Origin of the sequence: Streptomyces poriticola, assembly GCF_036689765.1 — a bacterium.
Lineage (GTDB): Bacteria > Actinomycetota > Actinomycetes > Streptomycetales > Streptomycetaceae > Streptomyces > Streptomyces poriticola.
Map to the genome: position 1 here is coordinate 57,354 of NZ_JBAGKH010000023.1, position 50,051 is coordinate 107,404.

Below are 50,051 nucleotides of genomic sequence, written 5' to 3' on the forward strand. Positions count from 1 at the left end.
CGGCGGTGGAATCATGATCCTCGGGTCGGCTGCGACGGAGAGACCGGCGTCCTGGAATTCGCGGGTCGCCCTGGCCACGGTCCGTACCGCCGTGTTGTGGGGCGTGTTGTCCGCCAGCAGGTAGACGTCGAGGTACTCGCTGTAGCGGAAGTGGTGCTTGCGCAGGACCTCGTCGAGGAACGGTCGGTCATCCGCGACGGCGGCGGCCACCCCGTAGTCGGGGTGCATCCCGAAGGCGACGTCCGGTTCGAGTTGCAGAGTCATCGCGTGGGCTCCTTGTTGGGTGCGGTCTAGCGGCTGCGGACCGGCTGCGGGGCGGAGGGGGCGGGGCGGTACTCGACTGCGGCGGCGGGCCGCGCCGGCGGCGCACCCGCACGGGCCGGAGAGCTGGCGGTGGCGGCCTGGGACCTGCGCTGCTGGGCCGCAGGCGTCACCGTTGAGGCGGAAGGTTTCTCCAGCCGCTCCAGGAGGCCCCGGCCCGTGCCGAGCCGGGTATAGGGCTGGAGGTCGTACGCGACATCGGCGTTGACCCTGTACTGCGCGGCCCGCAGGGACTGGACCGCCTGCGCCCCGCGCCGTACGGGGTCACGCTGCGGATCGGTCAGCCCGTACAGAGTGCTGCCGGGCAGCCGCTCGAAGCCGACGAGCCGCAGGATGTGCTCGGCGACGTGGTTGTCGTGCGATGTCGCCGCCACGACGCCGTACTGGTCGTGATGGCCGACGGTGATGTGCGGACGTGTTTCCGCCACGAAGATGCACCTCGCAGAGGTCGGGGCCGTGCGGAGACGAGGATGCGGCCGGAAGGTGGATTTGGTGTGGCCGGGAAATCGCGGTAGGTCGAGCCCGCTGGATGGTTCGATCAGTCCAATGCGCCCAAAGCGATGGCGACCATGAACGGCCATCGCTAGGCTCTGTATTGATCTGTCGAGAGCTACATGGAGTACCGGCGACGTGTCCGACTGGGGGACGGTGTTCCAGCCTCGATCAGGAGCAGATCGCGGATGAGTCTCTAATCGTCGCGGAGTCTCAGCAGGCCATCGAAAGCGGTGGTCGAGCTGAGGCTGCCTGCCGACTGGTCGACCACCCTCATGTGAAGGGATCGACTGGTGAGGCTGACATTCCCCGTTCAGGTGCTTCTCGTGATCGTGTCGCTCATGTCGTCACTGCTCATCGCTGTGCTGACGGGTGTTCTGTCCCATGCGACAGGAACGCAGGTTGCGGGCGCAGTGCTGTACGGCGGCGGCGCGTTCATCGCTTGGATGACGTTGTGCGTCACTGTGCTGACCGCGCTCGGACTGCTGGGCAGTCCCCGAGGGAACGCGCGTGCAGACAACCCCAGCGACGCGCCGTCAGCGTGAGCGCGGCGGCCTGCTGGAGTTGAAGAAGCGGGGAGCCGACGGACCGGCGTTCTTCTCGATCGCCGCGGTGATCTGGCGAGCGGCCTGTGGTGACCAGGAAAGGGCAGCCTCGGCGCGTGTCGACCGGACCGGCTGCGCACGGAGCGGTCGGGTCAGTGGCGCGGGCGGCGCCTTGTCGGCGCGCGCGATGTCGATGAGGACGCCGGCGTTGTCCATCCAGGTCAGGGAGTAGTGCCAGCCCTCGGCGTTGCGCATGGCCACGGCGTCCGCGAACACCGCCTTCGAGCGAGGATGGTCGGGCAGGAGCGCCTCGGCGACCACCTGGAACTCGGCCTGCACCCGGGCGCCGCCGTCCAGTGCCTCGCGCAAGGCACGGAGCCGGTACGCCCAGCGCCCGGCCGCACGCTCCGCGGGATCAAGGAGAGGAAGCTTTTCCTCGGCGTGCGCGACCAGGGTGGGACCGTGCTCCAGGAAGGGAGCGAACTGCGCCCACATCTCCGCGTCCCGTACCTGTTGGCGCAGGCCGTACCGCTCGTCGAGCGGCCAGTGATCGGCATCGCACAGGCTGTCCGAGACCGCGTCCCATTCGGCCAGAACGTGCTGGCCGGCCGCCACCGACTTGGCGACTTGGCTGAGCCGGGTCTCGTGGACGGCCTCCTGGTACCGGGGCAGCAGGCGGATTGTCACTCGGGAGGCCGCTCGCACCGGGTCCGTGCTCACGACGATGCCGTTGGGTGTCCTGGTGGTCGTGTCGAACCCGCTGCCTCGTGGCTCGAACGCGGCGACGAGGAACTCGTGCTTGCGCAGGGGGCGGTCGGTGACCAGGGGCTCGATGCCAGAGTCACTGGCGAGTACGGCCCTTCGATGTGTGGTGAATTCGGAGAGGGCCCAGCTGACGTGGCCGTAATCCCATACCCGTTCGCTGAGCGGGAGCTGGCCTTCCTCTGCAACGTGTTCGTGGACGGCGGAGGTCCAGGAGCCGGGGAGTCGGCCCGACAGTTCCTCGGCGAACTCCGCGAGATCGGCCCGCGAGTCCGGCCGGCGCGGTGACGGGGTCGGAGGGCGCGCGGGCTCTGAACCACGGGGCGGCGCCGGGTTGGTGGGCATGGGGCCGTCGAGCGAGGCGTCGTCGATGGCGACGTAGTGGCTGGCCACAGCGCTGTAGAGCTGCTGAAGTGTCGCCCGGACCTCGTCCGGACGGCTGTCGCCGAGGACATAGGCGAAGTCGGGATGCCCGGTGGAGAAGCCGGCATCGAGCAACAGCCGGTGCGCGGAGCCGAAGTCGTCGTGGATGGTGGAGGCGGTGAGGCCGAGTTGGGGGTGCTTGCCCAGCGTGATCCATGCCAGCTCAGCCATGGCGGGTCTCGCTCTCGTCGTGCGCGTCGGGGCGCCGGTCGGTCCCTCGCCGTGTCGCGTCCACGGGATCGCGCGGGCTGGGGGTTACGGAGGCATGGCCGTGTGCGGTGTGGGCGCGAGCGGCGTCGGCGTAGAGCTGGACGAGGCGGCGCAGGCCGCGACGGATGGTGCGCTTCAGGTGCATGGCGGGGCGGCTTTCTGTGCGGAGGGCGTGATGTGACGACGGGCGAGGGGGAGCCGGGGCGGCGCGTGCCGGCTCCCGGGGCGTGAGCGGGAGCGGACGGCTCAGGTATGCATCCGGGCGTCCGTGTCGAACAGCTCGCGCTCGTGCGGGTGGAGCAGATGTTGAGTGATGAACGACCGGCCCGCGACCTTCCACAGGCCGCGCCCCTTGGTGAGGGCGGAGACGGCCTGGGTCTCCACGCCGGTGAGTCCCAGCAGGGCTGCGGCGGAGCCGAGTTGGTCGGCTTCCTGGCGGTAGATGATCCGGGTGGAGCAGTCGGTGAGCAGTCCCTCGGCGAGGGCACGCCCCCGGGAGCCGGCGTCGCCCGCGGTGAGCAGATCGCTGAGGCGGTGGATGACCATCATGTTGGCGATGCCGAGGCCCCGGCTGAGCTTCCACTGGCTCTGCATGCGTTCCAGCAGGGCAACGTGCCGCATCACGCGCCATGCCTCGTCGTAGATCACCCAGCGCCGTCCACCGGTGGGGTCGGCGAGCGCGGACTCCATCCACGCGGAGGAACAGGTCATCGCGAGGACGAGTGCGGTGTCGTCGCCGGTGCCTCCGAGGCGGGAAAGGTCGATGGAGAGCATCGGCGCGGCCGGGTCGAAGGCCACGGTGCTCGGCGCGTCGAACATGCCGGCCAGGTCGCCATGGACGAGGCGCCGCAGTGCGTGGGCCAGGTCCTCGGCGGCCCGTCCCAGGCGCCCGGAGAGGTCTCCCAGTGCGGCGTCGAGCCGCTCGGGTGAGCCGAGCACGTACGCGACGTCGCCGAGCAGCGGGGTGGTGCCGGCGGCTTCGGCGTGCGTGACGGCCTGGTCGAGTGCCACGTCCAGCGCGGTGTGCTCCATCGGGTGCAGGTCGCGCCGCAGGACCGTCTTCGCGAGCGAGCCGAGGAGAAGCAGGCGCCGCTTGCGGACCTCGCCCGCCCAGTCGTCCTCGCTTACGCCGTACGGCCTGGCAGGGGCGTCCAGCGGATTCAGCCGGCCGGGAAGGCCGGGACCCAGGGCGATGGTCTGCCCGCCCAGCGCCTGGGCGACGACGGTCCACTCGCCCTTGGGGTCGCACGGCACGTAGATGCGGTAGCCGAAGGCGACGGCGCGTACGGCGAGGGACTTGGCCAGGGCGGACTTGCCCATGCCGATGACCCCGGCGAGCAGGATGTTCGGGTTCGTGAATCCGTCGAGCCGCCCGTACAGCGCGAACGGGTCGTAGGTGAAGGCGGCCTCCGCGTGCACGTCGCGGCCCACGTAGATGCCCTGGGCGCCCAGGCCGCCCTCGGCGAGGAAGGGGTAGGCGCCGGACGCGGTGGCGGTGGTCATCCGGTGGGCGGGGAGCTTGAGCCGGCCGCCGCGGGCGGAGGCGGGCCCGGGGCGGCCGGAGGCCGGGTAGGTGGCACGCAGCTCGGGATCGATGCCGGTCGTGGTGCGGCGGGTTTCGGGCCGGGCGGCCTGGCGGGCCTTGTCGCGGGCGGCGGCGAACTGGTCGCGTGCGGCGCGGGCCGTGCGGCGGTCGGTCTTGCGGGGGACGAACAGCGGACTGGCGCTTGCGCGGGTGGTTCGGTTGGGCATGGCGGTGGTGCTCCGGTGGTCAGTGGCGGATCAGGCCGGTGAACGGGTCGCGCAGGTCGGCCGGGGTGTGGTCACGGCGGACGCGGGCGGCGGTGGCCAGGTGGCGCTGGCACACGGTGAGGTCGGGTGCGCCCTCGGGAAGCCGGGCCCGGCACGCCTCCCGCGTGGGGAGGCGGCCGGTGACTCGTTGCGGGGCCGCGTGATAGGCGGCGTGGAGGTGCTCGGCTGCCTGCCACAGCCGGACACGGCAGGTCCTCAGGTGGTCGCCCTCGACGCCGGCGACCGGGGCGGTCCGCGCCGTGTGCGCATCCAGCAGCCCGTACAGGGCGACCAGGTGGGCGTGCAGGGAGTCCAGTTCGGTGCGGCTGGCGGCGACCGGGGCGACGGGCATGTTGATGGCCCGGTGGAAGTCGAGCGCGGCGGTGGCGAACGGGACAAAGTCCGAAGTCAGTTCGGGCAGGGGCTCGGTCGGCATGGGGTGCCCTTCGGTAGAGCGCGGTCGGTGGTGCTGGGCCGCGCTACGGGCGAGCGAGCGGCAGAGCGGCGTTGGTGAAGGCTTCGGCCTGCTGCCAGGTCAGCAGGCGCAGGTCGACGAGGGCGGCGACGGCCGCGGTCTCGACGGCGGCGCAGGCCGCGTTGAGCTCCTCGCGGGTGTCCGCGCTCACGGTGAGCAGGCCGGTGAGGGCGACGTCGGCGTGTCCGGCGATGAGCTGGCGCTCGCGCTGCTTGATGTCGGCGTACTCGACCGAGTCCTCCTCGGAGTCGACCTGGCCCTTGCGGGCCCGCTCGGCGGCGTCCGCGATCACGGTGGCCTTCTTGCGCTGTACGTCCTTCAGGGCGGCGTCCAGCCCCTTGGGCTCGTAGGTCAGCGAGAGGGTGCGGCGCACGCCGGTGGTGAACAGGAGCTGGTGGAGGAAGCCGGGGCTGGTCTCGATGCGCGGCCAGTTCTCGATCCAGAACGTGGCGTGGTGGGCCGAGTCGGTCTGGATACGGTCGGCCTTCTCGACCAGGACGACCGGTCCGGCGGCAGCGGGGTGGGCCTGCGGACGGCCCGAGTCGGACCACCGGTCGAGGCCAGCCGACGCTTTGGGGTCGTACGCGGTACGGATCACGGCGGCGATCTCGCGCGCGGGCAGCCAGCCATTCGGTGTGAGCCCGGAGGTACGGGCGGACTGGTCGAAGGTGGAGGCGAGCTGGGCCAGTACGGCGAAGGCTCCGGTGAGTCCGCCGCCGGCCTGGTTGATCAGGCGGCGGGCGGCCTTGAGGTCGAGGGCGAGGGCGACGTACGCCTCGTGCGGGGCGGCGGCGGGGCCTGCGGCGGCCAGCAAGTCGCCGTAGATCGGACCGGCGAGCGGGGTCTGGGCGTTGCCGTGCTCCTGCCAGTAGCGGTTGAGCGCGTCGCCGGAGTCGGGGACCGTGCGCTCCAGCACCTGGACGCGGGCGATGTGCCCGCTGCGCGAGAGCGCGGCCAGCGTGCGGCCCCAGCCGGAGACGTTGCCCGCCTGCGCGGCCGGGTCGAGCAGGGCGAAGGCGCGGGAGGAGACCTTCACCACGGCCGTGAGGGTGCCGTGGTGCGGATCGTGCACCGCGCCGAGGCGGCCGTCCGATGAGGACACCACCCGCAGGGACGCGGCCGTGCCGGGCAGGTGGAGCAGCCCCTCTCGCCGTGGCCGGGTGGACGGCCGGGCGAGCCAGACCAACTGCCCCCGGAAGCGGCGCAGCGCGTATCGGATCGCGATCGGCGCCCAGTCGGCGAGCGCCCGTCCGCGGTGGCGGATGAAGACCGCCGCGAGGACGACGGCCCACAGCGGTACGAGCTTGAGCGCCCCGGTCACACCGGAGGTGAGCAGCACCCCGAGCAGGAGCAGACCGCACACCGCGACGACGATCAGCTGAGGGGCCGACAGGCCGAGCAGCACGCCCCGCCGCGAGCGGTGAGGGAACTTGACGGTGGCCGGACCGTCGGGGTGAGAAGCGTCAGAGAGCATGGCGAAGCCGTCCTTGGAACATGAGGAGAAGGAAGAAGAGGAAGACGGGGTGGGCCGGGCGGGCCTCGGCCCACCCCGTCAGCTCCGGGCTACGAGCCCGAGCGGTCCGCTGGCCCGGGATAGATCCACCGCTGCGGGGTGACGCCACCCTGCGGAGGAGGACCGCTGCGCCGCGGTGCCGGCGGGTCCAGGTGCGTGACCTGCGGCGCTGCGACCGAGGCGCCCTGTGGCGTAGGTCCGGAGACCGCTGGCGCCGAGTCAGCTGCCTGGCCCCCACCGGGGCGCTGGATGAGCGGGACTCCGCGGTCGCCGTCCGTGGGAGGACGGCGGATCAGCGCCCGGCCCTTGTCGCCGGCCGCACTCGGATCCTCACCGAAGCGGAAGTGGGTCTGCTTCGGTTTGGCCTCACCACCGGATCCGCCCGTCGGATCGATCCCGGAGGCGACGCCACCGGAGCCCTGGCCCGGCACCTTCGCCGGCCCCTGCGGAGCCCGCATTCCCGTGCCGGCCTGGACCGCGAGCTGCCCCGCGGTCTTCGCCGCACCCGCGGCGACCGCCATGCCGGCGACACCGGTGCGGTGCAGATCGTCGTGGCCGCCGCCGTCGGCCGCCCAATGCACGAACTTGTACGTGGCGTAGGGGCAGAGCAGCACCAGGACCATCACGACGATGCCCGCGATCGCGTCCGACAGGGCGCTCAGCCCGTCGCCCGCGTCCGTCTTGCCCATGGCGGAGACACCCAGCAGGAACACGATCGTCATCAGGAGCTTGGAGACGATCAGGGTGCTGGTCGCCTCGATCCAGCCGCGCCGCCAGCGCCGCGCGACCTCCCAGCCGCCGCCGGCCCCGGCGAACACGGCCAGGGTGACCAGGACCAGGATGCCGACCTTGCGGGCGACCATCACCGCCCAGTAGAGGAAGGCGCCCACCGCACAGCCGAGCGCGACGATCGCGGGGACGCCCCAGCCCAGGCCGTACATCGCCCCCAGCTCGTTGACCTTGATGATGCGGCGTACCGCGTCGTCCACGGAGCTGTTGGCCGCCTTGAAGAGGCCGGCGCTGAGCGCGTCGACGACCGTGATCGCGACGGTGGTGCAGGCGATGGCGGCGAAGGCGAACAGGACCCCCGCCACGGTTCCGTACACGGCCTGAGCGAGGGCTCGTTCGTCCCGGCGCCAGGCGGCGCGGGTGAGCTGCAGGCAGAACGTGCCGACGGTGAGGATGAGGCCGATGGGCAGGATCAGCTCGTAGTTGCTCCTGAACCATTCGGCGTTGAGATCGATGGCGGTGGTCTTGTCGACGGCCTTCGAGGCCAGGTCAGCCGCGGCCTGGGCCATCTCGCCCATCGACTTGGCGATCCAGGCGCCGATGCCGTCGGTGACGGCTTCGCCGGTCGCGCCGACGACACCGCCGACGGTGTCGCAGACCGTACTCATCAGAGGAAGGTCGCAAGCCCCCATGAGGGAACCTCCTTACGCAGGTTGAGGGCGATCACGGCGCGACGTTCGGCAGGACGCCGACGAGGGCGCATTCGCGGTCCGGTCGGCACAGGACAGCGAGGGTCGTCGAGCGGGACTCGGCTCCGGCACCGGAGCCCTTCCAGGCGATGGACTGCTTGCCGGTGACCGTGACGGCGTAGACGTACGCCTCGGTGATCGCGCCGGGGTCCTGGGCCAGGGCGGTCTTGAACGCCTGCGGGAAGTGGCCCTCGCCGACCGTGGCACCGGCGTGCTGCCCGTTGTCGTGCATCCGCGACCACAGCACCGGACTGGGCACCTGGTCCGAGACGGACTTCCAGTCCGCGTACTTCTTCTCGTCGGTCATCCACCGCTTGAGGCCGGCCATGTGCTCGGCCTGCGAGAAGGACCGGGTGTCGTACGTCCACAGGACCTCGGTGGCGGCCTTGGCGAACTTGATCGGATCGTTTGTCTTGGGTGGGGCAGCCACTGCCGCTCCGGCGTGCGCGGTGGCGGTAGGGGAAGGAGGCACCGAGGACGACGCCGGCGCGGGGGCGGCGGCCTTCGCCGGGGCCGGGCTCTCCGCACGGGTGACGTAGGCGACCAGACCGGCGACGGCCAGCAGAACAGCAAGGACGATGCCGCCGATGGAGGCACGGCGCAGAACCGAGGACGGGGCTCCGTGCCTCGGCGCCCTGGCGGAAGGGAAACGATTCTTCGACATCAGTGAACCTGCGTCCCCATGGCCGAGAAGAACGCCACGATGCCGTTGGCCGCGCCGAGCAGTAGCGCGCAGCCGGCGGCGACGACAGTGCCCTTCTTGCCGTTGGCCTCGGCCTGGTGGCCGCCGCTGTGGTGGCCCCAGGCCCAGACGAGGGCAGAGATGGCGAGGGCGCCGACCACGGCGATGATGCCGAACAGGTTGATGCTGCCCATGACCTTCTTCAGAACGTCGAGACCGGGCAGACCACCCTCGCTCGGCGTGACGCCGGGGTTGTACGCCAGGAACTGGGCATGCTGAATGAGCTTCACTAAAACTCCAGTGCGAATGTGGGCGCGCGAAGGCCCAGAAAGGGGAGGAGTGAGAGGGGGGGAGGGATCGGTCAGGCGACCCGGCGGGCGGCGAGGACGTCTGGCCGCCAATCGGCGAGGGTCGAGATCTTGACCACGTCACCAGTGCGCGGCGCATGCAGGATCAGGCCGTCGCCAATGAACATCCCTACGTGTTCCGGGACTTGGGCCGTACCGCGGGTGAAGAGGAGGTCGCCCGGCTTAAGGGTGTTGACGCTGACCGCCTTGCCCTCCTTGACCTGCGTGTACGTCGTCCGGGAGATCGAGATACCGTCGGCCTTGTAGGACATCTGCATCAGGGATGAGCAGTCACAGCGGCCCATCGGGTCCTGACCACGCGGATCGGTGCACGTGCCACCCCACTGATACGAAGTGCCGAGCTGGCCCAGACCCCAGCGGATGGCGGTGCGGACCGACGTGGGCGCGTCAGCCGGGATCTTGTAGTCCTTGGGGACGGAGCCGGCAGGGATCGGACCGAACTTGGCGCCGTCCTCACCAGTGCCGCACGCGCCGGGCGTCGCATCCGTCTGGTCGGTCTTGTCGCCCGTGTCGGAACTCGAACCTGCGGACAGAGACGTGGCGATGGCCTTCTGCAGAGCCGTGGCCAGCGGCTCCCACTTTGCGTACGCGTCGGGGAAGCCGCTCTTCTGGACCGCCTGCGCCGCCTGCGTGACGGTCATGGACTGCCAGCCCGGGACCTTCAGCAGCGCCTCGTAGAACCTCGTCGCGGCGTGCACCGGATCGCGGACCTGCTGGGCCGTCCCCCAGCCCTGGCTGGGACGCTGCTGGAAGAGGCCGAGCGAATCCCGGTCGCCGTAGTCGAGATTCCGCAGCCCCGACTCCTGCAAGGCTGTGGCCAGAGCCGCGACCTGGCCCCGGGCCGGCACCTTCATGGCGACGCCGGTGGCCTGGATCGTCTTGGCGTTCGGGATCTGCTCCGCGGGATCGTCCAGCCCCGGGACGGACATTGTGGCCTTGCCGCCGCCCTTGAGGATCGAATCCACCTGCTTGGCGACTGCCGCAGAATCCACAGCCTGTGTATTGCCGTTCGCGCAGGCGGCCTGGGCGCTGGACGCGCCGGCCAGAGCCATTGCGAGCGGGGCGACCAGCAGCAGCGGGCCGAGAGCGACGGCCCCGACTATCGCCGCGCCCGCCTTCACGGCCGCAGGCCGTCCGCCGAACCGAGGGCGTAGGAGTCGGGCTCTGGGGAAGGGCGTGCCTGGGCATGCTGCATCAGCAGCTCCTTACTTGTAGGCAGCGCGGCACCAGCGTTCTCGTCGAAAAGGTCACCGGCACCGCACCGGTCAGAAATTCACAACCCTGAGATCAGGGAATGAGGAAACCAGGGTCGGGAGCGGCTAACTCCCGACCCCTGGAAACCCCTTTACTGGAGAACGGCAGCCAGCCGCGCTCGTAATCTCATACGCCACACGGAGAAACCCCCTCGCCGAAAGTCAGGCCGATTCGCGACTGCCGCCCGTGGTGCCCTCTGGACGAGGCAACACGCATCAGCACAGCTCAACAGGCCGGGGGGTGAGCCCCATCCGTCGAACACGGCGAGACTGTAGGGATGAATTCCGGCCGCACCAAACGGCGCCTTGTCTGGCACTCGGGACCCGTCATATGGCGGCAGAGCGTCATTAGACGCGGCCGGGAATGGTGGCTACTCTCCAGCCCATCGCTCTCCTCAGGCGGCTTCTGCGGCCTCCGGGAGCGACTCACGCCGACGTGCGCAGAATTCCGGGAGCGCGGAATCAGGCGCACGACCGTTCCTGCGGAAAGAGAGAACCGCGCAATGCCGTACACCCTGCACCGAGGCGACGCGCTGACCGCCCTCGCCGGCATCCCTGACAACAGCGTCGACGCAGTCATCACCGACCCGCCCTACAACAGCGGCGGCCGAACCAGCAGCGAACGAACCGGTCGCAGCGCCCGCGCGAAGTACACCTCGGGCGACGCCGAACACGACCTTGCCAACTTCCCTGGCGAGAACCGCGACCAGCGCTCGTACGACTTCTGGCTCACCCTCCTGCTCACCGAGTCCTACCGTGCGACCACCGAGTCCGGCGCCGCGCTCGTCTTCACCGACTGGAGGCAACTGCCCACCACCACCGACGCGCTCCAGGCCGCCGGCTGGACCTGGCGCGGCATCGCCTCGTGGCACAAGCCGGTCTCCCGACCGCAGAAGGGCCGACTCAAGCAGTCCTGCGAATACATCGTCTGGGGCACCAAGGGCCCGGTCGACCCCGACCGGAACCCCGTCTACCTGCCCGGCCTCTACACCGCGAGCCAGCCCCGGAAGGACCGCGTGCACATCACACAGAAGCCCGTGGAGGTGATGCAGGAACTGGTGCAGATCTGCCCGCCGGGCGGGACCGTCCTCGACCCCTTCACCGGCTCCGGCACGACCGGCGTCGCCGCCCTCCGCGAAGGCCGCAAGTTCATCGGTGTTGAGCTCTCCGAGCACTACGCCGACATCGCGGAGCAGCGACTTCAGCGCGCCCTGACTCAGGAAGACTTCGAATTGGCGGGCCCCGAAGAATGAGACCAGACCGCGTCAGACGGCCACCCCTGAAGGCACGCGAACGGGGGCCGGTGCGCACCCCAGCTTTGATGCACACCGGCCCCGCACATCTGGGTCAGCGGCCTTCGACGCTTCGCCGGACGAGGTCGCTGGCTCTCGACAAGTCCTCGTGTGACCGGATCCGCAGTTCCAGAGGGCCGGTCCCTAGACAGCCGATCTTGCGTACGTCACGGGCGAAGCCCTCGACCAACTCGACGGTGTCTGGATCGACCGCAAGCCGGACCACGAGGGTGTGGCTGCGCGGCTGGAAGCGGATGGTCGCAACGTTCTTGATCCGTCGGTACGCGACGTAATGCAGTTGGAACTCCTTCTGCACATCTGCCTGTGAGATCAGCATGGCGTCGAGGTCGGCGTACAGGTCCCGCAGAGACTGAGGCGACTCGTCGTAGAACTGCCGGACCGACTTGACCGTCGAGCCGCCACCTCCTGAACCCACCGAAGACGCACTCGTGGTCGCGGGCGTGCTGGAAGTCCGGGACGGTGCCGCGGAGCCGGTCACCGAGGCGACCAGTTGCAGAGCCAGCAGGCCCCCGCCGAAGTCCCGGTAGCTGACAAGATCGATTCGGCGGCCGATCTCCTCCAGCGCGTTCGTGTCGTGCGACGTGAAATCCCCGGCGATGCACACCAGCCGCGGATTGCTCCAGTCGACCGCGCCAGCCGCGTCGTCGCCCAGCCGCTCCTTCACCAGACTCTCGAACTCATGTCGGTGATCGCGCAGCCACGACAGGTATGACAGTGCCTGAGTGATCACCGCCTTGCCATTCGAACGCTTGTATTCGATGATCACCGGGTTGCTGCTCTCGTCCAGGCCGAGGGAGTCGATCCGCCCACGGTGCCGCGAACCGGTGCCGTACTCGGACGCCAGGAACCGGATCCCGAGCATCGCTTCCATGTTCTGCTCGATCAACGTCTGCAGGTGGCGCTCCAGCGCCACCGCCGCTCCCGGGATCTCGGCCGCATGGCCGGCAGCGACCCGGAAGAGCTTCAGGTCGTTCACCGGCTCCACCCCTTCCCTTCGCGGTCGGCATCCTGAACAGGCCAATCGATCGGCTCCGGCATGTATTCCAGGAGGGCCCCAACCGCGCTGGTGCGCCGGTCGGTCCCGGGTGGTCATCTCCGCGGCGTCCCGGGCGGCCTTCCAATCGATGATGGGGAGTGCAGTCGCTCATGGCGTGGGAATCGCGCCCTTCAACCCAGCCAGGGCGGCGTCGTATGCACAGCTTGTGCTCCGGGGAGAAGCAGCGGCGGGTCGGTCTCGGCGCCGAGTCCTCAGACTCGGCGATCGGGCCGTTCGTGCTGATCATCTCAGGCAGGGAACCTGGCCCTCCCGGAAAGGGCAGCCCGGATACCGGGTGTCTCACCACAGATTCACAGGGGGGAGCGGAGGCGTGAGCTAGCGACTGCCGGGCCTGGCGCACACGTCTTGTTTCTTCAGCGATGATGCTCACATGGCCACCATCCAGTCCGCAGCCGAGATCGCACCGCTCCTGGAGCGACTCAAGGGGAAGAAGATCGCCACGCTCCAGGTGCTTGGCATCAACTCGCTGAAGACCGTTTCACCGCTTCCAGAAGCCCTCGTCGGGGAGGCGGTGACAGAGGTGGACGTCGTTGAGCGCATCATCAACATGCACACGGCCGGCCACCGCATCTCGTTCGATCTGCAGCGTACGGGGCGGGTCGTAACCCTCGAGTCTGCTGAGCCCTACGTGCATGCTGCCGGGGGCAGCCGCCCTACCGTCCGCCTCCTCATGGCTGACGGCTCAGGCGTGGACCTGACCGAACCGGCCAAGACGAAGCGGATCACGGTCACGATTGTGAGCAGGTCTGACTGACCTTGCCGCACCGAATGACCTGCTTTCCAGGCGGCCTCGATGCAGCTACTCTCGACGCAGGTATCTGAGCAAGTCATCGGGAGAAGCGATGGGCCGGCAGACGCAACGTAAGGACGACCTCCTGGTCTCCTCCAACTTCATCCGCGCAGTCCGGGAGTCGGGCTACGTCAGCCTCTCGACCGCCCTCGCAGAACTCATCGACAACTCGCTCCAGGCGGCAGCGACGAAGGTCGCGGTCACGGTCACGAGGCCCAAACCAGCTGGCCTTCCGGAGATCCGTGTGGAGGACGACGGCGAAGGCATGTCGCGCTCCCGGCTCGAGGCATGCCTCCGCTTCGGCGGCTCGTCACGCTTCGACGAAAGGCAGTCGTTCGGCCGGTTCGGCATGGGGCTGCCTGCCGCGTCCCTCAGCCAGGCGCGGCGAGTAGAGGTGACCTCATGGCAGAACGGTCAGGTGGCCAACCGGGTCTGCTTGGACGTTGACGCCATCGCGGCCGGGACCCCGGTTGATCTTCGGGCTCGCCGTCAGCCCGGCGTCACGACGGGGTCGGGCTGCCTGGTGACCTGGCAGCACTGTGACCGTATCGAGTACCAGCGCCTCGCCTGGCTCGAGCGTGCGCTGCGGCGGGACCTTGGACGCATCTACCGCCGCTTCCTCAGCAACGGGGACCTCACGTTGACCCTCAATGGGAAGCGGGTCGACCCGGTCGATCCCATGCTTCTCACGGCGAAGGTCGAGGGGTACAGCGCAGGCTTGGCGTTCGAGCCGCTTCGCTACGAACTGGCAGCGTCGTCGGGCAGGACGGCCTTCGTTACTGTCCGGTTCGCGATGCTGCCGGTGCAGCACTGGCATCACCTGGATAATGCGACCAAGCGGCGCAGCGGCATCGTAGGCGGAGCTGGCGTCTCCATCCTCCGCGCCGGTCGCGAGATCGCGACCGGCTGGCACCTTATGGGGGCGAAGCGCAAAGAGAACTACGACGACTGGTGGCGCTGCGAGATCGAGTTTGATCCCGTCCTCGACGAGCACTTTGGTATCACCATCAACAAGCAGGGAATCCGGCCTTCCCAGGTACTCCAGGAGGCCCTCGGGTCAGAGTTGGAGGCGATCGCCCGGCTTTTGAACTCACGTGTCCGCCAGGCTTTCGAGGAGGTCAAGTTTCAAGCGGCCACGGAGGCGTCATGCCGGGTAGCGGCGGCCGCGGATGTCGATCTACCTGTCATCCCTACGGCGGGTAGGGGATCAGGCGCCCTGAGTTACCGGATTGGATCCGAGCAACTCTCGATCGATAAGATGTTCGCCTCTTCTCTGAAGCGGCGCACGCTCGATGTCACGTTGAACGTTGACCACCCTGCCTTCGCAGCGTTGTACCGCCCGCTCCAGAAGTTGGGTGATGAGGCGGCAGGAGAACTCCGGACTGCCCTCGAACTGTTCCTCCTGTCCTTCGCCCGCACCACAACACTCCTCAGCCGCGACGGCCACAACTGCGACGATCTCCTGCGCATGTGGAGCAGGACCTACGGACGGATGCTCCAAAAGTCATGAAAGAAGAGGCCAAGCTCGTCCCTCTCAGCCTTCCGGCCGATGCCTCCCGCGGGGAACGGCAAGGGTTCGCCCGGCTCTGCACCCAGCTTGCGAGCACGCCGGTGGGGGCTGAAGCCGTAGGCGACCACGAGCGGTGGATGAAGGCAGCCAAGATCAACAACCTGTACGACCAGCCTCTGCTCGCGGCAGCTGCTCACGTCGCCATCGATCTTGTGGATCAAGGCTGGACGGTCCGAGTGGACAGGTCTAAGGCCGTCTTTACTCCCCCTTCGGTCCACGGCGACCGCAAGGTGGAGAAGGCCCGGATCCGGCGTCAGGAGCACCTCCGCCGTGACGAACAGCTCAGAAAGAGCAGCGTTCGACGGTTCGTCGAGGGAATGGAGCGCACGCACCAGCACGGCGACCGATTGGTCTCCGTCTTCAACCTGATGCGTGACGGCCGCGAGCTGGCTGACGCGTTTCAGCGCGCCGGCGCGTCTGCGGATGTCATTAAGCCCTACGTTCAGATCGTCGACTCATCGACTTGTGAGCTGACCGGATTCAAACTTCACGACATCTGGCGTTACTTCCGCCACACATGGTCCAACGCCTACGCGACCGTGCCTGGCCGTTCGATGCCGATCCTGGTCCGGGACGCAGCCACCGAGTTTCACGCGGTGATCGGGTTGGCGGCCATCTCCAGCCCCGTCGTCCAGATTGCCGAGCGTGACCGCTGGATGGGCTGGGAGACGGATCAGTTCCTCGAGCAGGTGCAAGCTGAGCCCACTGCTGATATTGCTGGCTGGCTGGCTCAGCGGATCGAGGGCCAGCAGCGCGAGATCTACGTTGACGATCTCCTTCGTGACGGGATTCTCCAACCGACCGACCTGGCAGCGCCCACGCCTGAGGTCATCGCTCGGTTGCGGGCCGATGCCGATCGGCATCGGCAGAGGCACCACCAGGCAAGCACGATCCGTGCGGTCCGCAACATCGACCGCGAAGCGTGGGTGGAGCGCGCCGAAACTGACCTATTTCGGAGCAAGCGTTCGTCAGCGCTCGCAGAAGCCCTAGAGATCGCCAGCCTGCTTGGAGGCTATCTCTCCCCGCCCACGATGGAAGGACTCACCAAGGCCTTCTCGGATCCTAAGGCCCGTTCGCAGATGCGCCGAGTGGTGCGTCGCGCACGTGGAGAGAGGGTCGGTACTGTCATCGCCGACCTCACCGTCTGCGGCGCCGTGGCGCCCTACAGCGCGCTAGCGGCGGGGAAGCTAGTGGGGGCTCTTGCCGTCTCGCCCCAGGTTCTGTCCGCTTACCGCGAGAAGTATGCACGCCCGAGCGACATCGCGTCGGCGATGGCCGGCCGCCCGATCCTGCGTGAGCCCCGGCTCTCCTTCGTCGGAACCACGTCGCTCTACGGCACCGGTTCAAGTCAGTACAACCGACTGTTTTGGCCTGCTGACGTCATGGGCGGTGAGAGCGACATCCGTATGGGCTTTCACGAGCTTGGACGGTCACGGTCCTTCGGGACCTCTCACTTCTCCGATGAGACAGTCGACGCCCTGGTTCGAGCCTCGACGTTGAGCGGCTCGCTCGTTCGGGTCAACAGTCTCTTCGGCGAGGGTGTCAGCCCCCGACTACGTAAGGTCCGAGTGGGGCTGGCAGCTCTTGGCTGGCCCGCCAACGAGCTTCTCAAGCACGGACGGGAGCGCATCCTCTACGGGGTTCCTTTGGTCGAGAACCTGCGGGACTACTCGCTCGGCGTCGACCAGGAGCCGAGGTACCTGTTGAATCCCGAACTGACCGAGGCGGACGCCAAGGTCTCCGAGTGGTGGCTTGAGCGCTGGTGCCGACGGCGGGCCACACAGGAGCATGTTCTTGAGTCCATGCGCTCGCATCGGTTGGTCCGTCCAGTGGAGCACGGTGCCCGCGTACCGCTGCCTGTAGGAGAGGGAATGCCGGCGCCCGGCGAGGAAATGTTCCCTATCTCCGATTAAGAGACCGTTACCACCTACTCCAGACGTCGGCGCCGGCCAGCGCGCTGCTTGGGAGGCCTTCCGGCACGATGACTACCGACGGGGCGTGACCGGTCTCGTACTCAAGCGCGGATGCTTGAGCACAGAAGTCGTCATGCGATCGCTTGTGCCCGCGGGCTGTGTGTCAGGCTGTGCTACCCCGGGTTCCGGGATCACAGCCCGCGGGGGACGGACGCTGGTGCTTGGAATACTCTTGCTTCATGCCTCGCCCAAGTCGGGTTTTGACGATCCTGAGACGTGCTGCAGGAAGCTCGAGTCGACTTCGATATCGCCCGTCAGACGCCATGCGCGACGTTCGTATGAGAGGTCTCCGGTCACCGTAAAGGGCAGTTGGCGCTTGTATGCCATTATTGCCCAGCCGTGATTCTCGCCAGCTAGCGGAACCTGGACTCGCAGAGTTTTGCCACTTACCTCCGCCGCTACGGTGATGATTGCTGATTCGTCGTTGCTGGATGCCGCATCATCCCGCGTGAGTGATTTGACGAGTCCGACCAACGTCTCCCGTCGTGTGGGCTCTTCCCTTCGTACGAGCCGCTCCCGGACTCGCGGGAGCCCATCAATCACATCGCGGTCCAGCACAATGGTTGCTAGTCCCACATCTGGCCTACGTTCAGCTGCTGCCCATTGGAAAGACAAGTCCAGCGAACGAAGGTGTTCGGGCTGCGACATATCTTCGAGTGACTCGACCAGCCCTGCACTTAGCCCTAGCCCGCTTGGAAATTCGAGGGCATCCTGGTCCCAGGATTGCGTCAGGCGCTTTGTGGTCTCAAGTCCTCTGGCTAGGGTTTCCATGACCCGCCGAGGGAAGGCAATAGTTGGCCGCTCGGGGCTGCCGATAGCCTGAGCGTTAGGGTCTCCCAGGCGTGTTACGACAGTGAACACAAAACTGCCACGCTTCGTGTGCCCGAGGCGTACGTCTTCATCCAGGAATTCGCCTACTGCCGCTGGCCGGCGTCCCTTATGCGAGTGATGGGGGTCAGCGGTTGTGGTTGCTGCTGCCCTCATCATCTTGTAGATGGCTTGCAGCGTCCTTTCGGCTTGTTGGAAGGGGATTGTGCCGTCAATCATGCCTTGATCGATACGAACGAAAAAGAGGTCCGCACGTGTGGCGATGACGTGTTCCAGTAGCTGACCTGCCTCCCAGTCATGAATGTGCCCGAGTGACTCGAGCGCGTCCACGAAGCGTGGCATGAAATCTGCGAAGTCCGTAGCAAGCGGGATCATGACACGTGGCGCGGTGGACAAGTGACCCGAGCCATAGCGCCAGACCTGACGAACATCGGGCTGTTGATGTTCCAGTTCCCAGTCATGAGAAGCCAGGAACTGGGAGACAGCAAGAGGAGTCAACGCAGATGCAATATCGCGGTAACTGTCGAGTATGGATCGGTTCACCGCGAACCCTCCTCTGCATCGCCGATCGTCTTCATTATGCCCAAAAGCTGCTCGCCCGTGAACAGGTTGCGACGTGGCAAATGTACCGTGTGGTACTCCTTGATCGGGCCGTCGTATCTCAGGTTATCGGCAGATTCCCAGAACATGCGGCTTCGCGTGAACAAGCCCCATTCATCGGTTCGTAGCCATGGCTCTGGTTCGCGTGGGATAAGGAGTACACCGAGATAGGCTGAGATGTACCGTTTCCTGCGTGTCAATTTCCGAAACGGCTTTGCCTTCATGCGCCAGGTCATGCTGTCATCTTTGAGCAGACTTTCTTGGTAGGTGCACTTCAGTTGGAGCTCGAACTGCGGACCGTAGTAACCGCGGTACTCCGTCGATGAAACGATCGTAATGTCAACGCCCTCATAGTCGGTCTCATGAGGTTTTATCGAGCATCCGGCGGCGTAGGCGATCATTCGCGTAAACGACACGCTGAAATGTTCCTGTAGTGCCGTGATCGGCACTTGCCCCTCTGCGAGGTCATCCTCACCCATGGCCTCTTCGAGGTCATCTGCCGGCATACATCCCCCTCCTGGTATCGCAGCCAGCGGTCAAAGTCACCCTAAAGTCTATTCTTTTCCGTTCATGGGCTACGTCACACGAACGACGGTTGCGGATGGCGACGACAGGACCGCCACCAACGCCTCGGCGCCGATGGCGGTCCAGATCAGCTCAGCGCCTGCAGTACCTGCTGGCTGGCGAACGGGAGATTGCGAGAGATTACCATGTCGTCGATCAGACGGACCAGTACGTTGCCGGACTGCATTGCCGTACGTAGACCGTCAGTTGGCGCCAGATCAGGGCTTAGCGGGCCGTGCACGCCCAGGATCCACTGCTGGTCGCCATGCCTTGCCAGGATCGGCGCGGTGATCGTTCCAACTCCCTCAACGTCGATCTTGGCCCCTCGGGCGAAGGAAATGTCGTCGAGCGCTCGGCTGTTGAGGTCCTCGTAGAGCTTGTCAGCCGATCGTTCGAGTCGCTCCTCGTCCAGACTCGGCGGGGTTCCGTGGATCAGGTAGCGCAGCAGACTGGCACCGACGTGCCGGTCAAGGAGGTTGTGCTCGAATCGGTTACGGAAGCTGCGTAGACAGCGGTAACAGGACTCGTCGCAGTTCGCCGGGCATTCTTCGAGTCGCTCCAGCGTCAGTTCAAGGATTTCCATTCCGTAGTCGTTGACCCGTCGAGCGAAGCCAGCACCACCTGCGAGCGTGTCATACACATAGATCTCGGCCTCAAGGCCTTCTTTACCGAGGGGAGTCAGCGCAGGACGGTACTCTGCCTGTAGTTCCGTCGCCTCGATATCGAGCTTTTGGGTCGCGGCGATCGTCAGCGCCTCAGCGACCGTACGGAGCGCAACGTGTGTCGACAGCAGAGCTGGCCTCAACGTGATCGGCGAGGCCACCTTCAAGCGAACCAGAAGCACATCCGAAATAAAGTCAGTTCCCAGCACCAGACCCCGTGTTGAGCCTGTGCCGGGACAGTCAGGGGCCTTTTCGTCGGGGTAAGGCTTCTTGTGCGTACCGACGACTACCCCAGTCGCAGTCGCAGTCGGCTCGATAAGCCCGCAGCGCGTGCAGTAGGTGTATCCCTCGTTGCGTGGGCCGGTGTTGGTGACGAGCAGGGTTTCGCGGCGGTACGTCTGTGCCAAGCGATCGGTGACACGCTGCCAGGCAGTCTCCTCGGTCGGACCGGGCGCCATGAGTTTGGCGCGCGTGGCGTAACTGCGGGCCGGCGCGTCGTCTGGGCTTGTGCCCGGCGCCTTATCGGCCGGGTGCGCAAAGCCTGGCGGCCGCATCCAGTTCTTCGCCTTGCCGAACTTGCCCTCGGCACCGCAGGCTGGACAGTCACGCTCTTTCCCACGCTCTGCCGGGTCGTGAGGGAAGTGCTTGGCGTAGTGGCATACCTGGCACTCGAAGTACAGCAGCTTGTCCCGCCAGGCCTGGAAGCGTTCCTCTTGGACCGGTGCGTAGATGGCACCGGAGGTCCACTCCTTGTTATCAACCCACACCACTTTGCCAGGTGCGTACTGGCTGAGGGCCGCCGGGAGCCCTTGACTGGGCGCATAGTGGAACTCGGCCTTGAACGGTGTTGACCGATCAAGATCGAAGACGTGGAAGGCCACGACATCCGTCGGGAACGCGTAGCGCGGTAGCACCCCCTTGTACAGCAGCCGATCAAGCAGGTTCGTCTGGCTCCGCCGGGCGCTCGGCTCCTCGGCGCCGTCTTCAGCGGGGCCCTCTGCCTCCACCTCATCGGGCTCCGGTGAGGCATCTCCCTCGGAAGCAGCTGGCAGACTCCCGTCGAGATCCAGGTCAAGGGCCTTATCGATCTCACGGAGTGTGTTCGTGACGACACCGCTCAGAACGGCCTCGCGGTCCGCCTCACTCAGTTCATAAGGAAGCCACGACGCAATCTCCTCACGCAGCGCATGCTCCTCGGACCTCAGCCACTCTTCCAAGTCGGTCCGATTCAGGGGGGATGCTGTCCCTACGAATGCTTCCACAGTGCCGAGGACTTCGAAGAGCTGCGGCTGCTCGTCGGGCTCGATTGCTGGCAGCCGATCCTGGTGATAGCGCTGTAGCAGGTAGGCGATGACATGGCGACGCGCGATTTCGTCATTATTCATCGTCAGTACTGGGTCGTCGACTTCGCCGCGGATCATGAGCGCTGGCTGACGGAAGTAGTGGTCGTCATGTGTGTCGGCGCTTCCGAAGGCCAGTACGGTGGCGACAGCGTTGCCCCTACGCCCCGCCCGCCCTGCACGCTGCTGGTAGTTGGCACGTGATGGGGGCATGTTGCGCAGCGCGACGCCGGTCAGGCTGCCGATGTCGATGCCGACTTCCATCGTGGTCGTGCAGGACAGAACGTCGATGGCGGCGCGTGACTGCTCGCCTTGGCGGGTCAAGCCGAGGTCGACGTCCTGGAACAGCAACTCGTGTTCTTCCGCCTTGGAGAATACGGCGTCGGACTGGGCGGCATTGAGCTGTGCCGTGTGCTCGGCGGCGATGATGCTCAAGGGTGGCTCGGGCGGGTCACTCAAAGCCCTGGCCGCACTGGCCCGGTAGTAGCCCTTCCGTGCTTGGAAGATCGGATCCTTGTCGGGATCTAGCGTGCGAACGCGATCGTGCCCGCAGTTGACGCACCGGGTTGTTCCGGGAAAGTGCCGCTGCGTGAAGCGGCAGCGCTCACAATATCCCCACATGCCGCCGAGTTCCAGGGCAACGTGCTGGGCCAGCAACCGAAACTTGCCGGCCACGGGTTCGCAGAAATTTGTGAGGAGTTTCTGCAGCCAGTCGTCCGCGAACTTCTTCTTTGCTGTCTTTGAACCGAGCCAACGCTCGATCGCTTGGAACTTACCCGTGTGCGGCTTGACGCCGCCCTTTGTCCTCCACCAGTCACCTTCGGTCATCGACGGGAACCAGATGCCTCGGGTTGGAGTGTTCCATTGCGCCAGCCACAACCGAACGAGCGCGAGTTTGGTGTCGGCGTTGCTTGCGACCCCGTCGATGTCTGGCAGTTCCGTCAACAACGTATCGGTGAGGTTCACCCGTTCACGGAGGGATGCAAGGCCCAGGGACGACAACCCGTAGTACTTGTCCGTTAGCGTCGCGTACATCGCCCTCAGCAGCGACTGTGGCGGATTGGCGGTGGTGAGCAGTGGGAACAACTCCGGTACATTGCCCGAGAGCGCACCCTTGTCGATTGCCTTCGCGACCGTGTCCAAGACGTTGAGGGTCTCCATGGGGCGAAGTTCCGGCCGCAGCCGCACCGACAGCACTCGCGCTCCGACCATGACGGCCACGTACAGGCGCTCCAAGCTGAGCGACGGCGCCAGGAACGGTTGATTCGCCAGTTCCTGCCATCCGCGCAAGATCAGCGGCCGAATGGCATCGCGCATCGAGTAGCTCTGAAGGTTGGGCGCAAGCCGCGCAGCAACCTGCCGGGAGTCGGAGAAGGCGAGCACCTTGCGACCGCGTAGCGGCGCAAATTCGGTGTACGGCTGGGCACCCGGCGGTTGGACCTCGAGCTGACGTGTCACCAAGGCTTGGAACGGCTGGTCACCCTTCGTCTGGTGATCCTGCACCGAGGAACGACCGAATCCGGCGAGTTGCCCGCAGACACCGCATGGTTTGAACTCTCCGTTCGCCTCCGCCTCGCCATCACTGCCCTCGTCGTCACCCTTGACGACCTCTCCCCTTCGAAGCCGAGGAATGAAGACACTGCGGATGCGGGCACCGAGTTCTTCTGGATTGAGCCGGCCGGTAACGAGATCGATGTCGGCGGGCTCGACATCGCCATCGGAGGGGTCCTCAAGTAGAAGATCGAGTGCCTCGAGTTCGGGGATGGAACCCGATGCAGACTCGAACGATCCCCCCGGCTCATGCCATAGGTACGATGGCTCGATTACGTCGTCGGTATAGGTCCGTGCATAGGCGGAGCCGCAGTGCCTGCAGGTGAACAGTTCGAAGACTCGGGCACCACAGCCACAGGTTGCCCGCGGCTGGGCGTAAAGCTTGCCAACCGGCCCCGGCTCCGGGTGCACTTCCCGGTCAACCTCTGGACAATCGGGGTCGAGGCACGCCCACAGGCCGGGCAGCCCACGAAAGAATGCATGTACACGACATGGCAGCAGACCCGCGTCATCGGCCGATCGTCGTGCCGCACTACCGAGTGCTACCAGGGAAGATACGGCCCTATCGGCAAGCTCCGTCTCAACAGTCGGGAAAATGAGCGCGCCCAACTCACTCACCGGTTGTGCCCGCTGCATCGTCTCGTTGACGAGCAGATTCATCGGGCCGAATCCGCTGAGAGCATTGTGCAGCAGTTCACCGACCGCGACGCCCTCTTTCACGGCGACTTTTCGATAGTCCAGGAGCCCCTGAACAGCGGCGATGCGGGCCTCGTCTTCTTCACCCTCGTAGAAGTCGCGCATCGGTACGGCAGCGAGAGTTTGAGCGTCCTGGAGGCTCCCCGGCCCAGCGAGTTCTCGGAGAGCGAGACGACCTTCTACCGTCTTGAAGTCGGACTCGGACTTGCCGCTCAACTGCGCAGCGAACCGACGCGCGTACTCAGGGCTCGCGAAGCTCGCGCTCGTACAGATCACCTGCAGCCGTTCGGGCGTGATCCCAAGCCTTGCGCGAAGCCGGCGCAGCAGGAGAGCAACCTCGGCGCCGGCCGCGCCGCGGTAGAGATGGGCCTCATCGATGACCAGGAGGAACTTCTCGTCAGGGTTGTTCGCCAACCAGGCCCGCGTCGCATCGAACACCGGCCGTTCAAGCGGGCGCATCAACATGTACTCAAGCATTGAGTAGTTCGTGATCAAGACATCCGGAGGTGCGTCGAGCACCTCGTGGCGCGTCAGGAGTTCGGGGTCGTTGGGCTGAAGCACGGCACGGACGAACTCGCCATCCTTGTTCTTCCAACGGGAGCCACTTTCGCCGTACCAGGCCTTCAGGTTTGGCTTGGCCGGCCACTTGCCACGTGATCGCAGCTTGTCGATAAGAGCTGCCGCCTCGCCGTGCCCCTGCGACGAAGGGTCGTCTGCCCGGTTGATGAGGTGAACGTAGAAGTCCTCGATCGAGCGAAGCCGTGCCTGGTCCTTCTCGACCTTCCGTACGCCCGGGTACAGGGTTCGGCTGGTGTAACGGGCGAAGCGTGCTGGGCGATCGGCCCACGCGCTGAACTGGGCCGTGACGCGCGGATCGCCGAGCAGGAGCCGAAGACGACCCAACTGGTCATTCACCAGCGCGTTCATCGGATAGAGGATCAAGGACCGCACAGCCGGAGCGGCGAAGGAGTCGGGCCTGTTCGCCGCCTCTGCTGCGAGCTTCGCCAGCATCGGCAGGAGGAACGACTCGGTCTTTCCTGAGCCGGTACCTGTGGTGACCGCAAGGCTAAGGCCGTCACGAGTCGTCCACTCAAGTGCCTCGGCCTGGTGGGTATAGGGCGGGTCGTACAGCAGTGGTTTCAGGTCACCAACGTGTGTTGTCAAGCTGCCGAAGAGCGCATGGACAGGTGCAGCGAGTTCGAGATCACCAAAACTTCGGTTCGTCTGATAGCGGGGGGTGCTCTCGATGAAGGGCGCTCGGAACAGCACGCCCTCTTGTTCGAGCAGCACACGACGCTGATCGATCACGGTGGGATGCCCCACGTGATAGGTCGCCTCGATGTAGTCCCGAAGGGCCGCCTGAATCTTGGTGACCGTCTCCGCGATCGTTGGCGCTTCCACTGTCACGCCACCCCTCCCTCTTCTCTGACGTGCATCCACAGCATGTCAGTGACGAACGCCGACATCTCGCCGATCACCGAGATCGGTACGCGATACGACATCAATGCGCCTCTCGTCCGTGAGACAGGGGTTCCCACGAGCTCGAAGTAGCGCTGAGCCCAGCCGGGCACAGGCCCGAACAGGTCCAACACTCGGCTCCCGGGCGCCCCTGCAGTGGGCCGGACGTGCATCACCTGCGGGTTTCCGATCACGGCATCGATGGCTGCCTGGAAGCGCCACGCTTCGTCGTACGCCGGCGCGTCAGAGGCCTCAACCGGCAGATCCACAAGTGCTCGAGGCGCGCCACGCTCGATCCGTACTAGGCACCACAGGTCTGCACCGTAGGCCTGGGGCCGGCGAGCAACGAAGTCGCCGGAGTCGACGTCCGAGGGTGGTCGCCAGCGGCCGCGGTAGTAGTGAACTGACGCCCCAGGATCGATGATTGTTAGACCGCTGACATGGCCAGATTCTGCAGCCTGGTCCAGGCGCTGACGCATCGCAACGACGACAGCGGCTGCGCGATCCGCGCTCGGGTGTTTGAGCCAGTGCTCACGCCGGATCTCACGCAGGCCGGCGGCACGCAATCGGATAGGACCCACCTCGGGGTCCAGCTCTACGGACCGTGTATGGCCCTCGTACAGCACCTCCGTGTCCACAGACTCATCCACGAGCGGGGAGGCGTTGGGGCGTACGCCGAGCAAGAGGTACTGCCCGGGAGCCTTCGCCACGTACGAGGGAGGAGCCAGGTAGAGCTGGCGACTGCCACGATCCTCCTGGCGAGGGAGTTCGACCAGGTCACCAATCGACACCAAGAGATCCAACTGTTCCGCCACCTGGCCGCGAGTAACCAAGCAGGACTCGTCGAGCGGGCTAATGGCTTCAAGGACGGCTTCCACGAGTCGACGTGGCGTCGCCGGACACAGGAACGAGGCCGCTCGGCGAAGCGAGGCGCATATCGCTTCCGTTGAGAACAGGTCAGTAGCCGTCTCATCCAGCCCCAGCGCACGGACCGCCCGCTCCGCAGCATGCGTACCACTGACCGGAGTTATGTTCATCGGCTACCTCCGATAACCGGCAGGTTCGACGCCTCTCGCAGGTCTTCAGTCCCGAGCACAGCGAATCGAGCTGCCCGAACGAGCGCAGGAGAGCTCAGCACACACTTCAGGAGCTGGTCTCGTTCGGTCTCGTCCCAACTCGCGAGAGAGCCCGGTCTGGTCACAAGAGGAAGCAAGAAGTCTGCTGCGGTGTGCGGATCATCGATGCCACTAGCTGCAGCGATGATGCGGATCGCACTGGCGAATCCCCCGCTCAGCGCTGCCGGTGAGTCCGCCCATTGCCAGAGGTGGCTGGCAATCTTCTGAGCCGCAGCACGCTGCTTCGGATTCTGACCCACGAGTTCTCGCATTTCGTCCAACACATCCGGCGGCTTGCGATCGCCGACAGGAATGCGTTTGCGCTCCAAATGAGCCCACCTGTTTCCTGCGGCAAGGGATACAAGGGCCGTAGTGATTGTATTGAGAACCTGTTCCCGCTGATGACGGGTGAACGGATCTGCTGGCGCATCGGCGTGAAGCCATCGGTGGTGACCAAAGATGAGTTGCTTCATCTCGGAGAGCGACTTGTCTGAGTACCGGATGATCGGACGGTCGTTTAGTCTCTGGCGCATCCGGTTTGGCTCGGGTGGCAAGACGATGGCCGCGGTCACATTGCCAGACGTCGCCTGCAGCAGCCCTCCATTCGCGGGGACGGCAATTGGTCGACGGGAATCGCAGCGCTCGCCGGTCAGAGGTGTCTCCACCGGAAACAGGAGCACCTTAGTGTCATCCCTGCCCGTCCGATCGATCAGACGTGCCTCATGCTCGCCATTGTGCCGCTTGGTAAGCACCCAGCGGAGCGGATGGAAGCCACGTTCGCAGACCAGGGACGCGAAACCTACTCCGCTCCGGGACACCGATACTTCGCACGACTCGGCCTCGTCATAGACGGCGAGCAGCTTTCTCTTATGCAGTTCCTGATCTGCCAACCGTTCCCACGCGCTGTCGCTGAAGGGAAGCGAGATACTGTGATGCGCCTGTGCCAGCGTATTGCCAGCATCGTCACGCAGCGCAATCATGAGTTCCGCCTTCGTGTCTAGCGGACCGTCGATCGAGAGGCTCGCCCCACCGTCCCAGAGCTCGGTCAGTTTCGGACGAGCTGGCGTGGCGAACAGCCGGATGCCTGCTCCCTCCGTAGAGTCATCCAGGTTCGTGTGTGGGTCGCAGATCGTGATTGCGAGCGAACCGCTTGCAACAGTCGCACCCGCGCCTGCGTTCAGGAGCGTAACGTCCACCTCATGAGGGCCCACAGCGAGGTCCTCAAGGGCAAAGATCAACTCGGGCTTGGTGGCAGGCCACTTGAGCACGATGGGGAGGCCGCCGTCGATCGTCACGGCGCACATTTCCGTCGCCTGACTAGATCGCACCGCGAGCAGCGCCGGCTCCCCAGCGAGCCACTCGACAGCGCCCTCGCCGTCCCAAGCCCCAGGGACGAGCCCCACGGGCCGAATCGATACATCCGTCACCACTGACAACCCGGCCGCCGCAAGCTTGGCGATTTCCACTTCGCCAATAACTTCTGGAATCTTCACCTCGAAGGCGTGCACTCCTTCAGCCAGAACCGTTGCTTCAACGGCGCACGGCAGCGCGGGCGGTTCACTATCGAGTCGTCCAACTAAACAATATTCGTGGCCGGGTTGCACGAATTTTCCCTTGACCTCAACGGCTAGCCCACCCGGTTGCTTCCGGAACACCCACCACGGGCCCTGGGTGATGGAGCAATGATCCGCGATCAGACTGTTAACCGCCGATGACCCTCGCTCCAGTTGGATAATGGGACTCTCGGGCCGAGGCCATGTGGACAGAGCGACTTCACCTGGGTACAGCAGTTTTCCGCGGGGAAGCGGTTGGCGGCGACCCTCAATTTTCGGGCGACAATTCCGAAGTTCCTGACCAACTTGATCGTTCCGTGCCTGCAGCGGCGTGAGATCCGGCAGCTCCAATGAGGGACGCCAACCGCCGTCTATCAGCCGCAGGACTAGCTTCGGGTTAGTGACGGCCGCGAGTGGCCGCCCCCGGTTCGCGGGCCCCATGCTCGACTTCATAGGGAGAAATCCGCTTGAACGGACCAAGTTGGCGGAGTGCTTGGCACGGGTCAGCCAGGTTCGTGACTGCCCTTCGTTGGTCAGGTCGTCGACCAGGCGAGTGAGTGTCGATCGCACCAGGTACGGGGAGTCCTCATCGTCGCCTGAGAGCATTGCGGCGGCCACCTGGCCGAGGAGACTCTGGTTGCTGCAGAAAATCTGGAAACGCTCGCTGTATCCAGCCGTGCGCGAAGCCAAGCATGCGCCAAGAGCGTTGGGATCGCTGAGGAGCTCCGCGGTCAATACCGCGCTTGACTCAAACAGAAGTTGTGCGAACTGCCGTTGGAGATCGGCCGGCATGATTGCGTGCGTGATTGGCCAAGCAATGATGTTGAAGTTGGCTGCAAAGCCTCCCTTCGGCTCGGCCCCGCCGTAGTCGCTTGCGAACCGCTTGAACCATTGTTTAATACGCTGGCGATTGGTGGGCACACTCCAACCCGGACTGCTTTCCCAGCCCGGTGTCTGCTGGGCGAAGAGTGGCCAGTACTCATCTCCAACGTACTTATAGCCGATCTCTGCTGCGTGCACTACAAAGGGCAACCACCAAGTGCGAAAGCGAGTATCGAGGCCCTGCCTGACAGCCTCACGTACCGCAAGTTGGAGCAATTCGAAGTCGTTACTGGCGAGGTCATGTTCCAGCGCAAAGACAGGAGCCGCCGGCTGGAGAGCCTGGCGATGTTCGTGAAGCGTCCGGAAGTGGTCATGCAGTCGCTTGTGCAGGTACTTGAGGACCTCTACCGAACCGTCACGCGCCATCCCTCCCATGCCTGGTGTCACCTCTCTTGGTTCTCGCATTGCCGTAGAGACAGTGTCCAACAGAGCACCGACGCCTGGGGGAGCGTGGCGCAAGATCGACTCCTGAGGGTGGGACCTGACGATCTCGTGTGCAGCATCGCCAGCAGGCGTCTAATGTGACAAGGCGTTGCTTCTGACAGGGGTCCAGCGTTGCCAGGCCGTCTCGGGCCAGCCGTCGTGGACGATGACGTCGGGTCGGTGGCGAGGGCCGAGGGCGCGCTTGCGGTGCCATGCGACCCAGCCGAGAAAGGCGTCGACCTCCTGGGGCGCCCCCGCCCGGATCCATGCTCGGCGAGGCGAGCGCGCCGGACCTCGTCGACGACATCGACCAGGCACACTGCGATGCCGTCCGACAGCGGGGTGGAGGGCGGAGCAGCAGGTCGATGCCTCGGTCCTGATACTCCAGTGCGCGGCGTACCCACATCTCGGTCTTGCGATGGCGCCAGTGTCGGTCAGCGCCCTCCGGGACACCAAGTTCATCGAAGTCGTGCACGGCGATCCCTCGCAACCTGTCGGCCGCGGCGTATGCGAGCGTCGTCTTCCCCGAGCAACTGGAACCGGTGAGCTTGAACAGCATTGCGCCAGGGCACCAGTGTCCCTGCACTCTCCTCGACCGAGTCTTGCAACTACCCCGCGATGCCTGATGAGTTCCCCCGGAGACAATGCAGCGGAGGTGCCGGGCCGCTCGGCACGACTTGTCCGATATTGACAACACGGCTGCAGCGAGGAAGCCGGGGTCGCTGTCCGGAACTGGGCTGTGACCGGTGGCGATCGGGGGAGCGCAAGGGGAGCGCGGACGCCTTTGGACGGTGCATCACCGGGCATGAGTAGTGGGACGGCCGCATGTGCTCTGATCTGCGAAAACAGGATTTCGCACGATGGCACAACACAGAGCGTCATGATCCCGAGTGAGCTTTTAATCCATTGGTTGTGGGTTCGAGTCCCACAGGGCCTACAGCTCGACCCCTGGTCAGACCAGTTCTGGCCAGGGGTTGTTGTCGTTTGGTGATCATTGGTGCCATCGGCATCCCGCCGGCGCTCGGTCGGCGCTCCGTCGGCGCCCCACCGGCTCCTCGCCGAAGTGCCGGAGGGTCTGCAAGGGGCCGGGGAACCCTCGCCGGCCGGATGGAGGCACCGGCATGCCTACGGGCGGTGCGATCGCGCTCCTCCGTCCGGTCGCCGCCGCAGCGGAGCGGTCCGGAGAGCACGGACTGACGGGGCTCGCATGGGTGGTCGGCCGGTGCGGCAACCGTGACCCCGGTCCGGTCATTCGATCGTGGCATCCGATCCCATGGATACCATTTGTCTCATTTGTGGACTGTAGCGTCAGCTGTATCCGGCACCCCTCAACCCGCCAGCCCACACGGCTGTTTCGGCGGGGTCGCGAGGCTGCGCCGAATCGGATCCACCGGGAGAAATGATGAAGCTTTCCGTACGCAAGGCTGCCGCAGTGACCGCCGTCGCATTGACCTCGCTCGGTGCCGCGAGCGGGGCCGGTGCGTCCGCCACCACCTCGTCCTCGCCCGGGTGCGAGGGTGCGACGGAGTGTCCCGATACGCGGCCGACGATCCTCACGGCCAGCCAGGCGTCGATCAACATTCTGCAGATGCAGCTGGAGAACCTGAGCGCGACCGCACTCGACGCCTACACGGGCGAGCCGCTCGCCGGGAAGCGGGTGCAGTTCTACACCACGGCGGGCCGCCTCCTCGGCAGCGCGTACACCAACGCCGACGGCATCGCCGCGATCACCAGCCCGGAGAACCTCGGCCCCGGAACTGTCCAGGAGCTGCTGAGTGGTTACCACGCGGTCATGCTCGGGGACGGCTTCCACACGCCGGCTACCGCCCACGGTGCGATCACGCTCGGAACCGACTGCGGGGGCGGGGGTGCCGCCTACATGGGCGGAGGCGCAGGCGGAGACGGTGGCGCAGGCGAGCCACGGCGGGCAGGTGGCCGGGGCGGCCAGCGCCGGTAGCGGTGCCGCTCGGTGGGCCGGGCGGGGGTCGGCACGGAGCGCCGAAGACGTACGAGGGACACTCCATGGCCCCGTTCCCCCTCCCCACCGGCGCGTCGACGGTCGCGGTCGACGCACGGCCGCTCGCTCGGGTGCCCGGGGACGCCCTCGGCCTAGCGCCGTCCCCGACGCGGAGGTGTCGGTGGGGACGGTCTGCCGCCGAGGGGTGCGTCCCGGTCGCGTCCTGCGACCGCGGCGGCTGCCGTCGCTCCTGGGTGCGGCAGCGCCCGGACGGGCTGGGCCGGTCCGGGCGCTGCTCTGTGGGGGGTTGGGGGGTGGCGGCTCGGGTGGGTCAGAAGGTCAGGCCCCAGGAGTCGATGTAGCCGGTGTCGCCGCTGTAGGCGTCGGTCACGCGGAGCTGCCAGGTGCCGTTCGCGGCCACGCCGGAGGCGTCGACCGAGTACGTCGTGATGACGTTGTCCGCGCTGTCGCCGGAGCTGGTGTTCTTCAGTACGGCGGAGGAGCCGTTCGGGGCGACGATCTCGATCCGGAGGTCGCCGCGGTAGGTGTGCTTGATGTCGACGGCGATCTTCAGGTCGGCCGGAGCGTTGCCACTGATGCCGGTGACCTGGACGGAGGACGTCACCGTCGCGTTGTCCCGGATGGTCACGTCGGTCGTGTTGGTGAAGACGTTGCCGGTGGGCGGCTCGGTGCCGCCGCCGGAACCGAGGGCGGCCGCGGCGTCGGCGAGGCCGGCACCGCATCCGCCGGAACACGAGCCGGGCAGGGAGCGGGCCTTGTTCTTGATCGCGGTCTCGATCTGGGCCGGCGTCATGGCCGGGTCGGCCTCGTTCATCAGCGCGGCGAGGCCGGCGATGTGCGGGGCGGCCATGCTGGTGCCCTGGTAGGCGGCGTAGGTCTCGCTGCCGACGCTGCGGGCGCCGGTGTTCAGCGTGGACCAGATGCCGTTGGCCGAGCTCAGCGCGGTCTCGCCGCCGGGGGCGGTGATGTCGACGGCCCTGCCGTAGTTGGAATAGGAGGCGCGGTTGCCCTCGCGGTCGGAGGCGGCGACGGTGATGACGTTGCTGCAGCTGGCCGGGTTGTAGAAGCCGGCGTCGTCGTTGTCGTTGCCGGCCGCCACGACGACGGTAGTGCCACGGCTCACGGCGCCGTTGATGGCGCTCTGGGTGCCGGAGTCGCAGGCTCCGTCGCCGCCGAGGCTCATGTTGATGACGTCGGCGGGGTTGGGGTTGGCGGGCACGCCCGCCACGGAGCCGCCCGACGCCCAGGTGATGGCATCGATGATGTCGGCCGTCGTGCCGCCGCACTTGCCGAGCACGCGGACCGGCTGGACGGTCGCGTCGTAGGCAATGCCGGCGACGCCCTTGCCATTGCCGGTGGTGGCGGCGATGGTGCCGGCGACGTGGGTGCCGTGCCAGGAGTTGTCGGTGTCGCGGAAGGGAACCGGCTGGCCGTTCGCGTCGGTGCCGCACTCGCCGCGGTTCATCCAGTCGCCCGGGTCGGCCGGGTTGCTGTCCCGGCCGCCGCCGTCCTGCGCCATCCACGGGTCGGAGATGAAGTCGTATCCGGCGACCACGTTGGCCGCGAGGTCGGAGTGAGCGACGTATCCGGTGTCGATGACCGCGACGTTGACGCCCGAGCCGGTCGCCTTGTCCCAGGCGCCGGGGACGTTCATGCCGGCCGTCGCCTCGAAGAGGTCCCACTGGCGGTCGTACTCGGTGTCGTTCGGGTCCGCTGCGGTGGCGTACATCCGCTTGTCCGGGACGACGTAGGCGACGTCCGGGTCGGCCTGGAAGGCGGCCACGACATCGGCGGTGTCCTTCTCGTCGAGCTTCTTGCCGAGGTCGACGAGCGCGGCGCCGGTGCCCAGGCGGCGGTCGAAGTCGAGGGACTCGCCGGCCTTCTTGCCCTTGGCCTTGACGTCCTTGTCGGCTGCGGAGTCCGACTCGGCCTCCGCGGCCTTGGTCCGGTAGCCGACGATGAGGCGCTCGACGGGCTGGTCGCCGGGGGCGGCGGCCGGTATGGACGCCGAGGCGGCGGTGCCGTCCTGCGGTGCGGGAGCGGCGAGCGACGTGACGGCGCCCGCTCCGAGAAGTGCGGTGGTGGTCACGGCGAGGACCGATATACGAAGGGGTCTGAACCCGTTCAAGGGTGCTTCCTCTCGTGGTCGCAGCGGCGTGCCGTGCCCCGGTCGTCATTGTTCAGGGCATGACATGCCGCCATCCCCGGGGCCGCAGCGGGGAGATGTGGGGAGTGGCGGCCCGGCCGCTCGGGTGCGAGGAGATGCTCGCCGCCGTGCGGTCACCGGTCGGGGGAGTGCAGGGAGGAATCCGCGGAGGAACCGGGTGAGGTACCGGTTTCCGCGGGCCCCGCGGCGCCACCGGCCGGTGGCTGGAAACCTACGACCTGGTAAGGGGGCCCGCCCATGGGGGACCCCGGCGTCACGGATACCCAATTAACCCCTGAGGGAGGGGTGTTATGTCGTTTTGCTGTCCGACTCCGCTGATTGGTCGGCGGTCAGGGCCGCCCACTGAGCGGCGAGATCCTGGCGCGAGGGCACCCCGAACTTGCGCATCGCCCCGGATACGTGGTGCTCGACCGTGCGCGGGGAGAGATGCAGTGTGGTGGCGATCTCCCGGTTCGTCAGCCCCGCGGCGGCCAGTTCGGCGACCTCGCGTTCCCTGGGGGACAGGCCGGATCCGTACGAGGGCCGACCGCCGGGGCGGCCTCCGGGCCGGCCGCCGGGGCGGTGGCCGGCCGGACCGCCCGGCTCGTGGGAGCGCAGCAGGGTCCGCACCCGGGCCGCGTCCCACACCGCGCCGAGTTCGGTGAACCGCTCCACGCAACTCCGCAGGACGGACAGCGCCCAAGTGGCGGAGTCCGGGTCCGGGTCGGTTCCCGGGTCCGGGTCGGATTCCGGGTCCGGGTCGGATTCCGGGTCCGGGTCCCGGACGGGGTCCGGTTCCGAGGCCGAGGCCGAGGCCGGGGCCTGGACCCGGACCGGGGCGGAGACCGGGTCCTTGGGTGACTCGGACGGAGCCGGTGCGACGGCGATGGTGGCCGGATCCGGGGCCGCGCCATCACCGGTGGGCGCCGCCCAGTCACCGATGGGCATGGTGCCTTCGCTGGTGGGCGTCGTCCCGTTGTCGGTGGGTGTGGTGCCTTCGCGGGCGGGCGCCGCTCCGTTACCGGTCGGCTCCGCCGCGTTGCCGGGAGGCCTGGTGCCTTCGCGGGCGGGCGCCGCGCAGTCGCCGGTGGGCACCGCGTCGCTGCCGGTGGGCACCGCCCCGCTGCCGGTGGGCGCTGCATCGTCACCGGTGGGCGTGGTGCCGACGTAGCGGGGCGCCGCATAGCCGGCGTCGGGTGTGCTGTCGCCGTCGTCGGGGGTGCAGCTGTCGGCGTCGGGGGTGCTGTCGCCGTCGTCGGGCGTGCCACCGTCGCCGTCCGGTGCGCCACCGCCGACGGTGCGCGCGGCTGCGTCGTCCGGCGGTGCCCAGGTGCCGTCCCGCGCGGACAGGACCGACCGCGCCGCGGCCTCGGTCGTCAGCGCCCAGTAGTACGGGTGGGGCAGGGCCGCGTACCCCGCGGCGGCCCGCCGGTAGTGCCCCGCGGCCTCACCCGCGGCCCCGGACAACTCGGCCAGCACCCCACGCGTCCAGGCGAGCGCAGCGACCGCGGCGGGTGCGTCCGCCCCGTGTACGCCCGCCTCGAACTCGTCGGTCATACCGGCGGCCCCCGGCAGATCACCGCCGCGCGCCACCGCCTGCACCGCCCAGGGGGCCAGTTCGGCGGCCCACACCCAGATCCCCTTCGCCCGCAGTGCCTCCCAGGCCGCGCGTGCCTCGCTCACCGCGGTCGGCAGATCCTCACGGGCCAGCGCGAGCCGGACCAGTGACGCGGACGCCATCGCGGACAGCGCGGGCGCGGCGTCGAAGGGCAGCGGCATGGCCGGATCGACCGGCCAGGACCGCGCGCTGCTCCAGTCGCCCTGGGCGAGCGCCAGCATCCCGCGCACCACCCGGGCGTCCGAACAGATCACCGGCATACCGGCGTTCGCCGCCAGGAACTCCTCGCACCGCCGGGCCAGCCCCGCCCACTGACCGGTCGCCCACTGCAGCCGCAGCCGGGTGCCGAGCGCCGTGTGCTCCGTGAACGGGGCACCGCTGCTGGACGCCAGAGCGATCCCCTCGGCCAGCAGCTCCTCGGCCCGCCGGTAGTGACCTAGCCAGACCGCGTACTCCACGCCGTTGCAGAGCGCCCGTGCCACGTGCACCCGGCAGCCCTGGTCGGCGCTGTCCCTCGGCAGCTCCGCCAGCAGCCGCCAGGCGGCCGGGTCACCCCAACTGAGGGCGAGGCCGGTCCGGTTGGCGGCCACCGCCATCCGGACGACGTCGTTGCCGCTGTCCTCCGCGGCCCGGGTCGCCCGCTCCAGCCACTCCTGATGGGCCCGCAGGGGCGTGTGCGCGCCGTAGGGCAGGACCAGTACGGACATGGCCCGGGCGGCGAGATCGGGCCGGTCCTCGCGGAGTTCGGCCGCGGCGCGCTCCAGCTCCCGGCAGCCGCGCACCGGCAGACCGGCCTGGTTGCACAACAGCAGCCCGAGGTCCAGCCGCAGCGCACCCCGGACCGACACCGGCAGCGTCTCGTCCTCGACGATCTGGGTGAGGACCTCGACGGTCTGGTCGGAACGCAGACCGACCACCGCACTGCGCGCGAGCACCGGTGCCAGCCGGGCCCGCGCCTGCGCCGGCACCGCCGGGGAGGCCAGCGTCCGCTCCAGCAGCCCGATGGCCTCGTGGTGCCTGCCCGCAGCGGCGGCAGCCACGGCGGCCCGCTCCACCGCGCGCAGCCAGGCCCGGACCCGTCCGGCGGCCCGGTGGTGCCGGGCCAGCGACGTCCAGGGAACCGGTTGCCTGCGGATCAGCACATCGGCCGCCCGGCGGTGCAGATCCTGCCGCACGGGCCCCGGGACCACCGGGTACACCGCGGCTCCCGCGAGCGGCACCGGAAACGCGTAGTGCCCTTCGGCGGTCTCCACCAGCGCCGCGGCGGACAGCGCACTCAGCAGCGCGGCCCGGCCCGCGAGCCTCCCGAGGCCCGACACCTCGACGAGCTCGTCCGCGGTCACCGGCTCCCCCAGTACGGCGGCGGCCCAGACCAGCGGCCGGCGGGCCGGCGACACCGCCGTCACCCGGGCCAGGACCAGCTGCGCCAGCCGCACCGGCACCCCGGCGGCATCGACGTCGGCCGCCGTGATCCGCTGTCCCCCCGACCTGCGCACCCCGGACAGCAGGTCGGTCACGACCCGCGCCACCCCGCCGGAGAGCTCGTGCAGCCGGGCCGCCGCCTCCGGTGTGCACCGTTCCCCGAGCATCCCCGCGGCGATCTGCCGCACCATGGGCTCGTCCCACGGCCGGACCTCGTGCCGCAGCACGTCCAGCTCCGCCGGACGGTCCGGATAGTGCGGAGCGGGCACACCCAGCGGCATCCCGGGATCTTCCAGCTCCTCGCCCCGGTAGGCCAGCACGATCGCCAGACCCGGCCGGGCGCGCTCCACCACGTCGCGCAGACGGTCCCGCTCGGCCCTGGTCGCCCGCTGCACATCGTCGGCCACCAGCAGCAGCCGGCCCGACGGATCGGGCGGCTCCAGGTCCTCGGCACCGCCGCAACGCCACCGCAGGCACTCCGCGCCCAGCTCCTGGGCCGACCGCCCCAGCTGCTCGGCGAGCCGGGTCTTCCCCGTCCCCGCGGCCCCCTCGAGCAGGACCAGCGCGGGTGGTCCGCCCTCCCCGGCGAACGCTCGTCCCAGCGGGCCACGCCACCACTGGTCACGGCCTGCATTCACACCGGCCACCCCCACCGCAACCGCAACCGTCAGGCATCCAGGTGTTCGAGGCGGGCATATTACATTGACGTCTTCCGGCCGACGCACGGCAGGAAGCCCCCGCCCTACGGTGAAAGTTCAGTCAGCTCACTCCGTTCAGCCCAGCCAGCCCGTCCAGTGCGCGCACTCGCCCCACCGGAGCCCGCCGATGCCCCTCCCGTACGTTCTGCTGTCCGCCGCCGTCTCCCTCGACGGCTTTCTGGACGACACCGGCCCCGAGCGGCTGCTGCTCTCCGGCCCGGCCGACTTCGACCGCGTCGACGAGGTACGGGCCGCAGCCGACGCCATCCTGATCGGCGCCGGGACCATCCGCGCCGACAACCCGCGGCTGCTGGTCAACTCCGCCGAGCGCCGAGCCGCCCGGATCGCCGAGGGCCGCCCGGAGTACCCGCTCAAGGTCGCCGTCAGCGGTACGGGCGAGCTGGATCCGGCGGCGCACTTCTGGCACACCGGCGGCGACCGGCTCCTCCTCACCACCGACCGGGGCGCCGCCCGCGCCCGCGAACTGGGCGTGGCGGCCGACATCGTCACCCTGGGCGAGGAACTGGAGTGGCGGGCGGTACTGGAGTACCTGCACGACGCGCGCGGGGTGCGGCGGCTCATGGTCGAGGGCGGCGGCACCGTCCACACCCAGCTGCTGCTCCAGGAACTCGCCGACGAGATCCAGCTGGTCCTCGCGCCCCTCTTCGTCGGCGACCCGGCGGCGCCCCGTCTCTTCGGACCGGGCGCGTACCAGCGGGGCCGGCTGCGGCTGCTGGAGACCCGGCGGATCGAGGACGTCGTGCTCATGCGCTACGTGCCCACCGCCCCAGGCACCGGCCGCGGCGCCGCGAACGCCGCCGACCGGCACTGGCTGGCGCTCGCCTGCGAGCTGGCGGCGCGGTGCCCGCCCTCGCGGACGGCGTTCAGCGTGGGGGCGGTGGTGGTCGCGGCCGACGGCACGGAACTCGCCCGCGGCTACTCGCGGGAGGGCGGTGACCCGGTCGTGCACGCGGAGGAAGCCGCCCTCGCGAAGACCGACCCGGCCGATCCGAGGCTGGCGACCGCCACGGTCTACAGCAGCCTGGAACCCTGCGCCCACCGCTCCTCCCGCCCCGTGCCCTGCGCCCGCCTGGTCCTCGACGCGGGCGTGCGCCGGGTGGTCACGGCATGGCGCGAGCCGGACACCTTCGTGACCGCCGCCGACGGCAGCGGAGTGCTGGCCGCGGGCGGCGCGGACGTGGTCGTCCTGGCGGAGTACGCCGGGCGGGCCAAGGCACCCAACGGACACCTGCTGGGGTGACGCCGGAACCTGTGTGCCGGGTGTCCTGCGCATGGCGTACACTGGTGACACACCGACGCGGGGTGGAGCAGCTCGGTAGCTCGCTGGGCTCATAACCCAGAGGTCGCAGGTTCAAATCCTGTCCCCGCTACTGAAGGCCGACGGCCGGGATCCATGAGGATCCCGGCCGTCGGTGCGTTCGGGGTTGCCTGTCGTCTCGGAGCTCCCTGTCATCCGGTCGGCCCTCACCGGTCGCTTCCCGCCCCGGGTCCGGCAACCCTGGACGAGCGGGATCGGGAGCGGCGCAGCCGTACGGGCGTGGCGGGAGACGAGCGAGTGGTGCGGCCTGGTGAGCTGGAGCTTCCCCGAGACACGCCCACCACCGACCCTGCGGACGGTGCGGCACGTACGGCGGGTTCGGCGGGTACGGCGGGTTCGGCGCGTGAGGGACGCAGAGGGCGGGCGGGACGCACAGGGTGGGTCCGACGTGCAGAGCGGGCCGGCGGCCGCACAAGGCGTAGCGGGTGTACGGGGCGTGGGGTGCGCGCAGACCGCACGGGCCGCACGGACCGCACGGGCCGCACGGACCGCACGGGCCGAACGGACCGAACGGACCGAACGGACCGAACGGGCCGTCCTACGGAGCCCGCGTGGCGGCGAGGCCCGCACGCCCGCACCCTCGTGCGGCTGCTGCCCGGACTGCTGATCGTGGCCGGCGCCGGGTACGACATCCTCACCCCGCGCGACTTCACCGCTGCGCCCCTCTACACGGCCGCGCCGCTGACCGCCGCCCCGATCTGCTCGCGGCGCGGCACCGTCCTCACGGGGGCGGTGACCGTCGCCGTGGTGATCATGCTGCAGCTCTCGCTGGGCGCGGCGCACCGGAACGGCTCCCTCACGGAGCTGGTCACCATCGCCACGGTCGCCGCCCTCGCCGTGCTCGTCAACGCCTACGTCCGCCGCACCGGCGAGCGGCTCGCCTCCGCTCGAGAGATCGCCGAGGCCGCTCAGCGCGCAGTGCTGCCCGTGCCCGCCGAGCGGGTCGGCGGCTTCGAGATCGCGGCCCGGTACGAGGCCGCCCAGGCGGACGCGTACATCGGCGGCGACCTGTACGCGGTGCAGGACACCCCGCACGGAGTGCGGCTCGTCGTGGGCGACGTACGCGGCAAGGGGATGGGCGCGGTGGCGGCGGTGGCCGTGGTGATCGGGGCGTTCCGGGAGGCCGCCGAGCAGGAGGCGACGCTGGAGGCGGTGGCGCAGCGGCTGGAACGGGCGCTGGCCCGGGAGGGCACCCGGCGCGCGGGGATGGACGACTCCGAGGGCTTCACCACCGCCGTCCTGGCCGAACTCCCGCACGGCGACGGCGTCGTGCGGCTGCTCAACCGCGGCCACCCGCCACCGCTGCTGCTGCGCAGCGACGGCACGCTGCGCACGCTGGCCGCCGGTGAGGCCGCGCTGCCGCTCGGCATGGGTGAGCTGGGCGCGTGGCCCGACCGCGCCCACGAATCGGCCTTCCCCGGTGGCGCCACGCTGCTGCTGCACACCGACGGGCTGTCCGAGGCCCGTGACGCACGCGGGGAGTTCTACGATCCCGGGGAGCGGCTCGCCGGGCGGGTCTTCCGGCGTCCCGGCGAACTGCTCGACGCCCTCGCGGACGATGTACGCCGGCACTCGGGAGGCGGGACCACGGACGACATGGCACTGCTGGCCGTACGGCGGCCGTGAGTTCGCCCGGTCCCCCTGGCGGGCCTCCGGGCCGCGGGTCTCCGGGCCGCTGGCCGCGGTTCTCCTTGATCATTGTCACGAGTGGTGACCGGACGAGCGCCCTCCGCATAACAACTGACACACTGTCAGGTGTTGAACAATGAACAGTCGGTGTACGGGGTCCGCCGAGGCGGGGTCAACTCGCCCGGTTTTCACCGATCGTGAGGCATGCGTCCGTGGCGAAATCGTTAATGATCAAGAGGAACAGCTTGGAATATGAGGCTCGGGTCTATTAACGTTCGATAACGCAGCGCGGTCGTCCCAGCCGTCACAGAAGGCGGCTCCGTGCGCACGCGCCGAATTCTGCGCAGAGATGCACAGGAACCGGGGAACCACCACCTTGGGGTGAATCGGGCGTATCGGGCCGTGGAGTCACGGACTTGTGTACGCGCGTAGGAGACCTTCCTGCTCCGAACCCGTCAGCTAACCCGGTAGGCGGAGAAGGAAGGAAAGGAGTACGCCCACGTGGCGTCCAACCGGCCTGCCCCCGAGGCCCCGTTCGTGCCGAGTCAGCGCGACGGCGACACCTTCGTCCAGCGTGACGCCGACGCGTTCGCCCAGCCCGACGGCAATCCGTTCGTCCAGCGGGACGGCGACACCCTCACCCAGCGGGACGGCGACACCTTCGTCTACGGCGCCCGCCGCACCGACGAGGGTCCCTGGGACGAGTGGAACCCCACCGCGGAGACCGTCCGCCCGGTCCGCGGTCGGCACCGCGTGGCCAAGCAGCGCGGCGGACTCGCCCGCAGCTCCACCGTCCTGGGCGTCGGCGTCATAGCAGCGGTCGGCGCGGGCGGTATGGCCAGCGCGCAGACCGGCAAGCCGCCGGTGTCGATCTCCATGCCCGACCTGCCCAACGTCGGCTCCCTCATCTCGGACGAGGAAGAGGCCCCCAAGGGCTCCGCGACGCCGCTCAGCACCATCGGCGTGACCTCGACCGACACCGATGAGGGCGCCGCCGACGCCGGTGAGGCACTGCGGGCCCGGATCATCGCGCAGGCCGAGCAGCAGCAGGACCAGGTCGAGAGCAAGGCCGCCGCCGAGGCCAAGGCCGCGGCCGAGAAGAAGGCCGCGGAGGCCGCCGCCAAGGCGGCCAAGGAGGCGGAGGCCAAGGCCGCCGCCGCGAAGAAGAAGGCCGAGGAGGAGGCCCGCAAGAAGGCCGAGGCCGAGCGGCTGGCGCAGCTCGCCAAGCAGTACACGCTGCCGACCTCCTCATACACCATCTCCTCCAGCTTCGGACAGGCCGGCGCCTACTGGTCCTCCGGCTACCACACCGGCCTGGACTTCGCCGCGCCGACCGGCACCCTGCTCAAGGCCGTGCACAGCGGCACGATCACGTCCGCCGGCTGGGACGGCTCCTACGGCTACAAGACCGTGCTCACCCTCGACGACGGCACCGAGATCTGGTATGCCCACCAGTCCTCGATCAGCGTCAGCGTCGGCCAGAAGGTCACCACCGGCGACGTCATCGGCCGGGTCGGCGCCACCGGCAACGTGACCGGCGCCCACCTCCACCTGGAGGTGCACCCCGGCGGGTCCGCCTCCGGCATCGACCCGATGGCCTGGCTGCAGAGCAAGGGCCTCACCCCCTGACGGCGGCCCCTCCGCCACGGGAGGGCACAGCTACCGACTGCCGGCGGTCCTGACGGCGATCCCCCCCGACGTCAGGGCTGCCGGTTCATCGGTACCGGCCCTGTTTGGTTCACGGGTACCGGCCAGGAGCCGTACGGCTGGTGCGGCGGCCGGTGCGCGGGTGCCGGAGCCCACTGAACCGCACCCCACGGCTGAACGGGAATCCACGGCACGGGCGGTGCGGTGGCACGGGCCGCATGGTCGAGCGCGGGGCCGGCTGCCGCCCTGCGGTGCCACAGGGCGTCCAGCAGCTGCCGCTCCCGCACCGTGAAGTCGGCGCCCGCCCTGCCCCGGCGGCCCCGGTGCCGGAGGAGGGCCAGCGAGGTCGCGTACGACTCGTACTCCGCGAGCGTCCGCGCCGCCTCCCTCCCGCCGAGATGCCGCGCGTGATCGCGGGCGATGCGCCGGGCCCGCATCGACCCCAGGGCGAGCGGCTCGGCGGGCGCCAGCCATCCGGCCGCGACATACGCGGGCAGCTCGGCGCGTACGGTGCTCAGTTCGCGCTGGCGGGTCCAGATCAGCAGCCAGGTCAGCAGCCCGAACGCGGGCACCATGAACGCGGCGTACACCGCGAAGAAGCCGTACTCCCCGAACGACGCCGAACCGTTCCACAGTGCGTGCAGGCCCATCGCGAGCAGCAGACCGGCGAGCGGGAGCAGTACCCGGCCGATCCGCCGGACGCGCCGGCCGCCGGAGTCGGCGCCGGCGGAGAGCGCGGCGAAGCCGAAGCCGATGCCGGTGAGGACCGTGAAGAGCGGGTGCGCGAACGGCGACATCACGATGCGGACGAAGAACGTCGCCGCGGTGACCGAGGCGATGCCCCGGTCGCCGCTGAGCTGGTCGGTGCCGAAGGCGGTGCCGAGGTAGAGGATGTTCTCGGTGAAGGCGAAGCCGGTGGCGGTGACACCGGCGATGACGACGCCGTCGAGGACGCGGGTGAAGTCCCGTCTGCGGAAGAGGAAGACCAGCAGCACGGCGGCCGCCTTCGCGGTCTCCTCGACGACCGGGGCTATCACCGTGGTGCCGAGGGTGTCGGCACTGGCCGGATCGGCGGTGGCGGTGGCTATCCAGCGGGTCGCGAAGCTGTTGGCGACGATCGCCATCAGCGCGGCGGCGAAGGCGCCCCACGCGAACGAGAACAGCAGGTTGCGCCAGGGACCGGGGTCGACCCGGTCCAGCCAGCGGAACGCGGCCAGCAGCAGGGGGACCGGGAGGACGGCGAGGCCCAGCCCGACCAGGAAGCCCTCCGTGCCGGTCTCCTGGCGCACCAGGGCAAGGATCACCAGGCCGGAGAGGGCGAGCAGAGTGATCAGCGCGCCGTACCGCACGAAGGCGCGCTGCCACCATCGCGACTGGGCCGGACACCCGGGGCCGGCGGGATCGGTGGGGCCAGCGGGACTGGTGAGACCAGCGGGGCTGGTGGGGCTGATGGCCACGGCATCGACCCTTACGAGACGGGGGCGCCGCCCGCCGCAGCGGGCGGGGCCGGCTTCAGGAACCGGTGCGGTGTACGCGGCGGAAGAGCAGGTCGTTCACCACATGACCCTTGTCCAGTCCCTGGCCCTCGAAACGGGTCTGCGGGCGGTGGGCGGGACGGGGCGCGAAGCCGCCGTCGGGACGGGTGTTCTCGAAGTCGGGATGTGCGGTGAACACCTCGAGCATGTGCTCGGCGTACGGCTCCCAGTCGGTGGCGCAGTGGGCGACGGCACCGGGCCTGAGCCGGGACGCGGCCAGCGTGAGGAACTCCGGCTGGATCAGCCGGCGTTTGTGGTGCCGCTTCTTGGGCCAGGGGTCGGGGAAGTAGACGCGGAGCCCGTCCAGGGAGTCGGGGGTGAGCATCTCGCGGAGCAGGATGATCGCGTCGCCGTTGCCGACCCGGACGTTGGTCAGGCCCTTGCGGTCGGCGAGGTTGAGGAGGCTGCCCTGGCCGGGGGTGTGGACGTCCACGGCCAGGATGTTGGTGTCCGGGTCGGCGGCGGCCATCTCGGCGGTGGCCTCGCCCATGCCGAAGCCGATCTCCAGGACGACGGGGTTGCTGTTGCCGAAGAGGTCGGAGGGGTCGATGACGCTCTGGCCGTCGATGTCCAGGCCCCACTTGGGCCACAGCCGCTGCAGTGCGTCCGCCTGGCTGGTGGTGACCCGGCTGCGGCGCGGCGTGAAGCTGCGGATCCGCCGCTCGAAGTGCGTCCCGGCGGGATCGGCCTTCGGGCCGTCGGGGAAGCGGGGCTCCCCCTTCGCCCGGACACGGCGAGCGGGCTCGCCGGGGACGGGAGCGGACGGTTCGTGAGCGTTGTGGAAGTCAGACACAGTGAGTCGATTTTACGGTGCGGGAGCGTGCCCCCCTGGGCCGGCCGCCACCCCTCCGCGGTCGGTCGTGCACCCGCGGCGCCCGAGCGGCCCGGGATGCACCCCAGGGGCGGCACGGGTGAGCTGCCCCTCCGCGGAAGGCGCCACCCCGTAGACGCCGGGCTGCGCCTCCCACCCGGCGGCCACTCCGGCACCGGTACTCGTGCCCGGTGGTGGTGGTCACCTGCGCCACGGCTTTTGGGGACCGGTTCCCGTGCCCGGGGTCGAGGATCATCGCGGTGCCAGGTCTGCGGAGACCGGTTACTCGTGTCCGGTGCAGGTGGTCACCTGGGCCGCGTCCTTTGGGGACCGGTTCCCGTGCCCGGGGACAGTGCTCACCTGCGCCACGGCCCCGGGGGCTGCGGCCCGCGCGGAGCCCAAGCCCGTCGGCTGCGGTACACGGCAGTGCCACGCCGGCCCCGGTCAGAGCTCCCCCAACGCCATCAGCGTCCGCCGGGCCACCTCCCGTCCGATCGGCAGCGCAGCCGTCGCCGCGGGGGACGGCGCGTTCAGCACATGCACCGCGTGCGCACCCTCCCGGATCATGAAGTCGTCCACCAGCGTCCCGTCCGCCAGGACGGCCTGCGCCCGCACCCCCGCCGCCGTCGGCACCAGATCGTCCTCCGTCACCGCCGGCAGCAGCCTGCGCACCGCCTCGGTGAAGGCTCCCTTGGACAGGGATCGCCGCAGCTCCCCCGCGCCGTACCGCCAGTGCCGGCGTGCGATGTGCCAGGAGCCGGGCCAGGCGAGCGTCGTCCCCAGCTCGCCGGGGCGGATCACCCCCCAGCCGTAGCCCTCCCGCGCCAGCGCCGGCACCGCGTTCGGCCCGACGTGCACGCCGCCCTCGATACCCCGGGTCAGATGCACGCCGAGGAAGGGGAAAGCCGGGTCCGGCACCGGATACACCAGCCCCTGCACCAGCTCCGGCCGCGCCAGCTCGTAGTACTCGCCCCGGAACGGGACGATCCGCATCCCGGGATCGTCCCCGGTCATCCGGGCGATCTCGTCGCAGTACAGACCCGCGCAGTTGACGAGGAAGCGGCTGCGGATCACCTCACCGGAGCGGGTGCGGACGGCGACGCCGAGCGACGGGCGGCGGTCGATGCGCAGCACCTGAGCGCCGTACCGGATCTCCGCGCCGGAGGACTCGGCGAGCTGCCGGGCGACGGCCACGTAGTCGCAGGTGCCCGTCGTGGAGACCTGGATCGCCGCCAGACCGCGGACCTCCGGCTCGTACTCGGCGATCTGGGCCGCGCCCAGCTCCCTGACCGGAATGCCGTTCTCCCTGCCGCGCTGGACGAGGGCGTGCAGCCGGGGGAGCTCCGCGCGGTCGGTGGCGACGATCAGTTTGCCGGTCACGGCGTGCGGGATGCCGTACTCCGCGCAGAACTTGACCATGTCGGCGGCCCCGCGCACCGCATAGCGCGCCTTGAGGGAGCCTGGACGGTAGTAGATGCCGCTGTGGATCACACCGCTGTTGCGGCCCGTCTGGTGGCGGGCCGGGCCCGGCTCCTTCTCCAGGACCATCACGCTCGTCCCGGGGGCGGCACGGGTGATCGCATGCGCGGTCGACAGGCCGATGATCCCGCCGCCGATCACCAGCACATCGCAGTCATAAGCGATCATCTGCCGCACCACCTGCTCCACCTCCCGGGTTCGATAGTGCACTGCGCCACTGACAATGGCCTCAAACCCCGCAGCGGCGGTGTGCCGCCCGCCCGGTCAGGCCGGGGCCACGAGCAGCGGGCGGGCGCGCTCGCGCAGCTCCACGACGCGGGGCTCGTCGCCGTAGGGCTCCAGGCGGTGCAGCAGGTCCTTGACGTACTCGGTGGTGCGGGCCGAGGAGATCCGGCCCGCGACCTCGACCGCGCGGACCCCCTGCTCGCAGGCCGCGTCCAGATTGCCCGACTCCAGCTCCGCGACCGCCGACACCACGAGGCGCAGGCCGTGGGAGCGCACGAACTCCTCCGTGGGCCTGGACAGGGCCTGCTCCGTGAAACGGCGCACCTGGCGCGGTGCCTTCAGATCGCGGTAGCACTCCGCGGCATCGGCGGCGAACCGGTCGTAGCAGTAGAAACCCAGCCAGATCGGGTCGCTGTCGCCGGGGCGGGCGCGCTCCAGCCAGCTCTCGGCCGCCTTCAGGGCGCCTCCCGCCGCCTGGGCGTCGCCCGCGCGCGCGTGGGCGCGGGCCTCGACCAGGCGGAAGAAGCTCATGGTGCGGGCCGTGGCCAGGCCGCGGTTGCGTTCCAGGGCCGCCTGGGCGAGGTCCACTCCCTCGTCGCCGAAGCCGCGGTAGGTCGCCTGGAGGGACATCGAGGCGAGCACATAGCCGCCCAGCGGGACGTCGGCCGCGGCACGGGCCAGGCGCAGCGCCTGGATGTAGTAGCGCTGGGCCGCCTCCTGCTGGCCGGTGTCGAAGGCCATCCAGCCGGCCAGCCGGGTCAGCTCCGCGGAGGCGCCGAACAGGGCGCGGCCGACCTCGTCGGAGTAGGAGCCGAGGAGTAGAGGCGCCGCCTCTACTCGTAAGCACTCGGGGACCATCGACGAACGCCAGTCGCCGCCACCGTACTTGGAGTCCCAGCGGCGGGCGTCCTCGGCCGCCTCGCGCAGCTTCTGCACATCGCTGTGGCCGACTTTGATCGGTGCGCCGGAACCCTCGGCCGGGACCGCCTCGCGCGCCACCGAGCTGTCGGCCGGGGTTATCAGCCACCGAGAGGCGGGCGTTGCGTATGCGCTCACTGCGAACGATCCGGCGAGCGACTGCCAGATGCCGCCGGAACCGGCGCGGCGGCCGGCCAGGTCGAGGCGGTACAGGTCCGTCGCGGACCGCACCGCCTGCCCCACGTCCCTGGGGAAGGCGAGGCCGACCTCGGGCGCGGGGTCGGCGTCCGCCAGGCCGATCTCGTGCAGCGGGACCGGGCGGCCGAGCTTCTGGCCGATGGCGGCGGCGATGAGGTGCGGGGCCGCACCCTGCGGCACCATGCCCTTGGACACCCACCGCGCCACCGACGTCTTGTCGTACCGGAGCGTCAGCCCGCGCTGCGCACCGAGGTCGTTGACACGCCGGGCGAGCCCTGCGTTGGAGATTCCCGCGAGGGCGAGAACGGCGCCGAGCTTTTCGTTCGGCCCGCGTTGCTCCCTGGACATGCGCCACCCCTCGACACAGACGGCTGCCGCGCTGGCATAACCACGCGGCATTCGTAAACCCAGCGTAGTTCGCCGCATCCCATGCGTTAAGAGGCATAGTTCCGGTTGGCGGGATTGTGGTCCGTACGCAAGTGCGGCCTCTGTACGGACTGTTGCGGTGTGCTCCCGTTGTGTGTGGCCGTGCGCCCGTCCGTGCGCTCTTCTCCGGCCATCGGGGGAGCGGTTCCATGGGCCGTGCGTGGGTCGGCCCGCTGCACTGGGTCCAGTGGGCTGGGGGACACCGCCGCCTCCATCCCCGCGGGCGGCGGACCGGTCCGGGGGGCGTGTCGCGCCTCCCGGACCGTGCGCGTGTGCCGGCGGCGCGGAGTCCGGGCAAGGCCGGGAGTGCACATGTACGGAGCGTGTTCGAGCGCTCTTCTGCTGATGTGATTTGGCTGAAAATCGACCCTGCGGAATCCGGGTGAAGGCCGCTCCCACCACGGCACTTGAGGGCGCTCCGGGGGGCTTGGGGGCGCGTTGCGGGGGCGCATTCGCGTCGCAATCTCCTGCGGTCGCCCTGCAGCGACCCTGCCGGGCTCCTTGTGCGATCCGGGTGTCGACGTCCGTGCGCGTGTGTTCGCAAGGGCGCATCCGGGGGAGCACATGCGGCTCCGGCGACGCTCCGGGGCGCGCCCTTCGTGGCAGCATGGGGAACCAGTTCGTACGGTGCACTGGTTGTCCACAGCCTGTGGAGGCGGCGATGCGGTGGTTGGTGGGATGGAGCAGCACCGCCCCGGGGGCTGGGGGACATGGAGGAGCCGGACGGGCCGGAGGAGCCGACGGGGGCGGTCGCGGTGGTTCCGCGGGGGCCACCGGGTACGACGGTGAGACCGTGCATCCCGTGGGGTCCCAGCTGCTGTGGGGCGACCCCGATCCGCTGTGGGCGGTCGGCGACTGGCGCCCGGACGAGGTGCGCGTGGTGTCCGCCGATCCGCAGACCCGGATCGCCGTCCTCGGCATCTGCGGGGCCTCGGACGAGCAGCTGAGGGTGGCGCTGTTCGCGGCACGCGGCGGGGCGATCCGGCATCTGACCGCCTGGCCGGGCAGCTACACCGCCGTCGTCCAGGTGGGGCGGCGGGTGATGGTCTGCGGCGACCTCGCGGGCGCGCGGCCGGTGTTCCACACCCCGTGGGCGGGCGGCACGGCGTACGCCACGGCGGCGCTGCCGCTGGCCGACCTCATCGAGGCCAACCTCGACTTCGGATATCTCGCCGCGCTGCTCGCCGCCCCCGACGTGCCGGCCGCGCTGGACGACTCCACCCCGTACGACGGCGTGAAGCGCCTTCCGCCGGGGCATGCGCTGATTCTGCGCGCCGGGGCACGGGAGATCGCCGGGTACGAACCGGTGGCCTCGCTCGCGGTGGCGGCACCGCCGGCCGACCCCGACCGCGCGGTGGACGGCGTCCGGGACGCGCTGGTGGAGGCGGTGCGGACCCGGCTCGCGGCGCCACGGCACGTGCCGGGTGATGGCATCGACCCCGGGCCCGTGCCCGGCATGGGGCCGGCGGAGCGGCGCGCCGCGCGCGGGATGCCGGTGCCGGGGATCGGGGCGGATCTGTCCGGGGGACCGGCGTCGGGGACCCTGGCGCTGCTGGCTGCCGGGCTGCCGGGGATGCCGGGGACCGTGCTCGGGCACGGGACCGGGGCGGGGGAGCGGCTGCTGGCCGTCACCTTCAACGACCTGGCCGTGGGAGGGCACGGATCCGGCGGCGGGCTGGCGGCCGAACTGGAGCGGGCGGGGATGCTCGCCGCCGGTCCGCGGCTGCACCATGTGGTGGTCGCCGGGGGCGAGGAGGTGCTGCCGTACGCCGACCTGGACGGGCCGCTGACGGACGAACCGGCGGCCTGCCTGGTGACGGCGGCGCGGCATCGCGCCCGGCTGGCGGCCGGGAGCGCCGATCACTTCACCGGGTACGGGGCGCGGCAGGTGCTGGATGCGCATCCGGCGCGGCTCGCGGATCTGCTGATGGACCGCAAGCGGCGCCATCTGGTGCGGCCGGTCGCGGCGCTGGCCAAGGCGGACGGGTCGGTGATGGTGCCCGCGCGCGTGTACGGGGCGGCGCGGCGGCTGGCCCGGACGCCGTACCGGGCCGGGCTGGAGGCGCTGGCGGAACAGCTGCTGAGGCGGCGGTTCGGTGGGGTGCCGGGGGGCGGGGCGACCGGGGCCGGGGTGCTCGAAGCGTCGATGACTGCGCTGAACTGGGGGAGGCCGGGGCCCGCGGCGGCGTGGCTGACCGGGGAGGCGCTGGCTGAAGTATCGGTTCGCCTGCAGGGGGCGATGCAGCGGTCGGGGGGCGGTGGGCCCGGGCAGCGGCCCGGTGACTTCCGCGCGCGTGCGGCGCTGGCTCGGCAGGCGGCGGAGGTGCGGGTGCTGGAGCAGGCCGCGGAGATCCGGTTCCAGCGGCTGCATGCGCCGTTCCTCGACAACCAGGTCGTGCGGGCGTGCCGGGCGCTGCCGGAGGCGCTGCGGGTGCGGCCCGGGGCGCGGGCCGCGATCCTGCGTACGGTGCTGGAAGGGGCCGGGGTGAGCGAGTTGCCGGACGGGTGGGGAGCGCCGACGCAGGAGGTGGCGGCGGCGAGTGCACGGGCGGGGGTGCGGGTGGCCGCGGAGCGGCTGCTGGGGTTGTTCGAGAGGCCGTTGCTGGCGGAGGCGGGGCTGGTGGAGGCGAGGGTGGTGCGGAAGGCGCTGCGGGGGGCGGCGGCGGGGGAGGCGCTGCCGCTGGACGGGCTGGCGGACCTGATCTCCCTCGAGCTGTGGCTCATCCGGCTGTTGGCCCGCAGGGGTACGTGCTGGACGGGAACGCCCGCGCGCGCACGTGCCGTTCCGGCGGGGATCGCACCGCAGCGGGGGGCGCTGGGGGGTGGTCTGCCGCCGGCGGTCCGGCAGTGAAGCGGGGTGCCTCCGGCGGTTCGGTGGTGGTGCGGCGTGCGGGTGGGGTGCCTGCGGCGGCCTGTGCGGGTCGGTGGGGGTGCGGGGTGCCTCCGGCGGTTTGGTGGTGGTGCGGCGTGCGGGTGCGATGCCTGCGGCGGCCTGTGCGGGTCGGTGGGGGTGCGGGGTGCCTCCGGCGGTTTGGTGGTGGTGCGGCGTGCAGGTGGGGTGCCTGCGGCGGCCTGTGCGGGTGGTTGGGGGTGCGCGTTGTGCCTGCGGCGGCCTGTGCGGGTCGGTGGGGGGTGCGGGGTGCGCGTGCGGGTGTGTTGTGGGTCGGGGCCGGGCCGGGGGGTGGCCGTCCTCGGAACGGCGCGGAATCGGCGGGTCGGGATCTGAACGGTGTGGACGCGCCAACCGCTGCGGGCGGCCACCCCCCGGCCCGACCCCTCCTCGCCGTACGCGTC

The 50,051-nt window shown here is 69.1% G+C and carries 33 protein-coding genes, 1 tRNA gene and 1 riboswitch (1 of these 35 only partly in view); of the genes, 11 read left to right on the forward strand and 23 right to left on the reverse strand.

Annotated elements, in window-relative coordinates; translation table 11 throughout:
* Both V5O46_RS23970 and V5O46_RS23975 read right to left on the reverse strand, forming a co-directional pair.
* On the reverse strand, window positions 1–264 hold the 5' end (the start) of the coding sequence (locus tag V5O46_RS23970; protein WP_332886739.1) for a hypothetical protein. It extends 510 nt beyond the left edge of the window; 264 of the gene's 774 nt are visible here — the first part of the coding sequence; its start codon is at window positions 262–264; the stop codon falls past the left edge of the window.
* A 26-nt stretch (window positions 265–290) separates the two neighbouring features.
* A complete protein-coding gene (locus tag V5O46_RS23975) occupies window positions 291–749 on the reverse strand; it encodes a hypothetical protein (protein ID WP_332886740.1) in 459 nt (152 codons plus the stop codon).
* Window positions 750–1,139: 390 nt separating this feature from the next.
* Here V5O46_RS23975 and V5O46_RS23980 point away from each other — a divergent pair, with 390 nt between their 5' ends.
* Window positions 1,140–1,358 carry a hypothetical protein gene (locus tag V5O46_RS23980; RefSeq protein ID WP_332886741.1) on the forward strand — a complete coding sequence of 73 codons (219 nt, stop codon included), beginning with the start codon at window positions 1,140–1,142 and terminating at the stop codon, window positions 1,356–1,358.
* On the opposite strand, the gene V5O46_RS23985 is transcribed toward V5O46_RS23980, so the two are convergent.
* The 9 genes from V5O46_RS23985 to V5O46_RS24025 form a co-directional block, all read right to left on the reverse strand.
* A complete protein-coding gene (locus tag V5O46_RS23985) occupies window positions 1,350–2,714 on the reverse strand; it encodes a hypothetical protein (protein WP_332886742.1) in 1,365 nt (454 codons plus the stop codon). The genes V5O46_RS23980 and V5O46_RS23985 overlap by 9 nt on opposite strands.
* Window positions 2,707–2,898: a hypothetical protein gene (locus V5O46_RS23990; RefSeq protein WP_332886743.1), complete on the reverse strand. Its 192-nt coding sequence runs from the start codon at window positions 2,896–2,898 to the stop codon at window positions 2,707–2,709. The genes V5O46_RS23985 and V5O46_RS23990 overlap by 8 nt, the downstream gene beginning before the upstream one ends.
* Before the next feature lie 101 nt (window positions 2,899–2,999).
* Window positions 3,000–4,505 (reverse strand): ATP-binding protein, encoded by a 1,506-nt coding sequence (locus tag V5O46_RS23995; protein ID WP_332886744.1) that lies wholly within the window; start codon window positions 4,503–4,505, stop codon window positions 3,000–3,002.
* A 19-nt stretch (window positions 4,506–4,524) separates the two neighbouring features.
* The gene (locus V5O46_RS24000; protein ID WP_332886745.1) at window positions 4,525–4,980 is read right to left on the reverse strand and encodes a DUF6238 family protein; all 456 of its coding nucleotides are present in this window, start codon (window positions 4,978–4,980) and stop codon (window positions 4,525–4,527) included.
* A gap of 43 nt (window positions 4,981–5,023) precedes the next feature.
* Window positions 5,024–6,493, reverse strand: coding sequence for an SCO6880 family protein (locus V5O46_RS24005; protein ID WP_332886746.1), 1,470 nt, complete (start codon window positions 6,491–6,493; stop codon window positions 5,024–5,026).
* A gap of 89 nt (window positions 6,494–6,582) precedes the next feature.
* Window positions 6,583–7,953 (reverse strand): SCO6881 family protein, encoded by a 1,371-nt coding sequence (locus V5O46_RS24010; protein ID WP_332886747.1) that lies wholly within the window; start codon window positions 7,951–7,953, stop codon window positions 6,583–6,585.
* Between the two features lie 31 nt (window positions 7,954–7,984).
* Window positions 7,985–8,674, reverse strand: a complete 690-nt coding sequence (locus tag V5O46_RS24015; RefSeq protein ID WP_332886748.1) for a hypothetical protein — start codon at window positions 8,672–8,674, stop codon at window positions 7,985–7,987.
* Entirely contained in the window at window positions 8,674–8,982 is a 309-nt protein-coding gene (locus tag V5O46_RS24020) for a DUF6112 family protein (RefSeq protein ID WP_332886749.1), read from the reverse strand. The genes V5O46_RS24015 and V5O46_RS24020 overlap by 1 nt, the downstream gene beginning before the upstream one ends.
* A 71-nt stretch (window positions 8,983–9,053) precedes the next feature.
* A complete protein-coding gene (locus V5O46_RS24025; protein ID WP_332886750.1) occupies window positions 9,054–10,181 on the reverse strand; it encodes a C40 family peptidase in 1,128 nt (375 codons plus the stop codon).
* Window positions 10,182–10,816: 635 nt separating this feature from the next.
* Between V5O46_RS24025 and V5O46_RS24030 the strand changes: the two genes are divergently transcribed.
* Entirely contained in the window at window positions 10,817–11,566 is a 750-nt protein-coding gene (locus V5O46_RS24030) for a DNA-methyltransferase (protein WP_332886751.1), read from the forward strand.
* Window positions 11,567–11,660: 94 nt separating this feature from the next.
* Here V5O46_RS24030 and V5O46_RS24035 read toward each other — a convergent pair whose 3' ends face one another.
* A complete protein-coding gene (locus V5O46_RS24035) occupies window positions 11,661–12,602 on the reverse strand; it encodes a DUF5655 domain-containing protein (RefSeq protein WP_332886752.1) in 942 nt (313 codons plus the stop codon).
* 451 nt (window positions 12,603–13,053) lie between these two features.
* Here V5O46_RS24035 and V5O46_RS24040 point away from each other — a divergent pair, with 451 nt between their 5' ends.
* The 3 genes from V5O46_RS24040 (at window position 13,054) to V5O46_RS24050 (ending at window position 16,956) form a co-directional block, all read left to right on the forward strand.
* Window positions 13,054–13,437, forward strand: a complete 384-nt coding sequence (locus V5O46_RS24040; RefSeq protein WP_332886753.1) for a hypothetical protein — start codon at window positions 13,054–13,056, stop codon at window positions 13,435–13,437.
* An 88-nt stretch (window positions 13,438–13,525) separates the two neighbouring features.
* A complete protein-coding gene (locus tag V5O46_RS24045; protein ID WP_332886754.1) occupies window positions 13,526–14,983 on the forward strand; it encodes an ATP-binding protein in 1,458 nt (485 codons plus the stop codon).
* Window positions 14,980–16,956 carry a Druantia anti-phage system protein DruA gene (locus V5O46_RS24050; protein ID WP_332886755.1) on the forward strand — a complete coding sequence of 659 codons (1,977 nt, stop codon included), beginning with the start codon at window positions 14,980–14,982 and terminating at the stop codon, window positions 16,954–16,956. Before V5O46_RS24045 ends, V5O46_RS24050 begins: the two co-directional genes overlap by 4 nt.
* 237 nt (window positions 16,957–17,193) lie before the next feature.
* Here V5O46_RS24050 and V5O46_RS24055 read toward each other — a convergent pair whose 3' ends face one another.
* From V5O46_RS24055 to V5O46_RS24075, 5 genes are all read right to left on the reverse strand, one after another.
* Window positions 17,194–18,387, reverse strand: coding sequence for a hypothetical protein (locus V5O46_RS24055; RefSeq protein WP_332886756.1), 1,194 nt, complete (start codon window positions 18,385–18,387; stop codon window positions 17,194–17,196).
* Complete coding sequence (locus tag V5O46_RS24060; RefSeq protein ID WP_332886757.1) at window positions 18,384–18,950, reverse strand: DUF4365 domain-containing protein; 567 nt, start codon at window positions 18,948–18,950, stop codon at window positions 18,384–18,386. The genes V5O46_RS24055 and V5O46_RS24060 overlap by 4 nt, the downstream gene beginning before the upstream one ends.
* Before the next feature lie 146 nt (window positions 18,951–19,096).
* Complete coding sequence (locus V5O46_RS24065) at window positions 19,097–24,664, reverse strand: DEAD/DEAH box helicase (protein WP_332886758.1); 5,568 nt, start codon at window positions 24,662–24,664, stop codon at window positions 19,097–19,099.
* Window positions 24,661–25,593 carry a hypothetical protein gene (locus tag V5O46_RS24070; RefSeq protein WP_332886759.1) on the reverse strand — a complete coding sequence of 311 codons (933 nt, stop codon included), beginning with the start codon at window positions 25,591–25,593 and terminating at the stop codon, window positions 24,661–24,663. The genes V5O46_RS24065 and V5O46_RS24070 overlap by 4 nt, the downstream gene beginning before the upstream one ends.
* A 155-nt stretch (window positions 25,594–25,748) precedes the next feature.
* Window positions 25,749–28,640, reverse strand: a complete 2,892-nt coding sequence (locus V5O46_RS24075) for a hypothetical protein (RefSeq protein ID WP_332886760.1) — start codon at window positions 28,638–28,640, stop codon at window positions 25,749–25,751.
* Window positions 28,641–30,276: 1,636 nt separating this feature from the next.
* Here V5O46_RS24075 and V5O46_RS24080 point away from each other — a divergent pair.
* Complete coding sequence (locus tag V5O46_RS24080) at window positions 30,277–30,645, forward strand: hypothetical protein (RefSeq protein WP_332886761.1); 369 nt, start codon at window positions 30,277–30,279, stop codon at window positions 30,643–30,645.
* Window positions 30,646–30,976: 331 nt separating this feature from the next.
* Here V5O46_RS24080 and V5O46_RS24085 read toward each other — a convergent pair whose 3' ends face one another.
* Together V5O46_RS24085 and V5O46_RS24090 are read right to left on the reverse strand one after the other, a co-directional pair.
* A complete protein-coding gene (locus tag V5O46_RS24085; RefSeq protein WP_332886762.1) occupies window positions 30,977–32,755 on the reverse strand; it encodes a S8 family peptidase in 1,779 nt (592 codons plus the stop codon).
* Between the two features lie 366 nt (window positions 32,756–33,121).
* A complete protein-coding gene (locus V5O46_RS24090) occupies window positions 33,122–36,490 on the reverse strand; it encodes a LuxR C-terminal-related transcriptional regulator (RefSeq protein WP_332886763.1) in 3,369 nt (1,122 codons plus the stop codon).
* A gap of 187 nt (window positions 36,491–36,677) precedes the next feature.
* On the opposite strand from V5O46_RS24090, the gene V5O46_RS24095 reads away from it, so the two are divergent.
* From V5O46_RS24095 to V5O46_RS24110, 4 genes are all read left to right on the forward strand, one after another.
* A complete protein-coding gene (locus tag V5O46_RS24095) occupies window positions 36,678–37,811 on the forward strand; it encodes a dihydrofolate reductase family protein (RefSeq protein ID WP_332886764.1) in 1,134 nt (377 codons plus the stop codon).
* Window positions 37,812–37,867: 56 nt separating this feature from the next.
* Window positions 37,868–37,941: transfer RNA gene (locus V5O46_RS24100), tRNA-Met, on the forward strand.
* Between the two features lie 530 nt (window positions 37,942–38,471).
* The gene (locus V5O46_RS24105; protein WP_332886765.1) at window positions 38,472–39,515 is read left to right on the forward strand and encodes a PP2C family protein-serine/threonine phosphatase; all 1,044 of its coding nucleotides are present in this window, start codon (window positions 38,472–38,474) and stop codon (window positions 39,513–39,515) included.
* A 323-nt stretch (window positions 39,516–39,838) separates the two neighbouring features.
* Window positions 39,839–40,007, forward strand: a riboswitch (cyclic di-AMP (ydaO/yuaA leader).
* A gap of 12 nt (window positions 40,008–40,019) precedes the next feature.
* Window positions 40,020–41,147: a M23 family metallopeptidase gene (locus tag V5O46_RS24110; RefSeq protein WP_332886766.1), complete on the forward strand. Its 1,128-nt coding sequence runs from the start codon at window positions 40,020–40,022 to the stop codon at window positions 41,145–41,147.
* 71 nt (window positions 41,148–41,218) lie between these two features.
* Here V5O46_RS24110 and V5O46_RS24115 read toward each other — a convergent pair whose 3' ends face one another.
* The 4 genes from V5O46_RS24115 to V5O46_RS24130 all read right to left on the reverse strand — a co-directional run bounded on the left by V5O46_RS24115 (window position 41,219) and on the right by V5O46_RS24130 (window position 46,679).
* Window positions 41,219–42,622, reverse strand: coding sequence for a PrsW family intramembrane metalloprotease (locus tag V5O46_RS24115; protein WP_332886767.1), 1,404 nt, complete (start codon window positions 42,620–42,622; stop codon window positions 41,219–41,221).
* Window positions 42,623–42,677: 55 nt separating this feature from the next.
* On the reverse strand, window positions 42,678–43,493 hold the full coding sequence (gene trmB, locus V5O46_RS24120) for a tRNA (guanosine(46)-N7)-methyltransferase TrmB (protein WP_332886768.1): 816 nt from the start codon (window positions 43,491–43,493) through the stop codon (window positions 42,678–42,680).
* 462 nt (window positions 43,494–43,955) lie between these two features.
* Window positions 43,956–45,158, reverse strand: coding sequence for an L-2-hydroxyglutarate oxidase (gene lhgO / locus V5O46_RS24125; protein ID WP_332886773.1), 1,203 nt, complete (start codon window positions 45,156–45,158; stop codon window positions 43,956–43,958).
* 96 nt (window positions 45,159–45,254) lie between these two features.
* On the reverse strand, window positions 45,255–46,679 hold the full coding sequence (locus tag V5O46_RS24130) for an MFS transporter (RefSeq protein ID WP_332886769.1): 1,425 nt from the start codon (window positions 46,677–46,679) through the stop codon (window positions 45,255–45,257).
* A 739-nt stretch (window positions 46,680–47,418) separates the two neighbouring features.
* Here V5O46_RS24130 and V5O46_RS24135 point away from each other — a divergent pair.
* On the forward strand, window positions 47,419–49,608 hold the full coding sequence (locus V5O46_RS24135) for an asparagine synthase-related protein (protein ID WP_332886770.1): 2,190 nt from the start codon (window positions 47,419–47,421) through the stop codon (window positions 49,606–49,608).
* The last annotated feature ends 443 nt before the right edge of the window (window positions 49,609–50,051 follow it).

Coding starts and splice junctions, on each gene's coding strand:
- V5O46_RS24095 (WP_332886764.1), top strand. CDS start 36,678: ATGCCCCTCCCGTACGTTCTGCTGTCCGCCGCCGTCTCCCTCGACGGC.
- V5O46_RS24045 (WP_332886754.1), top strand. CDS start 13,526: ATGGGCCGGCAGACGCAACGTAAGGACGACCTCCTGGTCTCCTCCAAC.
- V5O46_RS24060 (WP_332886757.1), bottom strand. CDS start 18,950: ATGCCGGCAGATGACCTCGAAGAGGCCATGGGTGAGGATGACCTCGCA.
- V5O46_RS24005 (WP_332886746.1), bottom strand. CDS start 6,493: ATGCTCTCTGACGCTTCTCACCCCGACGGTCCGGCCACCGTCAAGTTC.
- V5O46_RS24135 (WP_332886770.1), top strand. CDS start 47,419: ATGCGGTGGTTGGTGGGATGGAGCAGCACCGCCCCGGGGGCTGGGGGA.
- V5O46_RS24130 (WP_332886769.1), bottom strand. CDS start 46,679: ATGTCCAGGGAGCAACGCGGGCCGAACGAAAAGCTCGGCGCCGTTCTC.
- V5O46_RS24075 (WP_332886760.1), bottom strand. CDS start 28,640: ATGGGAGGGATGGCGCGTGACGGTTCGGTAGAGGTCCTCAAGTACCTG.
- V5O46_RS23990 (WP_332886743.1), bottom strand. CDS start 2,898: ATGCACCTGAAGCGCACCATCCGTCGCGGCCTGCGCCGCCTCGTCCAG.
- V5O46_RS24010 (WP_332886747.1), bottom strand. CDS start 7,953: ATGGGGGCTTGCGACCTTCCTCTGATGAGTACGGTCTGCGACACCGTC.
- V5O46_RS23995 (WP_332886744.1), bottom strand. CDS start 4,505: ATGCCCAACCGAACCACCCGCGCAAGCGCCAGTCCGCTGTTCGTCCCC.
- lhgO (WP_332886773.1), bottom strand. CDS start 45,158: ATGATCGCTTATGACTGCGATGTGCTGGTGATCGGCGGCGGGATCATC.
- V5O46_RS24030 (WP_332886751.1), top strand. CDS start 10,817: ATGCCGTACACCCTGCACCGAGGCGACGCGCTGACCGCCCTCGCCGGC.
- V5O46_RS24000 (WP_332886745.1), bottom strand. CDS start 4,980: ATGCCGACCGAGCCCCTGCCCGAACTGACTTCGGACTTTGTCCCGTTC.
- V5O46_RS24015 (WP_332886748.1), bottom strand. CDS start 8,674: ATGTCGAAGAATCGTTTCCCTTCCGCCAGGGCGCCGAGGCACGGAGCC.
- V5O46_RS24040 (WP_332886753.1), top strand. CDS start 13,054: ATGGCCACCATCCAGTCCGCAGCCGAGATCGCACCGCTCCTGGAGCGA.
- V5O46_RS24080 (WP_332886761.1), top strand. CDS start 30,277: ATGCAGCTGGAGAACCTGAGCGCGACCGCACTCGACGCCTACACGGGC.
- V5O46_RS23985 (WP_332886742.1), bottom strand. CDS start 2,714: ATGGCTGAGCTGGCATGGATCACGCTGGGCAAGCACCCCCAACTCGGC.
- V5O46_RS24050 (WP_332886755.1), top strand. CDS start 14,980: ATGAAAGAAGAGGCCAAGCTCGTCCCTCTCAGCCTTCCGGCCGATGCC.